This window comes from Mesorhizobium sp. CO1-1-11 (assembly GCF_020164995.1).
Lineage (GTDB): Bacteria > Pseudomonadota > Alphaproteobacteria > Rhizobiales > Rhizobiaceae > Mesorhizobium > Mesorhizobium australicum.
Genome location: NZ_JAIUHE010000012.1, coordinates 169932 through 227397 on the forward strand (window position 1 = coordinate 169932; position 57466 = coordinate 227397).

50 protein-coding genes and 2 pseudogenes (2 of these 52 only partly in view) are annotated in these 57466 nt (G+C 63.0%); 24 read left to right on the forward strand and 28 right to left on the reverse strand.

Features of this window, described 5'->3' with window-relative positions; all coding sequences use genetic code 11:
* The 15 genes from LB554_RS16240 to tssA all read right to left on the reverse strand — a co-directional run.
* On the reverse strand, nucleotides 1-361 hold the 5' portion of the coding sequence (locus LB554_RS16240; RefSeq protein WP_141907355.1) for a hypothetical protein. It extends 74 nt beyond the left edge of the window; the window shows 361 of its 435 coding nt (coding positions 1-361); its start codon is at nucleotides 359-361; the stop codon falls past the left edge of the window.
* Nucleotides 362-374: 13 nt separating this feature from the next.
* A complete protein-coding gene (locus LB554_RS16245; RefSeq protein ID WP_141907356.1) occupies nucleotides 375-1241 on the reverse strand; it encodes a DUF4150 domain-containing protein in 867 nt (288 codons plus the stop codon).
* Between the two features lie 2 nt (nucleotides 1242-1243).
* Nucleotides 1244-1783 (reverse strand): type VI secretion system-associated protein TagF, encoded by a 540-nt coding sequence (tagF, locus tag LB554_RS16250; RefSeq protein ID WP_141907357.1) that lies wholly within the window; start codon nucleotides 1781-1783, stop codon nucleotides 1244-1246.
* Entirely contained in the window at nucleotides 1765-5307 is a 3543-nt protein-coding gene (gene tssM / locus LB554_RS16255) for a type VI secretion system membrane subunit TssM (protein WP_141907358.1), read from the reverse strand. The genes tagF and tssM overlap by 19 nt, the downstream gene beginning before the upstream one ends.
* A 1-nt stretch (nucleotide 5308) precedes the next feature.
* Nucleotides 5309-6637: a type VI secretion system protein TssL, long form gene (tssL, locus tag LB554_RS16260; protein ID WP_140789679.1), complete on the reverse strand. Its 1329-nt coding sequence runs from the start codon at nucleotides 6635-6637 to the stop codon at nucleotides 5309-5311.
* The gene (tssK, locus tag LB554_RS16265; protein ID WP_224585568.1) at nucleotides 6637-7971 is read right to left on the reverse strand and encodes a type VI secretion system baseplate subunit TssK; all 1335 of its coding nucleotides are present in this window, start codon (nucleotides 7969-7971) and stop codon (nucleotides 6637-6639) included. The genes tssL and tssK overlap by 1 nt, the downstream gene beginning before the upstream one ends.
* Before the next feature lie 38 nt (nucleotides 7972-8009).
* On the reverse strand, nucleotides 8010-8462 hold the full coding sequence (tssJ, locus tag LB554_RS16270; protein WP_140620055.1) for a type VI secretion system lipoprotein TssJ: 453 nt from the start codon (nucleotides 8460-8462) through the stop codon (nucleotides 8010-8012).
* A gap of 3 nt (nucleotides 8463-8465) precedes the next feature.
* Nucleotides 8466-9923 carry a type VI secretion system-associated FHA domain protein TagH gene (gene tagH, locus LB554_RS16275; protein ID WP_140789675.1) on the reverse strand — a complete coding sequence of 486 codons (1458 nt, stop codon included), beginning with the start codon at nucleotides 9921-9923 and terminating at the stop codon, nucleotides 8466-8468.
* Nucleotides 9920-10987, reverse strand: coding sequence for a type VI secretion system baseplate subunit TssG (gene tssG, locus LB554_RS16280; RefSeq protein WP_224585571.1), 1068 nt, complete (start codon nucleotides 10985-10987; stop codon nucleotides 9920-9922). The genes tagH and tssG overlap by 4 nt, the downstream gene beginning before the upstream one ends.
* Entirely contained in the window at nucleotides 10951-12825 is a 1875-nt protein-coding gene (tssF, locus tag LB554_RS16285; RefSeq protein WP_224585573.1) for a type VI secretion system baseplate subunit TssF, read from the reverse strand. The genes tssG and tssF overlap by 37 nt, the downstream gene beginning before the upstream one ends.
* A 1-nt stretch (nucleotide 12826) precedes the next feature.
* Nucleotides 12827-13579, reverse strand: a complete 753-nt coding sequence (gene tssE, locus LB554_RS16290; protein ID WP_140722559.1) for a type VI secretion system baseplate subunit TssE — start codon at nucleotides 13577-13579, stop codon at nucleotides 12827-12829.
* Nucleotides 13566-14015 carry an Hcp family type VI secretion system effector gene (locus tag LB554_RS16295; RefSeq protein WP_181166515.1) on the reverse strand — a complete coding sequence of 150 codons (450 nt, stop codon included), beginning with the start codon at nucleotides 14013-14015 and terminating at the stop codon, nucleotides 13566-13568. Before LB554_RS16295 ends, tssE begins: the two co-directional genes overlap by 14 nt.
* Nucleotides 14016-14099: 84 nt before the next feature.
* Complete coding sequence (tssC, locus tag LB554_RS16300) at nucleotides 14100-15605, reverse strand: type VI secretion system contractile sheath large subunit (RefSeq protein WP_140620043.1); 1506 nt, start codon at nucleotides 15603-15605, stop codon at nucleotides 14100-14102.
* A gap of 3 nt (nucleotides 15606-15608) precedes the next feature.
* Complete coding sequence (tssB, locus tag LB554_RS16305; protein ID WP_140620028.1) at nucleotides 15609-16145, reverse strand: type VI secretion system contractile sheath small subunit; 537 nt, start codon at nucleotides 16143-16145, stop codon at nucleotides 15609-15611.
* Between the two features lie 5 nt (nucleotides 16146-16150).
* A complete protein-coding gene (gene tssA, locus LB554_RS16310; protein ID WP_141907361.1) occupies nucleotides 16151-17326 on the reverse strand; it encodes a type VI secretion system protein TssA in 1176 nt (391 codons plus the stop codon).
* A 333-nt stretch (nucleotides 17327-17659) separates the two neighbouring features.
* Between tssA and tssH the strand changes: the two genes are divergently transcribed.
* Nucleotides 17660-20407: a type VI secretion system ATPase TssH gene (gene tssH / locus LB554_RS16315; protein WP_224585574.1), complete on the forward strand. Its 2748-nt coding sequence runs from the start codon at nucleotides 17660-17662 to the stop codon at nucleotides 20405-20407.
* Between the two features lie 104 nt (nucleotides 20408-20511).
* On the opposite strand, the pseudogene LB554_RS16320 reads toward tssH, so the two are convergent.
* The 3 genes and pseudogenes from LB554_RS16320 to LB554_RS16330 form a co-directional block, all read right to left on the reverse strand.
* Nucleotides 20512-20950: pseudogene (locus tag LB554_RS16320) on the reverse strand (ATP-binding cassette domain-containing protein); the annotation flags it as partial.
* Nucleotides 20951-21097: 147 nt separating this feature from the next.
* Nucleotides 21098-24394 carry an autotransporter gene (locus LB554_RS16325; RefSeq protein WP_224585575.1) on the reverse strand — a complete coding sequence of 1099 codons (3297 nt, stop codon included), beginning with the start codon at nucleotides 24392-24394 and terminating at the stop codon, nucleotides 21098-21100.
* A 312-nt stretch (nucleotides 24395-24706) separates the two neighbouring features.
* Nucleotides 24707-25432 carry a hypothetical protein gene (locus LB554_RS16330; protein ID WP_140789665.1) on the reverse strand — a complete coding sequence of 242 codons (726 nt, stop codon included), beginning with the start codon at nucleotides 25430-25432 and terminating at the stop codon, nucleotides 24707-24709.
* Between the two features lie 196 nt (nucleotides 25433-25628).
* Between LB554_RS16330 and LB554_RS16335 the strand changes: the two genes are divergently transcribed.
* The 14 genes and pseudogenes from LB554_RS16335 to LB554_RS16400 all read left to right on the forward strand — a co-directional run bounded on the left by LB554_RS16335 (nucleotide 25629) and on the right by LB554_RS16400 (nucleotide 39496).
* A complete protein-coding gene (locus LB554_RS16335) occupies nucleotides 25629-27089 on the forward strand; it encodes a caspase domain-containing protein (protein WP_140789663.1) in 1461 nt (486 codons plus the stop codon).
* A gap of 95 nt (nucleotides 27090-27184) precedes the next feature.
* Nucleotides 27185-27499 (forward strand): hypothetical protein, encoded by a 315-nt coding sequence (locus LB554_RS16340; RefSeq protein ID WP_181763196.1) that lies wholly within the window; start codon nucleotides 27185-27187, stop codon nucleotides 27497-27499.
* Nucleotides 27500-27863: 364 nt separating this feature from the next.
* Nucleotides 27864-27989, forward strand: a pseudogene (locus LB554_RS29615) (hypothetical protein); the annotation flags it as partial.
* A gap of 20 nt (nucleotides 27990-28009) precedes the next feature.
* Nucleotides 28010-28483, forward strand: a complete 474-nt coding sequence (locus LB554_RS16350) for a hypothetical protein (protein ID WP_224585647.1) — start codon at nucleotides 28010-28012, stop codon at nucleotides 28481-28483.
* Between the two features lie 366 nt (nucleotides 28484-28849).
* Complete coding sequence (locus LB554_RS16355; RefSeq protein WP_224585576.1) at nucleotides 28850-29881, forward strand: LacI family DNA-binding transcriptional regulator; 1032 nt, start codon at nucleotides 28850-28852, stop codon at nucleotides 29879-29881.
* Between the two features lie 187 nt (nucleotides 29882-30068).
* Nucleotides 30069-31082: an SIS domain-containing protein gene (locus LB554_RS16360; RefSeq protein ID WP_140727087.1), complete on the forward strand. Its 1014-nt coding sequence runs from the start codon at nucleotides 30069-30071 to the stop codon at nucleotides 31080-31082.
* A gap of 37 nt (nucleotides 31083-31119) precedes the next feature.
* A complete protein-coding gene (locus LB554_RS16365; protein ID WP_224585577.1) occupies nucleotides 31120-32442 on the forward strand; it encodes an ABC transporter substrate-binding protein in 1323 nt (440 codons plus the stop codon).
* A 4-nt stretch (nucleotides 32443-32446) separates the two neighbouring features.
* Nucleotides 32447-33406 (forward strand): carbohydrate ABC transporter permease, encoded by a 960-nt coding sequence (locus LB554_RS16370; RefSeq protein ID WP_224527425.1) that lies wholly within the window; start codon nucleotides 32447-32449, stop codon nucleotides 33404-33406.
* 5 nt (nucleotides 33407-33411) lie between these two features.
* A complete protein-coding gene (locus LB554_RS16375) occupies nucleotides 33412-34263 on the forward strand; it encodes a carbohydrate ABC transporter permease (protein ID WP_041163763.1) in 852 nt (283 codons plus the stop codon).
* Between the two features lie 19 nt (nucleotides 34264-34282).
* On the forward strand, nucleotides 34283-35137 hold the full coding sequence (locus tag LB554_RS16380; RefSeq protein WP_224527422.1) for a sugar phosphate isomerase/epimerase family protein: 855 nt from the start codon (nucleotides 34283-34285) through the stop codon (nucleotides 35135-35137).
* On the forward strand, nucleotides 35134-36000 hold the full coding sequence (locus LB554_RS16385) for a PfkB family carbohydrate kinase (RefSeq protein WP_224585578.1): 867 nt from the start codon (nucleotides 35134-35136) through the stop codon (nucleotides 35998-36000). The genes LB554_RS16380 and LB554_RS16385 overlap by 4 nt, the downstream gene beginning before the upstream one ends.
* A gap of 1 nt (nucleotide 36001) precedes the next feature.
* The gene (locus tag LB554_RS16390; protein ID WP_224585579.1) at nucleotides 36002-37417 is read left to right on the forward strand and encodes an NAD(P)/FAD-dependent oxidoreductase; all 1416 of its coding nucleotides are present in this window, start codon (nucleotides 36002-36004) and stop codon (nucleotides 37415-37417) included.
* A gap of 156 nt (nucleotides 37418-37573) precedes the next feature.
* Complete coding sequence (locus LB554_RS16395) at nucleotides 37574-39070, forward strand: aldehyde dehydrogenase family protein (RefSeq protein WP_015316719.1); 1497 nt, start codon at nucleotides 37574-37576, stop codon at nucleotides 39068-39070.
* 150 nt (nucleotides 39071-39220) lie between these two features.
* Complete coding sequence (locus LB554_RS16400) at nucleotides 39221-39496, forward strand: hypothetical protein (protein WP_015316720.1); 276 nt, start codon at nucleotides 39221-39223, stop codon at nucleotides 39494-39496.
* Nucleotides 39497-39601: 105 nt separating this feature from the next.
* Here the strand turns inward: LB554_RS16400 and LB554_RS16405 are convergent, their stop codons facing one another.
* Complete coding sequence (locus tag LB554_RS16405) at nucleotides 39602-40102, reverse strand: peptide deformylase (protein ID WP_140665939.1); 501 nt, start codon at nucleotides 40100-40102, stop codon at nucleotides 39602-39604.
* A 10-nt stretch (nucleotides 40103-40112) separates the two neighbouring features.
* A complete protein-coding gene (locus LB554_RS16410; protein WP_224585580.1) occupies nucleotides 40113-41195 on the reverse strand; it encodes a CaiB/BaiF CoA transferase family protein in 1083 nt (360 codons plus the stop codon).
* 132 nt (nucleotides 41196-41327) lie between these two features.
* On the opposite strand from LB554_RS16410, the gene LB554_RS16415 reads away from it, so the two are divergent.
* Nucleotides 41328-42350, forward strand: a complete 1023-nt coding sequence (locus LB554_RS16415; RefSeq protein WP_140713849.1) for an LLM class flavin-dependent oxidoreductase — start codon at nucleotides 41328-41330, stop codon at nucleotides 42348-42350.
* A gap of 49 nt (nucleotides 42351-42399) precedes the next feature.
* Nucleotides 42400-43047 (forward strand): ThuA domain-containing protein, encoded by a 648-nt coding sequence (locus tag LB554_RS16420; RefSeq protein ID WP_224585581.1) that lies wholly within the window; start codon nucleotides 42400-42402, stop codon nucleotides 43045-43047.
* 1 nt (nucleotide 43048) lies between these two features.
* Here the strand turns inward: LB554_RS16420 and LB554_RS16425 are convergent, their stop codons facing one another.
* Both LB554_RS16425 and LB554_RS16430 read right to left on the reverse strand, forming a co-directional pair.
* Entirely contained in the window at nucleotides 43049-43468 is a 420-nt protein-coding gene (locus tag LB554_RS16425) for a VOC family protein (RefSeq protein WP_224585582.1), read from the reverse strand.
* 58 nt (nucleotides 43469-43526) lie between these two features.
* On the reverse strand, nucleotides 43527-45554 hold the full coding sequence (locus tag LB554_RS16430; protein WP_224585584.1) for an amidase: 2028 nt from the start codon (nucleotides 45552-45554) through the stop codon (nucleotides 43527-43529).
* Nucleotides 45555-45582: 28 nt separating this feature from the next.
* On the opposite strand from LB554_RS16430, the gene LB554_RS16435 reads away from it, so the two are divergent.
* Nucleotides 45583-45942 (forward strand): hypothetical protein, encoded by a 360-nt coding sequence (locus LB554_RS16435; RefSeq protein ID WP_224585586.1) that lies wholly within the window; start codon nucleotides 45583-45585, stop codon nucleotides 45940-45942.
* Nucleotides 45943-46020: 78 nt separating this feature from the next.
* Entirely contained in the window at nucleotides 46021-46221 is a 201-nt protein-coding gene (locus LB554_RS16440) for a hypothetical protein (RefSeq protein ID WP_140727123.1), read from the forward strand.
* 41 nt (nucleotides 46222-46262) lie between these two features.
* Here the strand turns inward: LB554_RS16440 and LB554_RS16445 are convergent, their stop codons facing one another.
* Both LB554_RS16445 and LB554_RS16450 read right to left on the reverse strand, forming a co-directional pair.
* Nucleotides 46263-47489: an alpha-D-ribose 1-methylphosphonate 5-triphosphate diphosphatase gene (locus LB554_RS16445; protein ID WP_224585639.1), complete on the reverse strand. Its 1227-nt coding sequence runs from the start codon at nucleotides 47487-47489 to the stop codon at nucleotides 46263-46265.
* A gap of 904 nt (nucleotides 47490-48393) precedes the next feature.
* On the reverse strand, nucleotides 48394-49194 hold the full coding sequence (locus LB554_RS16450; RefSeq protein ID WP_224585587.1) for a carbohydrate ABC transporter permease: 801 nt from the start codon (nucleotides 49192-49194) through the stop codon (nucleotides 48394-48396).
* A 135-nt stretch (nucleotides 49195-49329) separates the two neighbouring features.
* Between LB554_RS16450 and LB554_RS16455 the strand changes: the two genes are divergently transcribed.
* A complete protein-coding gene (locus tag LB554_RS16455; protein ID WP_140617833.1) occupies nucleotides 49330-50172 on the forward strand; it encodes a helix-turn-helix domain-containing protein in 843 nt (280 codons plus the stop codon).
* A gap of 403 nt (nucleotides 50173-50575) precedes the next feature.
* Nucleotides 50576-51106: a GNAT family N-acetyltransferase gene (locus tag LB554_RS16460; RefSeq protein ID WP_224585589.1), complete on the forward strand. Its 531-nt coding sequence runs from the start codon at nucleotides 50576-50578 to the stop codon at nucleotides 51104-51106.
* Between the two features lie 60 nt (nucleotides 51107-51166).
* On the opposite strand, the gene LB554_RS16465 is transcribed toward LB554_RS16460, so the two are convergent.
* Nucleotides 51167-52189, reverse strand: coding sequence for an aminopeptidase (locus tag LB554_RS16465; protein WP_224585591.1), 1023 nt, complete (start codon nucleotides 52187-52189; stop codon nucleotides 51167-51169).
* Nucleotides 52190-52432: 243 nt separating this feature from the next.
* Between LB554_RS16465 and LB554_RS16470 the strand changes: the two genes are divergently transcribed.
* Both LB554_RS16470 and LB554_RS16475 read left to right on the forward strand, forming a co-directional pair.
* Nucleotides 52433-53191: an SDR family NAD(P)-dependent oxidoreductase gene (locus tag LB554_RS16470; protein ID WP_224585593.1), complete on the forward strand. Its 759-nt coding sequence runs from the start codon at nucleotides 52433-52435 to the stop codon at nucleotides 53189-53191.
* 99 nt (nucleotides 53192-53290) lie between these two features.
* Entirely contained in the window at nucleotides 53291-54085 is a 795-nt protein-coding gene (locus LB554_RS16475; RefSeq protein WP_263485838.1) for a sigma-70 family RNA polymerase sigma factor, read from the forward strand.
* Between the two features lie 12 nt (nucleotides 54086-54097).
* Here LB554_RS16475 and LB554_RS16480 read toward each other — a convergent pair whose 3' ends face one another.
* The 3 genes from LB554_RS16480 to LB554_RS16490 form a co-directional block, all read right to left on the reverse strand.
* A complete protein-coding gene (locus tag LB554_RS16480; protein ID WP_224585598.1) occupies nucleotides 54098-54718 on the reverse strand; it encodes an FMN-binding negative transcriptional regulator in 621 nt (206 codons plus the stop codon).
* Between the two features lie 133 nt (nucleotides 54719-54851).
* Nucleotides 54852-56000: an amidohydrolase gene (locus tag LB554_RS16485; protein WP_224585600.1), complete on the reverse strand. Its 1149-nt coding sequence runs from the start codon at nucleotides 55998-56000 to the stop codon at nucleotides 54852-54854.
* 97 nt (nucleotides 56001-56097) lie between these two features.
* On the reverse strand, nucleotides 56098-56553 hold the full coding sequence (locus tag LB554_RS16490) for a hypothetical protein (RefSeq protein ID WP_140824308.1): 456 nt from the start codon (nucleotides 56551-56553) through the stop codon (nucleotides 56098-56100).
* A 216-nt stretch (nucleotides 56554-56769) separates the two neighbouring features.
* Here LB554_RS16490 and LB554_RS16495 point away from each other — a divergent pair, with 216 nt between their 5' ends.
* Nucleotides 56770-57466: the 5' portion of an FAD binding domain-containing protein gene (locus tag LB554_RS16495; RefSeq protein WP_140793187.1), read on the forward strand. Its footprint extends 164 nt past the window's final position; 697 of the gene's 861 nt are visible here — the first part of the coding sequence; it begins with the start codon at nucleotides 56770-56772; the stop codon falls past the right edge of the window.

Sequence of the window (57466 nt, forward strand, 5' to 3'; positions counted from 1 at the left end):
GTGCGACGCTAGGTAGGTCGTCGACCAGCAGATCGATCGCGAGTTGGAAGTCTACCTCGGGCTCGTCATCTGCTCCCCAGTCGGTTTCCTCGATGTCATCGCTACCGGGAGCCTCGCGACTTTCATTGTGCAGGTTAAGATTGTCTATTTCTAGGAAGTATTTTCGGAAGACATGGAGAACGCGCGGGTGTGCGGTTGGTCCCGCCGGCCAGCGGGATTCGAACTCATTTTGGGGGGCCGAGCCGACGAGTTTTGATGCATCGCGAACAGCTTGAGCCTTCCACCAGGTCATCACCCCCGGCAGGATTGTGCGCATTTCGGCAAGATAGTGAGCCTGAATATCTTTGTAGCGTTTGTCCATCGCATTACCTCCTCTAGGACCGGCCCGCTCTAATGCTGGCGCCAATCTTGGACACCTTGGTCCCCTGAGTATTCGAGTGCGCACGGCAATGCGGCCGCACCATCTCCGGCTTGCTCATGAGTTTCTTGAATGCCTCGGGCGATGGTTTCAGATGACAGCCGCCAAGTTCCCATGCGCGATTCAAAGGTGGCTGATGATCGGGCGTCATCTTCTTTCGGTCGCGGTTCTTGTAGCGCCTCTTTCCGCCCGAGTCCTTCTTGCCGTAATCTTCCTCCCTCAGCCATTTGCCGCCTAGCGTCTTGGCCCGCTTGCTTGCCCTGATCTGCTTCGCGCATTCCCAGCACCGCTTTCCGTAGACTTCATCTTTCTGCGGTTGCTTAATGCTTGGGCGGTGTTTGTCGCTATTGTAGGGTGTTTTGCATTTGCTTTTTCGATAATTGCTACCGAGCGCCGCCTTCAGAATCACCAGCGCGCCGGGGGCAGTGCAATTCGGTGGTTTGCTGGCTTCGTTCTGCAGCAATGGGTCGCCATGACGGCAGACCCCCTTGCCCTCGACCTTTACTGTAAAGGACCAAAGCGTGAAGTTCCCCTTGCCTTTGGTCTTATGCGTTATGACGCCGCCGCCCTGCGTGCCGGGCTCGTTTCCGGTACTTGTCGAGATCTCAGAAACATCCTCAAGTGCGGTTGGATTGCCGTCGGCCTTGACGCTCTTGCTACCTTTCGTCAGGTCGCTGGCGAACAGCATATTGACATAGGGTACGGGGATCGGACCGGCTGGCGGTGGCGGCGGTGTCAGACAAACATCTCCGGGCGCAATACCTTTTCCGTCACTGCCTTTGTGAAACCACCCCATTTTCTCCGCGAATACGGTGCATCCCATGTCTAGAATTCCACCGTTTGAGCCGGTGCCGCACGCATGCCGGGTAAAGCGTTTGCGGCCAGGTCGTGAATGTCGGAGAAGCTGAACTCCTTCACTTCCCAGTCGTCACTCCAGAAGACAATTCGCGACGACCCTGCGCCGGGGCTTGGTGCGGGCAATTCCTCCAGATGCTCCGTCAACCTTCCCTGGGACCAATGGTCGGCCACGCATCCCTGAAGTGATGCAACCACCGCATCGAACCAGGGGTCGCCTGGATCAGGGGGGGGACCCAGCCTAATGACCGCGAAAGGATAGCGCCGGCCGACGCGGTCCTCGCTCATTCGCCAGGCGCCGGCACAGGGTTGGTCACTGAAAATTCCTTCCTGAATGACAAAACGCCATGCGCGCGAGTCTAACTCGCCCTCATCGGGTCGCGCGCGCAGTTCCATTGACATCCACCGGTCCCATCGGTCGATGAAAGTCCGCGGCAAGTTCCAGGCGACGAAATCGCCGGTCGCCGGTATCTTGCCGAAAAAGCCAATGATCAGATCTGCGGCGGACATGTGAACTTCTTGAACATTTCGAGTGTGTATGGATTCTCGACACTGGCCGCCTTGAGCTCGAAGTCGGCCCACATCCCCTTCGTACCGAGCCGCAGGCTATAGACGTCGGTGAGCTTGGTCGCCGCGAAGCGGCCGCCGCGCAGCATTCTGAGCCAGGCCCAGCTGCCGGTTTCGTTGAGCATCACTTCGGGCGAGCCGTCGACCGGCTGGAAGGCAAGCGAGATCACCCCGGTCCCGTCCTTGCCGGGCCACGTCATCGGCTGCGGCCTGGTTGCATTGTTGTAGTAGACGAGGTTCTGGCCATCGAGGTTGAGCGTCACCCGCGCCGCGCCGGGTGCGAGGTCCTTGGGTTCCAGGGTGAAATTCATCACCGGGCCGGTGCCGCCTGGAAACAGGTCGTCGCGGATATGCCTGGCCTGCTCGAACGCTGCGAGCGCCGCCGGGTCGAGGCCGAAATCGGCCCGCCATTTCCACGGCTCGCTGGCGGTGTCGACATAGTTGATCAGATGGTCGTTGATGAAAGCATCGATCAGGCCGGTCGGCCCGAACAGCCGCTGGAAGTCGCGCACGTTGACGTCGACCGCGCTGTCGGCGCTGAATGGATAGCGGTTGTTGAGTGCCGCCTGGCAGAAGGGGAGTATGTCGGCCCGCCAGATGGCATTGAGCTCGTTGGTTACAGCCTTTTGCGACAAGCCACTGGTGTCGCCGGCAATACCGCCCAGCCAGTCGTTGACCGGCGAGGGCAGGATCTGTGCTTGTCTCGCAACCGCGCCTGTCAGTTCGGCAAGGCCGCCCTGCTTCTTGATCGCGTCCTGCGGGTTGGGATTGGCGGTGACCGTCTGCAGAACGTTCGACAGAGCCGTCAGCGCCACGATCGCCGCGTCGAGCGCCGGCGGCTGGCCGTCGACCTGTGCGATGGTGCCCTTGAGCGGCTTGAAATGGTCGGCCACCAGGCTGCCGGTCATGTCCACCTGGTTGGCGGAGCCGGCGCGAGGCAGGAGCTTGGCGCCTGAGGTCACCACCTTGCCGAGCTTGCCAAGCTTGCTCAGCAGCTTCGAACCGGTCTTGGCGGCAGCGCCGCTTTGGCCATCGGCCGGCGCCTCGTCGGAACGGGTGAGGTCGGTCTCCTGCACCACTGCCGTCAACAGGCGCTTCAGCGCGGAGTCGGCGCTTGACAGATCCTTGAGGTTCTCACTGGCTATGTTGAGATCGGTCAGCGGTGAAAGCCGCATGTCGCGCAGGAAAGAGTCCCACTGCGCGATATAGTCGTCGTAATAGAGCTTCAGGATGTCCTGGGAGAGCGCCGAGACCGACGTCTCCGAATTCTCCTCGCAGCCGCCGGCAAACACCGCCCGGTCCAACGCGGCCTGGCCGGCGACATCCTCGACTCGGTCGAGGACCGCGTCATGGAAGCCGGCATAGGTATAGGGGCCTGGAACGCCGACACGCAGTGTTTTGTCGGAACGGCGCGCGAACACCTTGGCGCCATTCGGCCCGGCGAAATTGGCCGGCGCCCATTCCTTGATGGCTGCTACTTCCGGGTCGGCCAGGAGTTGCCTGTAGGCGCGCTCGGGCAGTGAGATCGTGCACACGGTCTTCAGCGCCTCCGCGACCAGTGCCTTGTCCGGGGCGATGTAGCTGTCATCGACTGCCATGCGGCGGATGGCGGCGATTTGGTGCTCTTCGGCGTCGGCCGTGGGGAAAGGCGGAGCCGGCGCGAATTGCGGCAGACTGTTCACCCACCAGTTCTGGACGAAATCGGTGTCCATTTGCGACAGGCCGGTCATCATCCGGTAGGTCTTCAGCGCGCCGAGCATGAAGTCCGGATCGCGGATTTGCCGCCACATCGTGGCCTCGAGCAGGGCGACCATATGCGGCTCGAGCACGTTGCGCAGCGCATGGTCGTAGGTATCCGTCTGTGCGCGCATCAACTCCGCCGAAGCGGTCGGCCCGAGCAGGTTATGGACGGCGTCTGGCGGCGGCGTTCGAGCCGTCGCGACTGCGCCCATCGCCGACAGCGCGCCATCCAAGGTCGGCTGCTCGACCGCAGCCGGCATGGCGGCCACCTCGGTGAGCGGCCCCTGCAGGGCTTCGAACTGGCCGGCCTGTTCGGCAATCGCGTTGCGGTTGTCGAGGTAGGACCAGGTGAACAGGCCGCCAGCCAGCAGAGCCGCGAGCCCACAGGCGGCGGCAGCCCCGCGCCACATCCAGGCGCGGCGACGCTGCGCTAGCGGATCGAACGTACCAAGGCCGGCCTCCTTGAAGATAACCTCGGTCAGAAGGTTCTTGAGGAAGAAGCTGCGCCTCTCAACGCGCGCCGCCGCTATGGCGCGGCGCGGCGGCAGGCCGAAGGAGGAGGACAACGCCGCGGTCAGCCGGTCGATGGGAGCGCCTTCCTGGGTCGCCGATGTTAGATAGAGCCCGCGCAACCAGCCGGCTTCCTCATAGCGGCTTTCGCCGAATATTGCCTCGATCAATGTCTTGATCGGCTCGCCGAGGCTCGCCAGCTGGGCTGGAAAGCGGAAGATCTCGGCGCGCGAGGCGAGCTTGTCTTCGTCTTCCAGGCGTGGCACCAACCTCCGCTCCAGCTCGGTGGCGAGCCTGGAGAGCTCCGCCAGGATCGTGCCGGCGTTGACTTGGGCCTCGAGCGGAAAGGTTGTTCCCCATACCTGCTCGCGCGCGCTTGTCGACAAGCCACCGAAGAAGGCTTCGAAGCCTTTGATCAGGTCTGCCTTGGTCAGCATCAGGTAGACGGGCAGGCGGATCTCTAGCCGATCATTCAGCTCGGCCAGTCGGCGGCGGATCTTGCGGCCGTGCGCCTTGATCGCTTCCTCGCCCTCCGAGAGCGCGTCGATCGACAGCGCGACAATGACGCCGTTGAGTGCTCGGCGGCCGCGGTGCTTTTTCAAAAGGTCAAGGAAGCCCAGCCATTCCGCAGCATCGACGTCCGGCTGGCTCTCCTGCTGGACGTAGCGCCCCGCGGTGTCGATCAGCACCGCGTTTTCGGAGAAGAACCAGTCACAATTGCGCGTGCCGCCAACGCCTTGCAAATCGTCGGTAAGGTCGATTGGAAAATTGAGACCCGATTGGCGCAACGCGGTGGTCTTGCCGGTGGCCGGAGGTCCGACGATCACATACCATGGCATTTCGCGCAGGAACTTGCGTCCGCCGAGCTTGCGCCGCTTGAGCTCGGCCATCACCTCGCCGAACTTGGCGCCGACGGCTGCAACGCTCTCCTCGCCAGGGGTGAGCTGTTTTTCGGCTACGGGAGCTGCGATCTCGGCGACGAACATGCGATTGGCGCGAATGGCGCGCCGTTGCGCGATGATCAGCCAGATCAGCCATAAGAAGATCAGTCCGACGACGATGGCGATGCGCACATTGTCGGATTCGAATGGCGCGTAGGGACCGACCCTTACGATCGGGCCGAACACCCAGATCAACAGCGAAAGCAGTGCAATGCCGATCAGGGTCCACAGAAATCGCGAGGTGATGACCGCCCACAGGAAGCGCAGGATGAACATCTCAGAGCCTCTTCTCGACCAGGACCTCGACGCGCCGGTTAAGCGCGCGGCCCTCGCGCGTCGAGTTGTCGGCCACCGGATCGGTGTCGGCGCGGCCCTCGGAATGGATGCGCGCCTGTGGCACGCCAGCCTGTACCAGGAGGTCCCCTATGGTCTGCGCGCGTGCCTCCGAGAGCCGCTGGTTGCTCGCCAGGGGGTTGGACCGCTGCAGGCGCACATTGTCGGTATGGCCGATGATGGTGATGTTTCCAGTCAGCTCCTGATTGGCGAGGATCACCTTGGCGATCGAGGCGATCAGCGGCTCATAGCCTTGGGACAGTGTCGGCCGCGAGGACTGGAAGAGCTCTGGGTTGGAGGACTGGATGATCAGCTTGGCCAGCGAGACGCTCTCGGTGCCGCTGAGCGCGCCCTTGAGGCTTGCCGGCGCTTCGGCCTTGAATGCGGGCAAAAGCGCGAAATCGACCGCCTGTGGCGGTTCAGGTTCGGGCGCATCCTGCTTTGGTGCGGCGCGGGTAACGTCCGCCCGAGAGGCCGGCGGCAGGGTGCGGACCAGTGCGGACAGTTCAACCGCCTGGCTGCTCAAGCTCATCGACAGGCCGATATAAGCGGCGGCGACGATGGCAATTGCAGCAAGGGCCATCACCCATATCGGGACGATGAAGCGCTGCGGCTCGTCGGAAGCGATTACGCCTTTCCAGTTCGGCGACAGTGGCGCGCTGTCGGCGTCGGCATTGCGAAGGACGCGCGCGGCTGCCACACGCACACCAGTGAGCGAGCGGTCGCCGGCTCGGCCGGGCACCCGATACTTGCCACGAAAGCCGAGCGCCAGGCAGTAATACTGAAGCTCCAGCATCTCGCGGTCACGGTTGGGATGGCGCTCGAGCTCGTCAAGGCGGGTGAAAAACTGGGTGCCGGCATCGACGTCGCCACGCAGCATGACCACGAGCGGCTGTCGCGGCCAGGCGCTGGCGCCGCCCCATGGCGTGTTGAGCGCGAGGTCGTCGAGCAATGCCGCCACGGCCCATGCCGCCTGATCGGCGCGCTCCAGCGAGGAGCCCGCTGCCATAACGGCGTCGCGCGCCTGAACCAACTCGTCGAGCAGGCGTGTGCGCATTGCTTCGGGGTTTTCCGGCGCCAGAGCGCTTTCGAGCTCGGGGGCGAATTCGAGCAGTGGCGCGAAGATGTTGATGAGCGGGTTGGGATGAACACGCGCCCTCTTGACCGGTGCGCCTGGCGTCAGCGGCGCCAGCGGCCGCGGCGCAACGCCCGCCAGCCTGATGCGCGTGCGCTCGCGATCCTCCGACAGGCCGAAAGGATCATCCCGGCTCATCACCTGTTCACCGAATAGCAGTCGACCTGCGGCTCGCTGTCCAGGACTCCGGAAACGCCAATGACGAAGCCGGGCGCGTCGAGCAAGGAGGCCCAATGCTCGCTCTTCTGATCGAGCTCCAGGCACAGCCGGTCGCCATCATAGGGAATCTCGCGTGGCTGCGAATGGAGCGGTTTGAGCGGAATGCCCGGCAGGCGCGACTTCCAAAGCCCTTCGAACTGGTCCGCGGCGCCGACTGTCGCCTGGTTGACGAAGATCTTGCGCAGCGCGTCTTCCGAAAGCTCCGATCCCACGCGGATGACGATCCGGCTGGCGAGCAAAAGCTTTGGGTTGTCGATGCGTACTTTCCAGACATTGGTGGCGTGCCGCATGACCGGCAGCGCGCGCGATTTCGGTTCGATGTAGCGCAGGCTGAGGATGAGCGAACGCAGGGCGTCGGCCAGTGCCATATAGGCGGGGCCGGGGGCCATGTGGTCGTAGGGCGGCAGATCGCCGAGCCGGCGCGAGCTCGAGCCGTAGGTTGCCATCTCGCCGGCGAGTCCGGCAAGTTCGAGATAGAGTTCGGCTGGATGAAAGACATCCTGCGCCAGCATATGGGCAAGGCGCGGGCGAGCGGCATTGGCCAGGTGCAGCATCAAGAGGTCTTCTACGCTGCGGCCGGCGCCGCCCATCACCATCTTGCCATGCGCTTCGCCGATTTGCTCGAGGCCGGTGACGACCTCCTGCAGCAATTGCCTATACCAGTGGACCGCGCCGGTGATCAGCGTCGGCGGCAGGAACGTCTCGTCGAGCGAGATGCCGCCGTCGGCGCGTACACCTTTGATGTCGGCGATCGGCAAGGCGGTATAGCCGCCGACCGATTTGCCGGGCGCAAGCAGCGCCGCTTGCGGCCTTGCGATCTCGATCTCCTCGGGATCGCCGGCACTTTGGACGGCATCGCGCACCGATACGATCCTGCCGTGGTAACGCGCGCCCGTCGACGCCGCATGCGCCGGGTCGAATCCCACGCCTCCGGGGGGCTCGAGCGGCAGTGCGACCAGCACCGGCCCGCCGCCCGTGTCGGGTGTGACCGGCAGCGGCTTCGGCGCATCCATCAGGTCGGGAATGGAAAAAGGCGTGCCGTCCGGGAAAATGCCCCGGGCGGACACGATCGAAACCTGACCGGCGTCAAGCAGCGACTGGTCGAGGGTCAGTTGCTGGAAGCCGAAAGTATGGAGCTGGCCGGCCCGCAATGCGCCGCGCACCATGCCTTCGAAGAACCGATCCTGCTGCTGGAAGTGCTGGGTCCTGAGAAACAGGCCCTCCGACCACAGCACCCTGTTTGCATCGCTCATGCCGCTACTTTCTGCACGCAACTATATGCTGCTTGCCGCTAGGCGGAAATGCCGCCCTTGCCCAGGCTGACGTTGACGGTGAATTTCGACCCTGGCGACACTGACTTGGTGGTGCGCCAGTTGCGTCCGCCTGGCTCGCGGATCAGCGCCACGAAGCCGAGCGCCGTCGCGTTCGGCTCGACCGTGATGGTCTTGGCCACCGTTTTGCCAGGCGCAACCGAGATGGCGTCGGAGCCGATGAGGTCGGCACCGAGGGCCGAGCCCGCGTCGCCCTGCAGCGCGAAATAGTCGGCCGAGTTGAACTTGCCGGTGCTGGCAAGCCGCATCACCAGCACCGTTACCGGCCGGTCGCCGCCGCCCGGCCCTGGATTCATCCCCGCACCGCCGGTCACATTGACGGAGATAACCGATGGTTTCGGCGGGCCGCTCTGGCAAGCCGCAAGCAGCCCCGTAGCGCCGAGGGCAACGACGAATTCGCGTCTGTCGATCATATCCTACTCCTCCTCATATGCGTCCCTGAAGTCTGTGCCGATCTCGCCCAGGAAACTCGATTCCGCACTCTGGGCGATGTCGCGATGGCGTCTCTGATAGAGCTCCCACAGCTTGGCGTTGCGCCCGCCCGAGAGCAGATTGCCGATGGCGGAATTGGATTTGAGCTCTTCTTCGATGGCGGCTGGATCAAAACGGTCGATCATGCGCCGAAGTGCCGCCTGAACGCCCCGCCAGGCGCGTACGTGATGCTGTGCAAGGTCCTTCACCGCGTCGCTGATCGCCGCCTCGCCTGAGAGAAAGCCCGGGCTGCGTTCGGAGATGATGGTGACGACGACATCCTCGACCGTCGGCAGGAATTTAAGCGGATTGACCTCGGAGGCGCCGACCACAGTCTGGGCGACGCGCGCGCTTCCCTTCTCCTCGGCGCGTTTGCGCAGCAACTGCATCAAGCCATCCAGCATCAGCCGGTATTCACGGCCGAATTTTTCCATTTCGGCGATCGCATCGCGCGCGGGAAAATCAGCCTCCTCGACGCCTATACCGCGCAAGAACGCGGCACGAAGCGCCATATCGCTTGGCACTGGCTGCGCAGCGCGCGCCGGCTTCGACGCTGGCGCGGCGCGGCGCGGCGCCGGCGATGCGGCTGCCTGCACCGGCATGTCCCAAGGATTGTCGGCGCGCGGCTTTTCAACGTGGTGCCGGGCACGTCCTGCCGGATCGGCACCGTTGGTGACAGGCGGCGCAGCGGGGGGGCCGAAACTGAAATCGTCATCGAAGCTGGCCGGCTTCGCCGGCTGCCAGGACGCATCATTGCGCGAAGACATGTCACCCAGCCCAAACGGATCCGGCTGACCCGCAGCAGGGCCGTCACCGGCCTGCGGCGTCGCCACCGGATCGAGGCTGAAGGGGTCATCGAAGGCAGGCGAACTGCGCTGGTTCGATGCGCGATCGTAAGCCCCAGGGACAGGCTGCTCGAACGGGTTCGGCAGATCCGCCGGGCGGGGTTTGCGCGGCTCTTCCTCGATCTTGACCGAGAAGAAGTCGTCGCCGCCGATGCTGGCTGGCGTTCGTGCTCCCGGAGGCGACCACGCCGGCGTGGGATGGTTGGCGGCCGGGGCCTGGCCGACCGCGGTCTGGCTCATTTTGGACTGAACCTCGACATGAAACACATAGTCGCCCATGCGCAGCCGCATGCCGTTCTGCAGCCGCATCGACCTGCCAGGTCCAAGAGGGCTGTCGGCTTCGTCGACAAACAATCCGCTGCTCGACGTGTCGGTCACGAAATAGCCGTCCCGGTCGCCCTTGATCGTGCAGTGCGCGCGCGAGACGAACATATCCGGGTCGTCGATCTGCCAGCCCGCATCTGCGCTGCGCCCGATCACCAACTCGCCCTCGTCGAGCCGGCTCTGCCGGACCACTTGCGAGCGGGGGCCCTGTTCCAGGGTCAGCAGCAGGCTCATGCGGCCGCCTCCGGCATTTGCGGCCGCCAGCCGACGATAGTGTGCAATCTCAGATCGTCGGCGTCGCCCGTACTCGCGGGCCGTTCCAGCCAGGCCGTGCGGCCAAGCTGGACGGTCCCGACCCGGGGCGGCGGTACGGCATCGCGCGCCAGCACGATGCGCAAATCGACATCGAGCGCCTCGCCGATCATATCGCGCACCGCCTTCTTGAACAGGCCGAGACGCCGCTCGCCAGGCAAGAACGACTTGAACTCGTCGAGGCTCAACGGACCGACGCGCAATTCGATCCTGCTCTGGCGGCTGAACACCCGCGGCCCGATCGTCGCGCCGCGTCCAAGTCCGGCATAGGCCCTGCCGAGACGCGTCTGCAATGGGGTCGGTACGGGGATCCAGGCGGCAACGAACTCCTTGATCCGCACCGGAACCTTGAAGGCGGTGGTAAGGAACAAAGTAAGCCGCTCCACGCCGTCGACCTGACTGGCCAGCGACCCAGCCTGTCGCAGTCGCACAGCGTCGAGTTCGGGATCCTGCGTGCCGGGCAGGCCGATGCCGGACATTGCCTCCAGCATGGCGCGAACGCGCCCGCCGACGGAACGCTCGACCTGCACCGCTGGATGCGCGTCGGCCCAGGCGCGGTAGTAGAGCGCCATCATGCGGTGCTGCAGGATGTTGACGAAATCGACGAAGGTCGTGTCGCTGGTCTGCTCGGCGTCGGCTCCGGTGAACCAGCGCTGCGAAAGCCGATCGAGCACCCAGCGCGTCAGATGCAGCGGCATCGGTCCTTCCGGTCCAAGCAGCCCCAGATTGGCGACGGTCACCCTTGCCAGGGCCTTGTCCCCGCCCTCCTGGAACTTGACGACGTCGCGCGCCGAGAAGCTCAGCCGCACATGCTGGCCCAGCCTCGCCGGCTCGCGCTCGGCCGTTCCGGAATGGCCGAACAACCCGCGGCGCTGCTCCAGCCGTCGCAGCAACTCGAAAAAATCGAAGTCCTCCGACAACATTTCGGCCGCGACCGTTGCGGGCTGCGCTAGATCAGGTAGCGATTGCCGGGCGTCATCGGCCATGGCACATCCTCCTGCTTCTGCAGCAACCGCGTACGGGTCCGCACAAAACCATTTATCCCCGCATGGCGGGCGAACAGCCGCGAAAGCAGGGCCGAAAGCAGCAGTGAGCTTTGCCCCGCCAGCACGGACTGGTCGACATGCAGCGTTACCTCGGTGCCGCGTCCAAAACACATTGGCCCGTCAATCTGCAGCCTCTCGATCACCGGGCGCGAATCGATGCGCACGATCGAATGCACGTTGCGGGCAAGGGCCGGATCGCCCCGATCGGCATAGAGGTCGAGCAAGGCATGCAGCGGATCGACTCCCCGGCCTTCCTTGGCAAGGCTGAGGAAGTTGAGCGAGAGCTGCGCCACCAGACGCCAGGCGAGATTGTCGGCGCGCGATTCGCCGTCAGCGCCGCCCGGCAGGGATGCCGGGATGGCCGGCTGCGGCGGCCGCAGCGCTCCAAGCAAGCGCACCGTTTCGACTGGATCTGCCGTCTCCAGCGTCAGCGTCGGTGTGTCGTCCAGGATCGGCAGGTCGCGATTGGTGCAAAGCGCCACGATGCCGAGACGCTTGAGCAGCCGGTTTGGCACGCTTCCTGCCGGCCGCGAGACGGCGATAAAGACGTCGTCGCCGGTGTAGGAGGTGCGGGTCAGGCCGTCGCGCCGCTCGTCTTCGGTGGCCCGGCGCGGACGCCGCTCGGTCGAATAGACCCAGCCGCTGCCGCGGTTCTGGCCCAGGCTGAACAATTCGGGAATCGTCGCCTCGCTGCTTTCGGCGTCGGCATCCTCAACCTGTGTGACCCGAAAGATCTCGAAATCCCGCGCCCGGGTGCGGTCGGCATGCAGCACCTGACGGGTTTTGCGCGGATCGATCTCGATGTCGTTGCATTCGCGTTCGAAGAGATTGATGACCGGCGTCACGAACAGCTCGAAATCGGCAGCCGTCACATCGGCGAGTTCCGGCACCGCACGCCGGAACAGGAAGATGATCTCGATCGCCGCCTCACATGTGCGCACCACCGGCTGGAGGCCAGCGAGCCGTACGTAATGGAAGCGCTCCGGGATCATGAAATATTCGCGCAGAAGCCGGTAGCCCTCGAAGGTCGCACGGGTGCGTGGCATCAACGCTTCGTCGTCGCGAATGCCTATCATTTCGGGCTCGGGCAGCGCTGTTAGCGGATTGGCCTTGCCCTGCGCGCGCGCGCCGAGCGCCGAGCAGGCGCCGAAGATTGCATCGAAAAGCACCGGCGCCTTGGCGCGCCCGGCGAAATAGAGGTCGAGACGGTCGAGCGACAAGTCGCTGAGCTTGCCTTTTCCTGTCCGAGCGAGCGTGACCCGGAACGCCGCCTCGGCGCGCACGCCGCCGATCGGCGCGATTGCGGCGGCGGCGAGCGCGCTGCGATCCTGGAAATAGCTGACCGAGGTGACGGCGATCGGCCACAGCGTCACCTCCTGCGCGGTGGTAAAGGTCGAGCGTGTCGAAAGCCCTGGATGCAGGGCAGAGACCAGCCGTGTGCCGCGCGCGATGGCGTGACCTGCGAGCATCGACTGCACTTGCTGGCCGGGTTTCAGGACCGCCATCGCCGTCGCCGGCGCCGGCGCGACCAGATCGGGATAAAGCACATCGAGCACGGCGCGCGAGAAGCGCGAGCGCTCCGCGTCGACCTTCAGACGGGTCCGCGCCGCCAGGAAGGCGACGCCGTCGAGCAGCCGTTCGACATAAGGGTCGGGACATGGGACCGTGTCGAGGGAAAGATTGCGGGCGACCGCCGGATGCATGTCTGCGAATTCCGCCGCCAGGGCGCGGATATGGGTCAGTTCCTCTTCGTAATACTCCACAAAGACCCGATCCATCTCAGGTCTCCCTGAATTCGGTTCGTGCCAGCCCGTTGTCGAGATTGATCGTGGTGCGCAGGCGCATACGCTCCGGTGTGGGGGCCATGATCAGCACCGCGTCGATCTCGATCTTGAGACCGATGTTTTTGTCGCCGAGCGTGACGTTGACGATTGTGGCACTCTCCTTCAGGCGCGGCTCGAAGGTGGCGAGCACCGCGCGGATCTCTCGTGCCAGGGAATCGCGGTCGAAATCCCGCGACGAACGGCCGGAAAAAGACGGCACCCCGAAATTCACCACGCTGCGGCGCACCTGCGGAAAGTCAGCGAGCGAGGGCAGTTCGTCCAGGGGCTGTTCGTGTTCGGCGTCGGAGAGCATCGGTACGGATTCGAAGCGCTCGGTGTTGAACAGGGCCTCGATGTCGCGGCGCACGGCCTCTCTCAATACTCGTGCCGAAACGACCACGCCGCGGCCTTCGATCTCGGCGCGATGCTGGCTCTGGAAGACCAGCCGGTGCAGGCGCCGTTTTTGCTCGGATGTGAGTTCGGCGTCGGCGTCGATGGCGCGTGCGCTGCCGGCAAGAAGAGCCTCGACGCGCTCGGCGCCGAGTTCTTCATCCAAGAGACGGCGCAACCCCTCGATCTCCGACGTCAGTCCAGGCAAGTCGTTGACGAGGCGATCCCAAAGGGATGGCTGGACCGCCTCGCGCCTTGCCCGCGAACTGCCGCCAGGTTGCGCTCTCGCGCCAGGCCGCCTGGTCTCACTTGCCGACATAGACGTCCATTTCGATCTCGTCGTCCTTGTCGTAGACAAACTTGATCTTCTTGTAGGCGAAGCTGACTTCTTCCTCGATCAGGTCCGCCTCGTCGGGAGCCTGCCGCATGTCGTATTCCATGATCGAAGCGTCGGTGAGCGTCACGACCAGATAGTCGCTGGTCTCGCCGTCAATGGTGCGGCGTGCCGAAAACACCACCTCGTCGAGCGCCTTGTTCTCGAACAACGCCTTCTTCAGATATGGCGACGACTTGTCGTAGTGCTTGAAGAATTTGATCATTCCCATCGACACACGGCCGCGTCGCGAAAGCGAATTCGGATCATAAGGCGCCATCATCTTGTAATCGACGCCATGCACTTCGATCTCGTCTTCATGCCCGTCGCGCTTGCTGGGCCCCTTGATGTCGGGAACTTTCAAAAAACCATCAATCTTCATTGAAGGAGCATCGTTTCTGTCTGTGGTCGGCATTGTCTTTCTCCACCGCTTTCAAATGAAACAGGATGATGACTTCGCTGCGCTTCAGCCCTTCACGGACGGCAGTTCCGACACCAACCGCAGCGAGGCGTTGATGCCCTCCAACTGGTAATGCGGACGCAGATAGAAACGGGCGTTGTAGTAACCGGGTCTGCCTTCGACGCTGTCGACCTGAACCTCGGCCGCGGCGAGCGGTCGCTTGGCTCGCGCCTTGTCGTCGGCAAAGGCGGGATTGGCCAGCACGTAGCGGTTGATCCATTCGGTCAACCAAGTCTCCATGTCGGTGCGTTCCTTGAATGAGCCGATCTTGTCGCGCGCGATCGCCTTGAGGTAATGCGCAAAACGCGAGACAGGGAAGAGATAGGGCAGGTTGGCGCTCAGCCTTTCGTTCGACTGGGCGTCGGGGTCGACCAGACGCCCAGCACGGGTCTCGTCGTCCTGAAGCGAGTGCGCCCCGATGAAGGCTGCGAGATCGGTGTTCTTGCGGTGCAAGATCGGCATCAGACCGAGCTTCGCCAGTTCCGCCTCACGCCGGTCGTCGATGGCAACTTCGGTCGGGCATTTCATCGCGATTGAACCGTCATCCGTCGGGAAAGCGTGCACCGGCAGATTGAGCACCGTGCCGCCATTCTCTACGCCGCGGATCTGCGTTCCCCAGCCATAGAGCTTGTGGCTGCGGTTGATGTTCACGCCCATCGGGAAAGCGGCGTTCATCCAGACATATTTGTTGTGGTCGCCGCTTACCTCTTCCTCGAAGGTGAAGCCCTTCACCGGAACGGTTTCCGAGCCGTAGGGCAGGCGTGCCAATACGCGCGGCATGGTGAGGCCGATATAGCGGGCGTCCTCGCTCTCGCGCAGCGACTGCCATGAGGCATAGGCCGGGTTGTTCACGATCATTTGCAGGTCTTGCGGGTTCGGCAGTTCCTGCCAGCTGTCCATGCGGAACAGCCGCGGCGAGGCGGCCGCGATGAAGGGCGTATGCGCCGAGGCACAGACACCCGAGATGTTGCGCAGCAGGCCGACGTCGCGCGGGTGGTTGGAGAACTCGTAGGCGCCGATGATGCAGCCGATCGGCTCGCCGCCGAGCATCGAATACTCGTCGGTGTAGACTTTCTTGAAGATTGGGCTCTGGTCCCACATCTGGCCTTCATAGTCTTCCAGCGTGTCGGCCAACTGCTCCTTGGAGATGTTCATCACCCGGATCTTCAGCTTGGTATCCGTCTCGGTGTTGTTGATGAGGTACCAGAGGCCCCGCCAGGTGCCTTCCATCTCCCGCACTTCGGGGGCATGCAGGATCTCGTTGACCTGCGTCGTCAGCATCTTGTCGATGCCCGCGATCAGCGATTTGATCGACTTGATCGCGTTGGACGAGATGGTCGTCGTCTCGGATCGGGACTGAGCGGCCAGCGCCAGGTTGCGCACCAGTTGCTGCAGCTTCTCAGTGTCGTCCTTCCTGACCTTGAAATCCTTTTCAAGCAGGCCGCTGAATTCACCCAGATCTATGGCTTCCGCCTCGGCGGTTGCGACTGCGGTCTTTTGCTGTTCAGCCATGACTTACTCCTCGCCCTTGCCGTCGGACATCGCCTGGCTGGCGATCTTGCTCAGCAAAGGCTCGTTGTTGAGAAGCTGCGCAATGCGCTTTTCAGCATCGACGCGGCCATCCATGAAGCCCAGCAGTTCCTCAAGTTGCCGCCGCATCTTGAGGATCTCGGCCAGTTGCGGCACCTGCTCGGCGATCTTGTCGGGCGCGAAATCACCCATTTTGGAGAAGGTGAGATCGATCGCCATTTCCTCGTCCCGCTCGGCACCTTCGGCCTGCGGCAACGTGTTCTTCACCCGCGCCTTCACGCGCGGTCCCATCGCTTCCATGAATTTGGGAAAGCGGTTGGCGTCGGTTTCGACGAAATTCCGATCCAGAACCGACTTTGAGGCTTCCTTGGTCTGCGAGGCGCCGGAAAGGTCGGCAATGACAGCCATGACGAACGGCAACTCTATCGTTGTCGGGCTGCCGTAGGTTTCGACGTCATAGGCGATCTGCACGCGCGGGGCGCGGTTTCTTTCGATGACCTTCGCTTTGCTCTCTGCTGGCATGATTGTTACCTTTCATCCTTCTGGGCCGGCTTCTTGGGATCGGGAACACCGGCAAGCAGCCGGAATTCCTTCAGCCCCGACGGGGCGAGATCTTCCATCAGTTCCACGAAATCCATATGCACCATGCGGCGCACACGCCGGGCGAGATGCGGGATCGGGCTGGACGGCTCGGTGCGATCGTAGAACGCGACCACGAGGTCGAGGCATTTGACGACTTCGTCGCGCGAATTGAGGCGCTCAGGCAGACCGATGCTGGTTTCCGCCAAGTTTGCCACACTTGCCATCGTCTCGGCTCCATGGCCATTTCGGGTGGGCGTCGATGTCGGTTGAGACGGCTGCGCTGCAGGCTTTGCGGCACCGTTGGCGACCGCGCTGGCACTGGTATTCCACTCCAGCGTCGTCAGCAGTCGCTGCAGGAACTTCTTCAATTCCGGAACGGCTGCACCATTGCCGTCGATGCGGACATTGAGCGCAGCATCCACCGCCTCCAACGCCGAAATGGCGGCGCGCGCATCGCTCAAAAGCGTCATGATGGCGTCGGCGTCTTGATCGGCCTGCGCCGCGCATCCCGTGCGCACCCGGTTCAGCATCTGGTTGTGGGCCGAAGTCAGCGCCGCCCTTTCGCCGGTCCCCAGGCCGGAGGCAGCTTCCTGGAGCATGACGCGCTCGTCGAGCGCGGCCTGTTCGAGGTCTCGCCCGCTAATTGGCCCGATCGCACGCGGTGAGAAGAACACGGTCTGCCTCAGGTTCGCCAGCAGGCCGTCCTGGCCGTTTTGGAGGTCAAGCAGCGCATTGATGCGTCGCAGCGCTGCCTCGCGGGGCGTGGCGGCCGTGCGCAAAGCCGGGTGCATCGTATCCCAATACTGGTCGAACGTCTTTGCAATCAGGTTCAGCCCCTGGGCGAGGCCCGCGAGCCTCTCTTCGTTGGCCAGCGCCCGCGTGACGATCACCAGAAGGCGCAAATCGCGGCCGCGCGATTGCAATTCTTCGGCTTTTTGTAGGACGGTCGCCCAGTCGACCGAAATGGTTGACTGCGAAGCCTTGTTGCCGCCCTCGTGAACGACCTTGATCTGGGCTTCCGTCAGCCGCTCCAGCTCGTGAAAAGCCGGGTCGTTGCGCAAATCCACTCCCGACGGGTTGTCACCGTCAAGAGGATTCAGCCAGAGTGCGAGATCAACCACACCTACCCCCCGCAAGCCGCCCCGTGCCCCCCATGTGACGCAACGTTATCATCGGTCCCGTGCCACGACAATTGAGCAGATGCTCGAAAACTCACAGAAGCTGAATGCTCGGTTATCTTTCAACGAAACCTATGGGCGATCGGCGGACCCGGTATGCGCGATGGGTCACGTCGTTGGCATCGCAGTGCTGGTTCGTTGCGGGAGTTTGCTAGCCTTGTGTAACGACAAGGTGCCGCCCGAACGGGGCCAAAAGGGGCCCGCTCGTCACATGGCTTTGTCAAGCAGCCGCTTCTGTGGCAGGGTAGGGTCAGCAGTTTTCGGGGGCAGGTTCGAATGGAACAGCGCCGGTCGTCGCAGAGTTTCAAGCGCAAGGAACTCGTTGCGAAGCTCAATCCAACGGGGGTGCGCGCCTTCAAGGCCGCCGCCGACACGGCCAAGTTGCGCGGCAACCCTTATGTCGAGCTGGTCCACTTCGTCCAGCAACTGGTGCTGTCCGAGCGCTCGGACGTGCAGATGATCGTCGCTGATGCCGGACTGGATGTCAGCCGGCTGACGGCGGATATGACCCGTGCCGTCGACAAGCTGCCCTATGGCGCGACCTCGCTGGAGGAATTCTCAGATCACATCTTCCACGCCATACAGGAAGGCTGGAACCTGGCCACACTGGAATTCGGGGTAGAAGAGGTGCGCAGCGCGCATATTCTTCTCGCATGCCTGAAGACACCGGTGCTGGAAGGTCTGGTTTCGAAGATCAGCGCTGAATTCGACAAGATCGACGCGGATGGGGTTATCGCCCGCTTTTCCGATGTCGTCGAAGGCTCTCTCGAAGCCGGCTCACCGCCTGCCGCAGTCGCCGCCGAAACGTCGATGAATCGGGGCCCGGGGCGCGATTCGGCACTCGCCAAATACGCCACTGACCTCACCCAGCGCGCCCGCGACGACAAGATCGATCCGGTCGTCGGACGCGATGCGGAGATCCGCCAAATCATCGACATCCTGATGCGGCGCCGGCAAAACAACCCGATCTTGACCGGCGAGGCGGGCGTCGGCAAAACGGCGGTCGTCGAGGGCTTTGCCTTGCGCATTGCGCAGGGCGACGTGCCGCCGACGCTTCAGAACGTCAGCGTACGCATGCTCGATGTCGGGCTGATGCAGGCGGGCGCCAGCGTCAAGGGCGAGTTCGAAAAGCGGCTGAAGGCTGTCATCGACGAGGTTCAGCAGTCAGAGACCCCGATCATCCTGTTCATCGACGAAGCCCACACGCTGATCGGCGCCGGTGGCGCGGCGGGAACCGGCGACGCGGCCAATCTCCTCAAGCCCGCTCTGGCGCGCGGCGAGCTCCGCACCATCGCCGCCACGACCTGGGCCGAGTACAAGCAGCACATTGAGAAGGACCCTGCGCTGACCCGTCGGTTCCAGGTCGTAAAGATCGACGAGCCTTCCGAAATGGTGGCCGTATTAATGTTGCGCGGTGTCGCAGGCGTTCTCGAGCAGCACCACCAGGTGCAGATCCTCGACGAGGCGATCGAAGCCTCGGTTTCGCTTTCGCACCGCTACATCGCAGCCAGGCAGTTGCCCGACAAGGCGGTCAGCCTACTCGACACCGCCTGCGCGCGCGTTGCCATCTCGCAGCACGCGACGCCTGCCGAGGTCGAGGACATTCTGCGTCGTCGCCAGGCGCTCGAGGTCGAGAAAGGCATTATCTCCCGCGAGGCGGCGATCGGCATCGACGTGACCGACAGACAGCGGCGCGTAGAGGTCGGCTTGGCGGAAGCCGAGACCGCGCTTGCGCAGGCGCAAGCGCGTTGGGAGCGGGAGAAGGCGCTTGTGAGCGCGATTCTCGAGCTGCGCGCCAAGCTCCGTGGCGAGGGCATGCCCCTTGACGGGCAGGAGAGCGGGGAAGCTGCTCCGGGGCAAGCTGTCGGCGCGCCAGCGGGCGAGGCGCCTAGGTCACAGGCCGTTGCTGCCCACGAGCCTGCTCCTGCGCCCGATTCCGCCGCTGATCTGGCGCGGCTGCGCGAATTGATGGCGGAACTCGCCGCAGCCCAGGGCGAGACGCCGTTGATCCTGCCCTCGGTCGACCGCAACGCGGTGGCGGCGGTTGTCCAGGACTGGACCGGCATTCCGACCGGAAGGATGCTGTCCAGCCAGACCGAGAAAGCGCTCAAGCTCGCGGCCACCTTGTCCGAGCGCGTGGTCGGTCAGGACCATGCGATGGAGATGATTGCGCGGCGCGTTCAGACCAGCCGCGCCGGTCTCGGCGCACCGGAAAAGCCGGTCGGCGTGTTCCTGCTTTGCGGCCCCTCGGGCGTCGGCAAGACCGAGACGGCCCTGGCGCTGGCCGAGACGCTCTATGGCGGAGAGCAGAACCTGATTTCGATCAACATGTCCGAGTTCCAGGAGGCGCACACGGTCTCGACGCTGAAGGGCGCGCCGCCCGGTTACGTCGGCTATGGCAAGGGCGGCATCCTGACCGAGGCCGTGCGGCGCAAGCCCTATTCGGTGATTCTGCTCGATGAGGTCGAAAAGGCGCATCCCGATGTGCACGAGATCTTCTTCCAGGTCTTTGACAAGGGCATGATGGACGACAGCGAAGGGCGCCGGATCGATTTCAAGAACACGCTGATCCTGCTCACCTCGAATGTCGGTTCCGAGGTTATCATGGACCGCACGAGGAACGGCACCTTGCGCACCGGCATCGACGATCTGGACACCGCTTTGCGCGATCCGCTGCTGAAAGTGTTTCCTGCCGCTTTCCTCGGCCGCGTGGTGACAATCCCTTACTACCCGCTTTCGGACGCGATGATCGAGGCGATCACCGCACACCAGTTCGGCAAGATCGCGCGGCGTCTCAAAGCCAGCAACGAAGCCGAGTTGGTGATCGGCGAGGGTGTCATGGACATGGTCAAGGCGCGTTGCACCGAGATTGAATCCGGTGGGCGCATGATCGACGCCATTCTCACCAACACGTTGCTGCCGGAACTCAGCCGCGGCGTGCTCAATCGCACGCTTGAGGGCAAGAAGATGACGAAAGTCACCGTCGGTGCCTCGGCGCAAGGATTTACCTTCGTGTTCGAATAGAGCCCGACCGAGATTTGCCGTCTCGCATTCGAGCAATAGAGCCGCGAGTGTCGGTGACCTTGCGGTCGCCTTCCACTAAGCGGGCGCCGTCTCCCGAACGAAATGCCTGGCGAAACCGCGTTCATAGGCAGGCGGACCGGAACAAAATCGGCATCGCGCATCGCACTGGGAATCTCGTCCGACATTGGTTCTCCAACCGGCCTCTGCGGATTGCCGAAAACCGACCGGCGGTCGCCTATCTCCACAATCTCTCCCGGATATATGACAGCGACGCGATGGGCGATGCGCTCCACGACCGCCATGTCATGGCTGATAAGCAGAATGGCGATCACGCTGCAGATCCATCCGCAGGTTGCTAGGCTGGGCCTAGATCGTGACCTCGAGCGAGGCCCACCGCTTCATCGGCGATGAGGAGACGGGGATCCAGCGCCAAAGGCCTGGCGATGCAGATGCGCTGTCGTTGACCGCCAGAAAGGCATGTGGATAGCGTTCGAGATGCTCGGGCTTGGCCAGTAGGTCGGCGGCCCGTTCACGCGCAGCACGATACGACTAGTCTCGAGGACCGCAGACCGACCATTGGTTCGCGCGGGTCAATGAACAGTGGGAGGTGGCGATCTGGTATCAGCGGCGAAATGCTGGCGAGCGTGTGCGCCGCGCCACGGTCATTCGGATCGCGGATACGTCACGCGACTAGAAGGCGACCTTCAGTCCGAGCTTGGCGCCGATGGTGGAACTGTCGGACGACACCTTGCCACGGACTTCGCCGTTGACGGTCGTCAACTCCGAGACCTTCAGGTTGAACCCGGCTGATAGCGCCGCGGAAAAATCGGCATCGTCAAAGGAAATCGTCCTGGTGTCGATTTCGGTCGTGTTCTTGTAACTGAAACGCTGCTGCAATTCGGCCCTTGCATAGGGGCTGAACACCATTCCGTTGCTTAGCTTGTAATCGCCATAGATCCCAGGCTCGAGCTTAAACGCGCCAAAGGAAAGCCGGCTCTTGCCGAACTGGTTGCCGCCGCTGTCGGTAAAGGGATCGCCTCGGAATGACACGCCAAGCAGGCCGCCACGCAGGTCAAAACGGGTGCGCTCGCCCAAGGTGAAGATGTGGCCGACCGATCCCGTAACCGCATAGCCCTCGGTGTCATAGCTGCCGGTGGTGCCGAGCACGCCGTTGGTCACGTCGCTACCGCCGAAGAAGCCGGAGGCGGAGACCAGGGCGTAGTTGTAGTCCTTGCGCAACAGCGCGTAGCCGCCGAACATGCCGGCCTTATTCGTGCCTTCGCCTATGGCGTCAAATCCGCCGAACGCGCCAAGGTTGACATCTGTCGAGGCATAGCCGGCGAAAACACCGATGTTGAGGCCATACTCATTGTCGAACTGGAAATGCTTGGCGGCATTGAAATCCAGGCTGATCGCGGCCGAAAAATCATTGGCATCGAACCTCGGACCAGGGCCATTCAAACCACCGCCACTGATAGTGTAGCCGTCATGCTCGGTATGAGCGAATTGGCCGGAGGCAAAGACGCCGAAGCTGGACGAAACCGGCACCATTCCAGATCCGGATGCGGGCGAAAGGGGGAGGTCAGCATCGATCGCGTCGCGGTTTATGCCGTAGAGAGCATCGATTGCCACCGTGACCGCGCCGGCGTTGGTGGCGCTGATCGGCGCCGCCGCAATACCGAAATTGGCCGGCGTGGCGCGCAGGAACAAGCCGCCATTCGGGCCAGTGACGATCGCATAGGTGAAAAGTGAGCCCAGCGTGCCTGGAGTGCCTTGGATGTTGAAAATCCCGGCAATCGGCCCGCCGGTCGAGACGATGATCGGAATATCGGTCGCCTGCGTGAATTGGGGCGTGCCCAGTAGGTTGACGATGATGGTGTTGACGCCGGTGGCCGAAAATGCGTTGGCGACGAGTTGGTCCGACTGCAAAGTCTGTTGATTGATGTCGAGACCGATGCTTGCTCCGTTGAGGGTGAGGCCGCCCAGCGTCAACACGTCATCGGCGGCACCGTCTGTCATGTTGATCAGCGAATTCGTCGCGATGATCGAACCTGGCATAGTGACGTTGCCGTTGATGAACAGCGTCGAGCCATTGCCGAGGTTCAGTTGGTTGATGCCTTGCGTGCCACCGCTGAAACGGAGCGTGGAATGATCGGCGGAGAAACTATCGAACCCGGCGAAATTCTGGCTTTTGCCCCCGGCAGCGAGGTCGGTATCGGTGACGGTGCCATTGGCATTGGTTCCGCTGAAAAGGACGTGATCGCTCAGATTGAGCGGATCGACCGCGCCGGATCCGTTGATGATGAGCGTGTCGGGTCCAAGGCCGGTGATGTCACCGCCGATGGTGCCGCCGGAGAGCTGGACGTGGTCGGCGTCGATACCACCCTTGATGGTGCCGCCGGAAACCGAAACTTGGTCGAATCCGGCACCGCCGCTGACATTGCCGTCGACGGTGCCGCCAGAGACCGTGATCGTGTCGTTGCCGTCGTCCCCCGAAACGGTGGATCCGATGGTACCGCCGCTGATGACAATCACATCGTCACCGGCGTCGCCGATGACCTCTCCCGCAAGCGCGCCGCCCGAGACGAATATCTGATCGTTGCCGGCGTTGCCTTCCAAAAAGCTGTTTACGGCACCCCCGCGCAGAGCGATGACATCATCGCCGGCCCCACCGCTCACCGAACCCGCGAGCGAGCCACCCGTCATGGTGAAGGTGTCGTTACCGTCCTCCAGTCCGACGGAGTCCGGTCCATCCACGTTCGGATCAATCCCTAGGATGGCATTGCCCGAAATTGATACGATATCGTTCTGGCTGCCAGCAAAGATCGAGCCGTCGATCCTGCCGCCGCTCACGTCAAAGCTGTTGCCGCCGCCTTCGCCGAACACCGAACCGATTACATGACCCGCGGTCATGTTGAAAAGATCGGCGCCCTCAGCGAGGTCGACGCGGCCCGGCGCCGCGGTCGTTCCGATGGTGCCGCCGTTAATGTCGACGGTGTCGTTGCCTTCGTTGCCGAATATGCTGCCACCGACGGTGGCGTTGTCGCTCACCGTTATCGTGTCGTTTCCGACATCTCCGTCAACATCGAGATCGACTGTGGCATTGCCGTTGATCGTGATGCGGTCGTCGCCTGCGTTTCCCGTCACGGAGCTCTGGACCGCACCACCGCTGATGTCCAGCGTGTCGTTGCCATCGTCACCGCTCAGGCTGCCGTCGAGGACCCCACCGGTCATGGTGAAACGGTCATCGCCGTCGCCAAGCCCAATGGCACCTCCTCCTTCCGAATCGCCGTAAACAATGGCGCCATTCTTGACGGTGACGCTGTCGGCGCCTCCATTTGTCAAAACAGAACCCACGACAATGCCGCCGTCGCCATCGCCGACGCTTGTATCGGTGCCCATGGTGATGGTGTCGATGCCATCGCCGCCGATGACTGAGCCGTCAATTTCACCGCCGGTCATCTCCAGCGAATTGTTGCCTTCGCCAAGGTAGATGGTGAAAATGCTGCCGCTGTGGATGATGACCGTGTCATCGCCCGCCCCAGTGTCGAGATTGGCGTCGACGTGCGGCGCGAACGGCTCACCGTTGAAAACCCCATCGGACATTTCGAACCGATCGTTGCCGCCAAGGAGTTGGATGGTTCCCGCTCCCGGCTGTAAGGAGGTCGTGGCCTGCGAGGTTATCGGCGGCAGGCCACTGACGTTGGGTGTAGGCGTACCGTTGTTGAGGATGCCGCCAACGATGTTCACAATGTCGTCGCCATTGCCATCATAGTCGTTGACGATGACAGTCGACGAGCTGTTGTCTTGCCCTTGGTAACCCTCGAACCCCGTCGTGAATACGCCCCCGACGTCCTGGACAGTTCCGGCTGTGTTGCACGCGACCGTGACCGACGTCGTTTGGAATGTCGTTACGGCGGAGATGCCTGACCCGACTGTTGTCGAGGCGCCTTCCGCGGTGGCGGTGCAGGCTGCCGCGCCAGACATTTGGAACGTGGACGCTGCCGCTAACGCAAGCAACGAGACACCCCCCAGTTGATAGACCCTGCGCGGCACTCTCATTCGACCTCACTTACGAGAAATCGATACCGTCACAAATCAGGCTATTAAAATCGCTCGTCGACCCATCTGGTGGGTTCGATGCCTTGCTGACCGGAAGTGTACGCGGCGCGCTGCCCTATGGCAATGGAAAGGCGTTCGCCCCCAGACCATTGTAACGCCATATGTGGCGACAAGGTCACTATCCAAAACTCGGATCGAGCTGCTGACATGGCAGTACATCAACGTCAAAGGAGACTATTATAGTTCAGAATAGGCTGCCGAAACGGTCATATCTCCTGCATGGGCGACCTTGCGGTCAAAGCTTGCCCATATTTCGCCGCCACATTGCTGCGCCCAGCGGTGGCAGAAAGAGAAATCGGTAGGCAAATCCACATCGGGCGTCACGATCTTTGAAAAAGGCGTCAGAAAGCTGTCGAACTGTGCGCTGTATTTGTTATGTTTGTAGCGAGACCGGTTCACCGTTTCTGGCAGCTTCTCGATTATCTCGGTGACGCAGTCGCGGGAAACCAGAAAGACGCCCGTGCCGCATAGCGACACCCGGACGAAGCCGCTCATCTCCTGCCGGGGTTCGATGATGGTTCCAACGAACTCCAGACTCCGTGCAAAGGCCTTGTCGAAGGGCAGTTTCGACAGCGAGTGAAGTCTGCGGAGATCGATCAGACGCCGAGGATACAAAGTGCCGACCACCGGCTTCTCAAGCGCCAGCATCGCGGCGATGAGATCAGGCGAAAAGCCCATGTCGCTGTCGATCATCAGGATGTGGCTGCAATCCGGTTTGTTGTAGTAGAAATTGGTCAGCAGATAGTTGCGGGAAAATGGGATATCCGTGTACTCGATTTCGGACAGCGTGAAGGCGTAGCTGGACAGGCTCTTGTGGGTCAGGGCCGCGAACAAGCTGCGGACGAACACGCTTTTGTAGGCTGCTCCATAAACCGGTAGCGCAAGGTTGATCTTGATCGGCATCTTGTCCTCCACAATCCAGCGACTGAGCCCATACAAGTCCCTTTCTTCTATCTTTGAAACGCGTCTTGGTATAAAATCTGCTGACCTTTGGGGGGCGCAGGTCCAGACGCTCGGGCACGCTTGCGTTTGCGTCGTGGTGCGCTGTTTCGAAAGTTGCGAGATCAACATTGACGCAGGCCGGAACGAGCATGCTGACATGACCCATCGCCTCAGACTGCTGTTTCGCATCCCGCTGCTTCTGCTTCTGATGTTCCTTGGCTCGGCTGGCGCTCGCGCCGCGGTCGAACAGACCCCGTCGCCGCAACCACGCAACCGGCTGGCGATCGTCATTGGCAATTCGAGCTATCAAAGCACCCGGCTTGAGCATCTCCCCAATGCGACGAACGATGCCATAAGGCTTTCAGAGAGCTTGAAGCGGCTGAATTTCGAAGTCCTGACTGGGACCGATCTTTCGACCGATGGTTTTGCCAAACTCCTGCAAGACGCTGATGCGCGATTGCCCGGCGCCAGTGCCGTTCTGATTTTCTACGCAGGTCACGGCGTCCAATTGAATGGCGAAAACTACCTGCTGTCGGTCGATACGCCCGATCCTGAAAGCCTGGAAAAACTGACGGGCAGCGCCATCAAGTTAAATGATGTGATCGCGCGGTTCGCGCGCCGCGATCGCCAGACATTCATATTCCTGGACGCCTGCCGCAACAATCCGCTCGGTTCCGGCCCAGGCGCGAGCAATGGTCTGGCGCAAGTTGAGGTCGGTGAAAACACATTCGTTGCTTTTGCCACTCAGCCTGGCAATGTCACGGCCGATGGTGGCGGCGAAAACAGCCCGTTCACCACTGCACTGCTGAAGAATGTCGAGATCCCCGGGCTCAGCATTTCGGACATGATGATCCGCGTGCGCAACGAAACGGAAGCGCTGACGGTCGGGCGTCAAGTACCTTGGGATCAATCGAACCTGCGCGAGCAGTTCTATTTCACTGAGCAACAGGTACTCGATCCGGGACAGTTGAGCGCAAGCCTTTCACGCATCCTGGCAGACCCCACAGCTAAGAAGAGGTTGCAGGTTGAACTTGCCTCAAATGATCTGCAAACAGCCGTGGTCATCGTTGGACAGACATTGCGGTCGGTCGAGATTCCGGCACCGTCATCCAGTTTGGCGGCGCCTGTTGGCACTCAGGTTGCCAACATGTCACCCACTGAAGGGGTTGAAGACGCTCGCCAAAGTGTCGTCTCCGGTCTCGAAACCCTTATAATCGGCGCCTCCGCGGGCGTAGCGGACAAGGACAGGACGGCCGATCTTGCACGCAACGTTCAGACGGAACTTCGTCGCCTGGGCTGCTATCGGATGCAGGTTGATGGGGACTGGGGCGCGGGCTCAATTCGTGCTCTCACCGACTATTACAAAAACACCAAGCAGGTCGCAGCAACGACCGAGCCAAGCGTCGGACTGCTCGGCGATCTATTTCTGCGCTCAGGCAGAATCTGCAAGCAACCGGTCATCGTCAAGGCCAAGCCGGCCAAAGTGGCCTCGGATGCCGCCCCGTCGCGAAACACCTCCGGCGGCATGACAGCGAAGCGCTCGCAGGCCGCGCCGAGACGCCCCGCAGCTCCCCCACCCGACATTTCAGGCGGCATCGGCATTGGCGGTGTATTCTAGGCAGGGCCGCCTTTGCTCACCGGCCAAGTTGGCCGTAAACCGGCAAAAAATGGGCAACCCCAACCTCACGAGGTTTTTCATGCGGCGCACGGTCGGTGGAGGCGAAGGCCGGTTATTCGATCGCCTACCAAGCGGAGGTCGAGGCTGTGACAGCGGCTTTGAAGATTCAGGACAGACTCCCGCGTACGCTTGCAAACTCACTTTTCGGCGTTGTCTCCAAGCTCGAGATAATCGTTGCCGCAGATAGCGACATCGACGGCCCGACAGATTTTCCCTGGCCACACATTGAGTGGATCCTGCATGCCTTGAAGGCAACGCCGGAAGTGTGCCGCCTGAGCGGCCGGACCGATCCATCGTGCAGGCGGATTGTCGGCGATATCAAACAATCGCCGCCGATCTGGTCGGACTAGAAAAACACTCCGCTGACCTCCATTTCGGTTCAGTTGGAGACTTCAATCCCGCCTGATTGAATGTCCGCTATCGGCTCTCGATGCGAGAATTCTGTCAGTCCGCTCCCGGCCTTGTGTCCACCCCAAAGGTCGTTTTCTCTCCGGCAACTCCTTGCGAAGCGCACGGAGATTTGACGTCAAAACGTTCGGCGGTGTCGGACGACCGTTGTTTATGACCCTGCAATCGTCTTGCGACGGCCGGTTGGGGTGGAAAGCGCCCATTTAGGGGACTAGACTTAGCGACCATGCTGGAACCGCTGGATCGAACCTATGGATTGCGGATGGCGGAATCGTTTCGTTCAAGGGATTCGATTATCCGACACGCATGGCCGTCGTGCGTCTTGCCGATGGGGGGCTGTGGTTGTGGTCACCGGTCGAAAGGACGGCTGCGATCGAGGGTGAGATTCGAGCGCTGGGTCCTGTCCGGCATATCGTCAGCCCCAACAAGCTGCATTACCTTTTTTGGGGTGAGTGGCAGGCCGCATTCCCGGCCGTGAATTTGTGGGCGACGGCGGCGACAATCGCCAGCGCAGGCAACTCCGCTTTTCGGGGGTACTGGCCAGCGATCCGCCCGCCGAGTGGAGTGGGCAGATCGACCAGTTCTATTTCACCAATTCGCCATTCATGGACGAACTGATCTTCTTTCAGCGCGCATCGCGTACCGCTATCATCGCCGACCTCTCACAGAGCTTCAGCGAGACGTTCTTGAAACACCATTGGCCATGGTGGATGCGGCCAATCGCAAGACTTTCGAGAATGGTCGAAGGCTGGGGCTATCCGCCGATCGACTATCGCCTCAGTTTCCGCAACCGCGCAACCGCGCGCCCAAAGCTTCGTGAGTTGATCGGAAAACATCCCGAGCACGTCGTCGTGGCACATGGTGAGGTTGTCAGGACGGGTGGCGAAGCCTTTTTGCGGCGTGGCTTTTCATGGCTGCTCCATTAGTCCCAACGTCGCCAATTGGACGGTTGCCGAATGGCAGCTATCCGCTGACCTTACACAACAGCGGACGGTCGTCCGGCCCCAACCAGTCGAGCTTCCCCTTGGTCAACAAGCCTTTATCGACTCTTTTTGTAGGATAAGGTAGAGACACGCCTTGCATTGAACACTAGCCCTTCTCCTGGTCCGAAGGTTCGCCAGACCGTACGAGATCATACGAAGGATACGGGTTGGCTAGCCATCCGGTAAGCCATTGGATTTGTTGAGGAAATTTACACCCTCCGGGCCCACCATTGTTGTTATTTACCAATAGCGTACGGGCAAGTTCGCCCGCGGGTTCGCCAAACGGGATATTGCCGTCCCGGGAGCATAATGATCGTGACGCAGAAAGGGATCACCCTGAAAGACGTGGCCGCCGCGGCCAACGTTTCGCGCGCCACGGCGGCGCGGGCGCTCAACAGTTATGGTTACGTCGGCGACGGCACGGCTTTGCGCGTGCTGGAAGCCGCCGAGCGACTGGGCTATCGCGCCAACCTCGTCGCGCAGGCGCTGCGCAGCGGGCAGCTGCCGATCGTCGGCTTCATTCCCGGCGACATCCAGAATCCGTTCTTCGCGCGCATTGCCCATGATATCGAGGCGGAACTGCGCAGGCACCGCCACAATCTTCTGATCGCCAGCAGCGAAGAGAATGTCGAACAGGAAAAGGAACTGCTCGAAAGCCTGCGTTCGCTCAGCATCCGTGGCTTCATTCTTGCGCCGACCTCGGCGACGGACAGCCAGCATATCGTGCAGCTCGCCCGTGAGGGCACGCCGGTCGTGCTGATCGACCGTGTCGTCAAGGAAGTGCACTGCGACAGCGTCGTCGTCGACAATGAAGGCGGTGCGCGCGCGGCCGTGGACTACCTGGTTGCCAATGGCCATGAGCGCATCGGCCTGTTGCGGGACGAATCGCGCATCTTCACCGCGCAGGAGCGCCTTGCCGGTTACCAGTATTCGCTTGCGGCGCATGGCATCGCCCTCGACCCGTCGCTGGTCAGCGTGTCACGCTCGACCGTGGAACATGCTGTCGAAGCCACCATTCGACTGTTCAGCCGCCGCGATCGTCCGACCGCCCTGTTCACCGTGGACAGCCTGATGACCCAAGGCGCGTTGCTCGGCCTGCGGTCGATGGGACTGTCGATCCCGCATGATGTTTCGCTGGTCGGGTTCGACGATTTCAACCTCGCCACCTTCACCGATCCCCAGATCACCGTCATTGCGCAGCCGACAGCCGAAATAGGGCCGCTTGCCGCCAAAATGCTGCTCGACCGCCTGGCCGGCAAGAAGCTGGCCCCGCGCCACACGCGCTTCCCGACCCGTCTCATCGTTCGCGGCTCGGTCTCGCGGCGGCTGCACGGGCGCTGATCGCCCGATCCAAATAGGCTCTTCCGCGAATTCGTCCGGCAGGGGACTTGCCAACCTCTGAAATGCGTGCGTTAAATATGTGAGATCGATCTCACAATCAGCCTGATCGATGGTGGCCGCGGCGATCGCCGGCGGTGCCTGCAACGAGCGGACGCCCTGCCGCAGCGAAAATACGAGGAAGACCTGCATGCTCAATTTTGACAAAGACCGCTTCATCAAGATCCAGAGCGGAGCCGTCTCCTTCGCCGGAGAGGCGAGGGCGCTCATGCACCGGCTGCTCGCGGATGGCGTCGAGCGGCTCTATTTCATGGGGACCGGTGGCGTGCAGCTTCTGACCCTTCCAGCGATCGAGCTGGCCGAGCGCCGTACGAGCTTCCCCGTGCGGGGAGAATATCCGGCGCAGGTCGTGCTTGATCCGCCCGCCGGGCTGGACCGGAAGTCGCTCGTCGTCATTCCCTCGCTGTCGGGCACGACCAGGGAAAGCGTGCAGCTGCTTTCCTTCCTGAAGCAGAGAGGCGTGCGCACGCTCTCGCTCACCGGCCATTCCGACACGCCGCTTGCCAGGGAAGCCGATTTCACCTTCACGAACTTCGCGGAGGACGACACCTCTTCGGAATCCTTCTATCTGCAGTCGCTGCTGATTGTGCTGGCACTGCTGGCCGAGCGCGGCGAATACGAGGACTTCGACGCCACCGTGGCCGAGCTCAAGAGACTGCCGGAACTGCTGGTTGGGGCAAAGGCGGCCTACGAAGACAGCGCGGCGAAACTCGCCGACACGATCAAGAACGAAACCTATCACATCTTCACCGGCGCCGGCTCCGTCTGGCCGCAAGCCTACTATTACGGCATGTGCATTCTGGAAGAGATGCAGTGGATCAGGACCAGACCGGTCCATGCCGCCGACTTCTTCCACGGCACGCTGGAGCTGGTCGAACCGGGTGTGAGCGTATTCCTCTTCAAGGGGGAAGATGCCAGCCGTCCGCTGGGTGATCGCGTCGAAAATTTCATCAAGCGATACACCGACAAGGTGCACGTTCTCGATGCCGCGTCGGTCGAACTGCCCGGTATCTCGCCTGCTGTCCGCAAGCTGATCTCGCCGATCGTGCTTGCGACGTTGCTGGAACGGGTGAGCGCGCATCTGGAAGTGTTGCGCAATCACCCGCTGACGACGCGCCGCTACTACAAGCGCGTCGAATACTGATCACCTCACCTCATAAAAACGAAGAAGGGAACTGATCATGAAATATCCAACACAGGCGGCAATCGCCGCGCTTGCCGCGGCATCGGCACTGGGTCTGACAATGGGACAGGGTATCGGCGCCGAGGCGGTCCAGGCCGATCCGAACGCTAAGGTCGATTACCAGGGAACGCTGTCGGTCCTGACGAAATTCGGCGCGCAGCAGCTGGCGCCCTACTTCGTCGGCGTCGCCCAGGACTATGAGAAGCTTCATCCCGGCGTGAAAGTCGAACTCATCCAGGAAAGCGACGACAGCGTCAAGGACAAGACCAAAACGCTGGTCGCGTCGAACTCGCTCCCGGACATCTACTTTTCCTGGACCGGCAGCTGGGGCGGAAACTTCGTGCGCGGCCATCGCGCCGTCGACCTGACCCCGGTCATCGGGCCCGATACCGAGTGGGGCAAGACACTGACGCCGGCGGCCGTTCAGGCCTTCATGTACAATGGCAAATACTACGGCATTCCGCTCTATCTCGACGCAAAATTCATGGGCTACAACAAGCAGGCGTTCTCCAAACTCGGCCTGAGCGCGCCCAAAACCTTCGAGGAGCTCCTGTCGTCCTGCGAGACGATCCGGAAATCGGGCATGACGCCGATCTCTTTCGGCAACAAGGAGGCCTGGCCGGCAATCCACTATGTGGGGCAGCTGCTCGCCTACGACGTTCCGCAGGCGGTACTCGAGAAGGATTTCGACCCCGGCACGGCGGACTATAGCGACCCGGGCTATGTCGCCGCGCTCACCCAGTACAAGCAGCTCATCGACAGTTGCACGGATGGCGGCGCCTCGGTGAACGGCACCTCCTATTCGTCGGCCATCCAGACCTTCAGCAACACGAAATCGGCCATGTACTACCAGGAAATCATCGAGTTCGATCAGAGCGCGTCGGCGGATTCCGCTTTGAAAGTATCCGATCTGGGCTTCTTCACCTTGCCTGTGCCGAACGGCGCGAAGGGCGACGCGAAAGCGATCGAAGGCGCGCCGGAGGGCTACATGATCAGTTCCGCCTCCAGCAACATCCCGCTGGCGATCGACTTCATGAAATTCGTCACGTCCAAGCAGAATGGCCAGGTGCTCTCGGCTCCGCCCTACGGGCAGCCCAGCGCGACCATCGGCGGGGCGTCGGAAGCCAACATGAACCCGTCCGTCGTGGCCGGCCTCAAGGAGATCGCCTCCGCTTCCTACCTGATGCCGTGGCTGGACACGGTGAACCCGCCGCGCGTGGCCTCCGCCTGGCTGTCCAGCCTCCAGGCCCTCACCGGCGGCTCGATGACGCCGGAACAGGTCATGGAGCAGGTCAAGCAGGCGGCCGCGGCATCGAAATAGGCCAATGGCGAATCCCGGTCTGGCCAGAATGGAAGGCGCTGCCTTGAGCAACGCCAAGGGCGAGCCGGCGGCGAAAGCCGGCCGCCGGTTCCGCCACTGGGGCTCGCTCCGGTGGGTCGCCGTTGCGGTGATCCTGGTCGGCTGGTTCGTGTATTACCCGATCGTCGACAACTTCATCGTCAGCACCACCGACGAGGATATTTTTACCGGCGAGACCACGAATATCGGCCTCGCCAACTATGAGCGGCTGCTGCACGACCCGGTCGTCTGGGTGGCGTTGTGGAACAACACGCTCTACGCGTTGATCTCCATCGTCTTCCAGGTCGGCGGCGCCTTCGTGTTGGCGGCGCTGATCGAGGGGCTGGGCAGCGAGCGGCAAAGGCGCTTCTGGCGGGCGATTTATTTCATTCCTTCCGCGATCTCGATCACCGTGACCGGCCTGCTGTTTTATTTCATCTACCAGCCGGATATCGGGCTCTTGAACGCCGGGCTCAGGCGCATTGGCCTGGAACAACTCATCCAGCCCTGGCTCGGCGGCGAGCACACGGCGATCTACGCGATCATCGCGATGAGCCAGTGGCAGGGCTTCGGCTATTCGACGCTCCTGTTCGCGATCGCGATCCAGAAGATTCCGCGCGATCTCTATGATGCCGCGGTCATGGACGGAGCCGGACCGCTGCGCAGGCTGTGGAGCGTGACGCTGCCGCTGACCCGCGAGATGACCGGCCTGATGATCATTGTCACCATCACCGGCGCGTTCCAGGTGTTCAACGAGGTCATGGTCATGACCGCCGGCGGCCCCAACAACCGCAGCCAGGTGCTTGGCACATGGCTTTACCAGCAGGGCTTCATCCAGAACAATTTCGGCTACGGCGCCGCGATCGCCGCCGTGATCTTCGCCGTGACCATGATCACCGGAGCGGCCCAGCTTTGGTACACCAGGCGCCGGAGGGTCGAGCTGTGACGGTGATGGCGGCCAGCGGGCGGACCGCGCGCCCGGCCTTCGGGAGCGCTCTTGCGAAAGCCTTTCTGTACTCGTTCCTGATCTGTCTCGGCATCGTCGTGCTTTATCCGCTGGTCTGGATGGCGCTCAACGGCTTCAAGGATAATGGGCAGATCTTCGGCGACCCGTTCGCGCTGCCGTCGCGGTGGACCTGGGGCAATTATGTGCAGGCCTGGAACCGGGGCGTCCGCGACTATCTGGTCTCGAGCCTGCTGGTGACCGTCGCTTCAGCGATCTGCACGGTGCTGATCAGCGCCTGGACCGCCTACGGGCTGACGCGAACGCCAATGCCCGGCAAGCCGCTTATCGTCGGCCTGGTTCTTGGCGGCCTCATGCTCAGTCCGACCGTGGCGCTGATCCCGCTGGTGCGGATGCTGCAGGCCATCGGCCTCTACAACACCTACTGGGCGCTGATCATCCTCTACACGGCGTTCCGGATTCCGTTCAGCACCTTCCTGATCCGCGCCTACATGCTTGGGCTGCCGAAGGATCTCGACGAGGCGGCCCGCATCGACGGCGCCAGCGAGGGGCAGATCTTCTGGCGCATCATCCTGCCGCTGTGCCAGCCGATCATCATCTCCTGCATCATCCTGCACGTGCTGTTTGCCTGGAACGAGTATTTGTTCGCGATGGTCTTCACCAATGGATCGGCGGTGCAGACGCTGCCCGTCGGCCTCACCTCGCTGATGTCCAAGAACGGCACCAATTACGGCGTCGTCTTCGCGGCGATGACGATCTCGGCCCTGCCGATCGTCCTGCTTTTCTTCGCCGCACAGCGGTACTTCATCCGCGGCCTCTCCGAAGGCATCGGCAAATAAATCACCGGGAAGGACATCCATGTCGCAATTCAAGGTCGACCAGTTGATTGGGGCCAACTTCGCTTTCCAGCATTACGCATTCGAGCGCGTTGCCGAGATCCTTCGCGGCTTCGGCTTCAAGGAGATCGAGCTTTGGGGCATCGCGCCGCATCTCGACCTGTTTCATGCGACAGACGCGCATGTTCGATCGGTTCGCGAGATACTTGCGCAGAACGGACTGACGGTCTGGTGCTTCACGCCCGAGCAGGTGATCTATCCGATCAACATCGCGTCGGGCGACGGCGCATATCGCCGCGACAGCGTCAGGCGGTTCTGCCGCGCGGCGGACATATGCGCCGAACTGGGCGCCCGATATTTGTTCCTGACGTCCGGGCGTGGATATGAACACGACCCGCCGCAAGAGGCGTGGGCACGGTCGGCCCAGTCGCTCGCGGAGATCGCCGCCCATGCGTCCTCGGTCGGCGTGCGCTGCCTGCTCGAGCCGCTGCAACGCGTCGAAACCAACGTCGTCACCAATGCGGCGGGCCTGCGCGAAATGCTCGACCAGATCGGCGCCGACACCATGGACGTGGTCCTGGACACCGTCGGCATGGCCACTGCCGGCGATACCGTGGCCGACTATGTCAGGCTGTTCGGGCCGCGCCTCGCGCATGTGCAGATCGTCGACGGGCTGCCGGCGGGGCATCTTGTCTGGGGCGACGGCAAGCTTCCGATCGGCCAGTACCTCGACGACCTCGCCGCGTCGGGCTATCGGGGGAAACTGACCTTCGAGCCGTTCGGAAATGGCTCCTATGCTCTGGACCCGGTCGCGGCGTGGACACGCAATCTCAAGGCGATCGAGCCTCACATGACGCGGGCGCCGACAGCAGCATGACCGGAGGAGCATCGCCCAATCTGGTCGCCGTCGGTGACAACTGCCTCGACGTCTATCTCAACAAGGACCTCCTGACGGTGGGCGGGAACGCCCTCAACGTTGCCGTTCAATGGCGCCGCAATGGCTGGAGCGCACGCTATTTCGGCGCCGTTGGCGATGATCCTGAAGGTGAGATAACGCTCCGCGAGATCGAGACCGCCGGGCTGTCCCGCAACGATGTCGAGATGATCTCCGGCGACACGGCTGTAACCTTGCTGCGCGACCAGTCGGGCGACCGTACTTTCCTGTTCGAATCCTTCGGCGTCGGCGAGAATTACATGCCCGCGCCGCGCAACTGGCAGGTCATTTCGAAAGCCGATTGGGTGCATCTGGGCACCAATGCCAACGAGGATCTCGTGCGCCGCCTGGTTCGCGAGCGCGTGCCGTTCAGTCTCGACGTCTCGACCGCGCATCTGGCCTTGCCGCTGGAGGGCGTGCCTCTGGTCTTCGCGTCCGGTCCAGACGAGCCGAGCGTGCCGGTCGAGCCCCTCATGACCGCGCTGCGGTCGGCCGGGGCGCGCCAGGTCGTGCTCACCTGCGGCAGCCGCGGCGCCTATTTCGGCGACAGCCAAGGCGTTCGCCATGTCGAGGCGTCGCCGACCGCCGTCGTGGACACGTGCGGTGCGGGAGACAGCTTTATCGCCACCTTCATCACCGCGTTCTGCTTCGCGGGTCTCGATGCCGACGATGCCATGCAAAAAGCCTCTCTCGACGCCAGCAGGACCTGCACGCATCTCGGCGGCTTCCCGCAGGAACCGCGCCCCATCCCCGACTGGCTGCCGCTGAAATATGCCGACCTGATCAATCGCGAGACGAGGGTCTGACATGGCCACTTTACGGATGAGACAGCCGGCGGTCGCGGCGACAGCCGATCGGTCGTTCTGGCTGCAGGACATTGCCGCTGCCCCGGCCACCCAACCCTTGGTCGGCGGCGAGCAGGCCGACGTGGTGATCGTCGGCGGCGGCTATACCGGGCTGTGGACGGCGTTGCGGATCCGCGACCTGGCTCCCGAAACCCGCGTCATGGTGATCGAGGCCGATCAGTGCGGCTCCGGCGCTTCGGGGCGCAATGGAGGACAGGTGCATTCCTGGTTCGCCGAGCTCGATCAGATCAGCGCCGTCGTCGGCGAGGAGGAGGGGCGGGCGCTTTGCGCCGATAGCGTCGATGCCATCGCAGAGCTGGAGAAACTTCAGCGCGACGGCACGATCGATATGGATCTCCGGCTTGACGGCTGGCTGTGGACGGCCAGCTCCACGGCCCAGGAGGGAGCCTGGAACCGCGCTGTCGCGATGACCGAGGCAGCCGGGGCCAACCGCTTCCGGCAGCTGACCGGCGAGGAGATCAAGCAGCGGACCGGGTCTTCCGCCTCCTATGCCGGCGTCGTCGAGGCGAATGCCGGAACCGTGCATCCAGCCAAGCTGGCCACCGGCCTGCGCGACCTGGCGATCGCTCGCGGCGTCGTCGTCCATGAGCGCAGTCCCGTCACCGAAATCGTGCCCGGCAGGACCTGTGTGGTCCGGACCGCGCAAGGCGCGGTGCGGGCCGAGAAGGTCGTGCTGGCGGCCAATGCCTGGCTGTCGGCGTTGCCCGAACTGCGACGGCATCTTTACGCGGTCGCGAGCCAGGTGGTCGCGACCGCGGAAATCCCTGACTTGCTCGACCGGATCGGCTGGCGAGACGGAGCCTCCATCTGCGACGCGCAGCGCCAGGTCCTCTATTATCAGCGCACCCCGAAAGGCCGGGTGGTCTTCGGCCGCGGCAGCGGCAACATCGCCTATGCGGGCAATTTCGGCCAAAGCTTCAACCGCAGCCCCGAACACGGACGGGACAATATCCGCGAACTGGCCCGCGTCTACCCCGAACTGCGAGGAGTGCCGATCGACTATGATTGGGCGGGCCCGATCGACTGCGTGCCGGAGCATGTTCCCGTCTTCGATCACTTGAAGGGTCATCCCAACATTTTCTTTGGCATGGGCTACAACGGGACCGGCATTGCCCAGACCCCAATCGGCGGCCGCGTCCTCGCCAGCCTTGTTCTGGAACGGAAGGATCGCTGGAGCGGCAGTGGGCTGGTGGGGCTCGATCGGCGCAAGACGATGCCGCCGGAACCGTTCCGCTATCTCGGCGCCAAGCTTGTGCGCGCCGCGATCGCGCGCCGGAACGACGTCGAGATCCGCAACGGGACGCCAGGCGCTTTAACGCGATTCCTGTCGGAACGCACGCCGGGCGGCGGGGGCTAGGCATCTTTAAACCCGCAAGGACCTGTTGTTGCGCCTTTCTGGTGAACACGGGCGCGGACGCTGGCGGTCCGATTATCCGAACGCCCTTCAGCTTTCCTTGTTGAGGTCGCCCCCGCCGGGAGTAATAGTTGCCCGGAAATTCGCGAGGAGGAAGGGATGACGGTGAATTTCGACCCGAGGGCGAAGGCCACGTCGCTCTACCATGGCGAATTCCGGCCGATGTTCATCGACGGCAAGTGGGTCGCAGCGCAGTCCGGCGAGGTGATGCAGGCGCTGAATCCGGCGACCGGCGAGGTGCTGGCGACGGTGCCGCGTGGCGGAGCCGCCGATGTCGATGCAGCGGTCGCGGCGGCGCGCGCGGCTTTCGAAGGTCCATGGTCGAAATTCTCGCCCTATGAGCGGCAATGCGTGCTGCTCAGGATCGCCGACCTGTTCGAGACACATTGGGAAGAGCTCAGCGTTTGCGACACGCTCGACATGGGGCTGCCGATCACGCGCACGCTGGCCAACCGGCGCCGCGTCATCGGCATGCTGCGCTTCTATGCAGGCATGGCGACGGCGCTGCATGGCGAGGCGATCGACAATTCCATTCCGGGCGAAATCGTCACCTTCACAAGGCGCGAGCCGGTTGGCGTCGTTGGCGCGATCATTCCCTGGAACGCGCCGACCGCGGCCTCGATCTGGAAGATCGCGCCGGCGCTCGCCACGGGCTGTACCATCGTGCTGAAACCGTCCGAGGAGGCATCGCTGACGCCGCTGCTGATCGCCGGGCTGATGCAGGAAGCCGGCGTGCCCGACGGCGTCGTCAACATCGTCACCGGTACCGGGGCCGAAGCGGGCGCGCGGCTCGCCGAACATCCCGACGTCAACAAGATCGTCTTCACCGGCTCGACGCTGACAGGTCAAGCGATCGCGCGGGCTGCTGTCACCAACCTCAAGCGCGTCTCGCTTGAGCTTGGCGGCAAGTCACCGATCATTGTCTGCCGCGACGCCGACATCGACAAGGCTGTCCCAATCGCGGCGATGGCGGTGTTCGTGCATTCGGGCCAGATCTGCATTGCCGGCTCGCGCCTGTTCGTGGCGCGCGAGATCCATGACGAATTCGTGCGCCGGCTGGCGGAGTTCGCCGGAAAACTGCGCATCGGCCATGGCATCGAGGCGGAGACCGAAATCGGGCCGCTCATCAATGCCAGGCAGGCCGGCAAGGTGGAAGGCTACATCAAGGCCGGCAGCGACGAAGGCGCCCAACTGGTCGTCGGCGGGGCGCGGCTGACAGGCGAACTCTATGATGGCGGCAACTTCATCGCGCCGACCGTTTTCGGCGCGGTGTCGGACACCATGACCATCGCGCGGGAGGAGATTTTCGGACCCGTTATTTCGGCGATGCCGTTCGACACGCTGGACGAGGCCGTCGCGCGCGCCAACGCGACGCCCTACGGGCTTGCAGCCGGCGTCTTCACCACCCACCTCGGCACCGCGCACAAGCTAGCCCGCCGCATCAAGGCCGGCTCGGTCTGGGTCAACATGTACCACGCCATCGATCCGGCCGTGCCTTTCGGCGGGATGAAGATGTCCGGCCATGGCCGCGAGGGCGGCATCGAGCATCTGCACGAGTATCTGGAGACCAAATCCGTCTGGATCCAGACGGATTGAGGGCGTGGCGATGTTCAGGTGAGGGCGCCCGCGGTCCGGGCCCGTCGCCGACTGCCGCGCATCGGCCGGAGCAAGGCCCTTGTTCAGGAACTTTTCGTCATCTGGCGATTTTCGATATAAGATCGAATCCCGAACAGAAGGGTGTTTGCGATGACGACGAAACGATTGGCGATCTGCGCTCTTGCTCTCGCGATGGGCTTCGGCATGTCCTCGTTGGCTTTCGCGGGCGCCAAGCACCGTCATCACCAGGACGAACAGGAGCGCTACGTTCCCGCCAATGACGATCTCATCGACTTCCTCTTCGGCGGCCCGCGCTACTATGACCAGCAGTTGTTCACAACGGCCGCTGGAGCCTGCTCCTACCACCGGACTGGTCCGGACGGTTTTGCGATAAACAAGATCAACGATCACCACTGCGGAAAATGACCGGCGGACGTTTCGTCCGCGATCAGGTTAGCACGTTGCGAACGTGACACGGTCCGCCGGCGCGGCCACGCGCCCGGCGTAACATTGCGATCCGCCCCGTGGCGTCTACGAGGTTCGCATCAGCTTGCCATAGCGCTTGATCAGCCGGTCGCGCTTGAGGCGGGTCAGCCTGTGCGTCCAGAACAGCCCGTCGAGCTGATCGATCTCATGCTGATGGCAAACCGCCAGCAGGCCCTCGGCGTCCTCGAACCGCTCACCGCCATCCAGATCCTGATAGCGAACGCGGATGCGGGCGTGCCGTTCGATGTCCTCGGTGACACCGGGCATCGAAACGCTGCCTTCCTCATGACGGATCATTTCGGTCGAGGCCTGGACGACGGCCGGATTTACATAGATCGCCGGTTTTGCCGCGGAAGGGAGCTGGATGACGACCAGGCGTTTCAGAATGCCGATGTGCGGGGCGGTGATACCGATTCCGGGGGCCGCGCGCATGGTGTCGATGAGGTCGCTGGCCAAGGCCTGCAGATCGTCGTCGAACAGCTCCACGGGTTCGGCCACGGCGCGAAGGAGGGGATTGGGGAATTTTACGATCGACCGAACTGTCATGGACCTCGCCTCAACTCGGCAAGCCTGCGCGGATTTCTGCGTCATGTTCGCCGCGCATGGGGCTCTTGGCCGGTGTCTTTTGTTCCCATCCGGAAAAGCGCGGCGCGGCCGCCGCCTGCAGGATGCTGTCCACCGTCAGCCATGTGCCGCGTGCGGCCATGTGCGGATGCTGGGCCGCTTCATGGGGGCTGAAGACTGGGCCGACACAGGCGTCCGAGCCCGCGAACAACTTGACCCATGCGTCGCGAGGTCGCGTGGCGAAGATCGCCGCCAGCCGGTCGCCCAGCTGCGGCCAGAGTTCGCGATCGAACTGGTTGGCGAATTGCGGATCGGCGGTCAAGCCAAGCCTGTCGAGGAAGAGCGTATAGAATTTAGGTTCGACGCACTGGACGCTGATGAAGCCGCCATCCGATGTCCGGTAGACGCGGCACCAATGCGGTCCGTCGAGAAGGCTGCGGCCGCGGTCGGCGGCAAGCGCGCCGGACTGTGCGAGCGACATCAGCAGGTTCATCATATGGGCCGAGCCGTCGACGATCGCCGCGTCGACGACGATGCCCTGGCCGCCGGCGCGCACGTTCATCATGGCGGCCAGCATGCCTATCACCAGATAGAGCGCCCCGCCGCCTACGTCGCCGACGAGCGTCGGTGGCGCCATGGGCGGCTCTCCCGGCAAGGAGCCGTACCAGAGCGCGCCGGACAGGCCGATATAGTTCATGTCGTGGCCGGCGGGGCCGGCCAGCGGACCGTCCTGGCCCCAGCCGGTCATGCGGCCGTAGACCAGGCGCGGATTGGCCGCGATACAGACCTCCGGGCCAAGCCCGAGACGCTCCATGACGCTGGGCCGGAACCCCTCGATCAACCCGTCCGCGGTGGCGATTAGGCGCGTCAGCACGGCCACGTCGTCCATATTCTTCAGGTCGAGCGCGATGGAGCGCTTGCCGCGATCGAGCAGCGAGCGCTGGGGCGCGCCCGGCACGGACGGCTCCCTGCGGTGAACGATGATGACATCGGCGCCGAGGTCCGCGAAAAGCATGCCGGCGAAGGGCGCCGGTCCCAGCGCCTCGATCTCGACGATGCGGATTCCCCTGAGCATCCATCCTCCACAGCGGCCGACTCTCTGGTGACGCCTCTGGTGTTGCGCGTTTAAGCTATTGCGGAGGGCGACGGTGTGTAACCCTGTTCTTTCGCCATTGAAGCATGTGCTGCCCGCATATACTTCAGGACCATGAAAAAAATTGGTTTCCTGTCATTCGGGCACTGGTCGCCCTCTTCGCAATCGCAGGTGCGTTCGGCATCCGACGCGCTGTTGCAATCGATCGATCTCGCCGTCGCCGCCGAGCAGCTCGGCGCCGACGGGGCCTATTTCCGCGTGCATCACTTCGCCCGCCAGCTCGCCTCGCCATTCCCGCTGCTGGCGGCCGTCGGCGCCAAGACCAGCCGCATCGAGATCGGCACGGCCGTCATCGACATGCGCTACGAGAATCCGCTCTACATGGCCGAGGATGCGGGTGCGGCCGACATCATCGCCGGCGGCCGGCTGCAGCTCGGCATCAGCCGCGGCTCGCCCGAGCAGGTGATCGATGGCTGGCGCTATTTCGGCTATGTGCCGCAGGAAGGCAAAAGCGACGCCGACATGGCGCGGCATCACGCCGAGGTGTTCCTCGATACGCTGCGCGGCGAAGGCTTCGCGCAGCCCAATCCACGGCCGATGTTCCCCAACCCGCCCGGCTTGCTCAGGCTCGAGCCGCATTCGGAGGGCTTGCGCGAGCGCATCTGGTGGGGCGCGGCGACCAACGCCACCTCTGAATGGGCGGCGAAGCTCGGCATGAATTTGCAGAGCTCGACGCTGAAATTCGACGAGAGCGGCAAGCCGTTCCATGTCCAGCAGGCCGAGCAGATCCGCATCTATCGCGAAGCCTGGAAGGCGGCCGGGCATGAACGCGAACCGCGCGTCTCGGTCAGCCGCAGCATCTTCGCGCTGGTCGACGACCGCGACCGCGCCTATTTCGGGCGCGGCAATGAGAGCCGCGACCAGATCGGCTTTATCGAGGAAAATACCAGGGCGATCTTCGGCCGCAGCTACGCCGCCGAGCCGGACGTGCTGATCAAGGAGTTGGCGCAGGACGAGGCGATCGCCGAGGCCGACACGCTTTTGCTCACGGTTCCCAACCAGCTCGGCGTCGACTACAACGCCCATGTCATCGAGGCGATCCTCACCCATGTCGCGCCGGCGCTAGGCTGGCGCTGACCGGTGCGGGGAGCGGTCGTCGGTCTAATGGATCGAGGGAGGTTGCCGCATGTCCAGGAAAGCCCTGATTGCCTGGGGAGGCTGGGAAGGCCACACGCCAGAGCGCAGCGCCAACATCATCCGCGACATGCTGGAGCGTAACGGCTTCGCGGTCACGCTCGGCGAGGGGACAGCGATATTCGCCGATCCGAACCTTGCTTCATTCGATCTCATCGTGCCTGTCATCACCATGTCGACGATCGAAAAGGCCGAGCTGAACAACCTGACGCAGGCGGTTCGCCTGGGGAGCGGGCTTGGCGGCTTTCACGGCACGATGGGCGACAGTTTTCGCGCGGAGCCCGACTACCAGTTCATGACCGGCGGCCAGTGGGTCGCGCATCCCGGCAACATCATCGACTACCATGTCGTCATCACACGGCCGGACGATCCGGTCACGACAGGCGTCAGCGATTTCGCATACCGGTCGGAGCAATATTACATGCATGTCGACCCGGGCAACGAGGTGCTGGCGACCACCACCTTTACCGACGCGCATTTTCCCGGGATCGACGGCGTCGTCATGCCGGTCGTCTGGAAGCGCCGCTATGGCGCGGGCAAGGTTTTTTACAGTTCCCTTGGCCATACGGCGGACGAGTTCGCGGTGCCGGAAATGGCGCTAATCACGGAGCGCGGTTTGCTGTGGGCCGCGCGCGACTAGCCTACCAGTCCGTGACGCGGTCGCCGCCGGTGAATTGCGCGCTTTTGCCTGTGTATTCGAACAGTTCGATCTTCACCCCGTTGGGGTTGCGCAGCCAGGCCTGGTACGTGTCGTCGCAGGCGTGCTTTTTGGCGGTGATGTCCACGCCCATGGACGCGATGTGCGCGATCGCGGCGTCGATGTCTTCGACTTCCAGGCAGAAATGGTTGATCTGATCCGTCTCGCTGAACCGCGCGCCCTCTTTCTGGAAGACCTCGACATGGCTGCGGCCGCCGCAATTGAGGTAGAAACCGAAAACCGCGCCATCGCGCAGGAAATTGAACTGTATGTCCATGGCAAGGACATTTTCGTAGAAGCGCCGTGTTTCTTCCAGGTCGTTGGCGAAAATGCAGACATGGGCGAGTTGCTTGACTTTGATCATGGCTGGGTTCCGTGGCTTGGCCCGTTGTGCATGGTAAGGCGGCCCGTACGGCGCATCATCACTCGATTCCGCCGGTGACCACATAGGCGCCGGCGCTGCGTCCATCCTGTAGCCGCACCACCGCCGTGACGATCGAACCGTATGAGCCGCGCCAGACGCTGTGAAAGCGCCGATGCTCGACGGCAGGGACGAGCGCCCGCCCGCTGAGCCGCGTGCCGGCTTGGTGCATGTCAATCGCCTGGCCGTTGACATGCACCTTGAGGCTGGCGTGCTCCGCTTCGCTTGCCTCGACAGCCAGGTCGATTGTGACCGTGATCTCGTCGTGATCACCGGACGCGCGCGTTTCAGCTGTTAGCGCGATTTCCACTATCGGCGCCTTGCCATTGCCGGCTTGAGTACGCTGGCGCGAAAAGACATCATCAGGCAATTCAGGCGTGCGCGGCGGCTGGGTGCGGCGCTGCGTGGAACGCTCGAAATCGCCGGCCATGCAAAGCAGCCTTTCATCGTCATAGGCCTTGCCTGCGAAGGTCAGGCCGACCGGCATGCCGATGTCGGCCATTGTGCCCATCGGCACGGTGACGGTCGGGATGCCGAAATGGCGCCAGACCAGATTGCCGTTGGCGACCCAGGTGCCGTTGCGCCAGGCCAGATCGGCTGACGCCTCGTTGACGTCGGCGTCGGCCGGGCCGACATCGGCGGCGGCCGGCAGGACCACGGCATCGAGGCCTTGTGCGTCCAGCCAGTCCTCGAAGTCGATGCGTCTTGTTGCTTCGAGTCCCTTGATGCCATCTGCGATCGTGGGAATGTGGGTCAAGGGCGCGACGCCAAGCTTTGCCCGCTCGACATACTGCGCCAGATCGAAGCCGCCTTCATAGCGGTCGGGCAGCGTGCCCGGTGGCTGCGGGAAGATTTTTGGGCCGTCGACCAAGGCGAGATCGGGCAGAGCAGGGTCGGCGTTGGCGCGCAGGAAATCGTCCCAGCCCCAGATGCAGAGATCCCAGATTTCGCGGTCGGCGAAGTCCTCCGGAACCAGCCCGCGCTCGACCATGGTCCGCGCGCCTGGGCGGTCGCGCTCATAGTTGGAGACGACGGGAAAGTCGACCTCGACCACTTCGGCGCCGAGCCGCCGCAGATCCGCGGCCGCCTGTTCCCAGAGATCAAGTACCGAGGCGCGGGTTTCGATCGGGCGATCTATTTCTGCGTCGCGGCCGATATACATTCTGGGTACGCCGAGCCGCTTGCCCTTCAGCGAACCCGCAAGCGTCAGGTCGGTATAACGTCGTGGCCGCATCCCGGAGCTTTTCGGCAGCGCCACCCAAGGCTGGGCGCGCCAGAAATCGCCTCGCGTTTCCGGATCGTCGGCGACGATGACGTCAAGCAGTTCCAGCATGTCGGGCACGCTGCGCGTGTGCGGCACCACGACATCCATGGTCGGCACCAAGGGCCAGTTGCCGCGCACCGAAATGACGCCGCGCGAGGGCGTGTAGGCGACCAGCGCGTTGTTGGTGGCCGGCGCACGGCCGGACGACCACGTCTCTTCGCCAAGCCCGAAGGCGCAGAAGCTGGCCGCCGTCGCGGTGCCCGAGCCGTTGGAGGAGCCCGACGCGAAGGCGGCGGTCAGATAGTCGCCATTGTAGGGGCTTTCGGCGCGGCCATAGACGCCGCGCTGCATGCCGCCATTGGCCATGGGCGGCATGTTGGTGAGGCCGATCAGCACCGCGCCGCCGGCGCGCAGCCGGGCGATGGTGAAGGCGTCCTCATTGGCGACGAGATGCTCGAAGGCGGGCGAGCCGGCAGCCACCGTCAGGCCTTTGACCTTGTAGCTGTCCTTGGCGGTGTAGGGGATGCCGTCGAGCGGGCCAAGCGTCTTTCCTTGCCGGCGCCGCTCGTCGGAAGCGGCGGCATTCTCGAACATTTCAGGGTTGAGCACCGGCACGGCGTTCAGCGCGATGCCGTGCCGGTCGAAATACGCGATCCGCCTGACATAGGCCGCGACCAGTTCGACGCTGGTGATGGCGCCGTTGTCGAGCGCTTGGCGCAATTGGTCGATCGACGCTTCGACGAGGTGAACGCTGGTCTCGGTCATCATTGGCCCCAGTGTCTGTACGCCATGGATGAGCGAGGCCGCCGGCTTCGGCAAGAGCCAATTGGAACTCTTTCGCGCCTCCCCGAAAAAATCGTTTTTTAGGCAACCTCCGATGGACGCGTGCGTTACTGCGTTCCGCGGAAGGTTGAGGTTTGCATTGGACCGTTTCGAGATTTTGAATGAGCCGACAGGCACGTATTCCATTTTCGACAGATACACCGAATTGCCGGTGACGGTGCAAGGCAGGATTTTGATCGGGCTCTGCCGGCACGAAGTGCCGCTTGCCCTGCTCCGCGCCATGGAAGACGACGACAGCGGGATGCCGTCGCTCTCCCCGTTGGGCGGCTGTCGATCGTACGAACATCAACGAGACGACTTGCAAGCGTGAATGAATGCTCGCATAAGTTGCGGCAAGGCATACAGCATGAAGAAAATGGTGCCGTTATCGTAGCATGAAAGGGGAATCATGCCTGACCAGATTGCGCTTGTCCGCGCAGCCATCGCGCGGCTGCTTTCTGAGAAAACCGGGGTCCCCGTGATTTCGATGAGGGAGAGTATCGCGGAACTGCCGGCGATATCAGGTGCGCCGCTGACCACCGAAAGCCTGCAGGATCTGCTGCTGGAAATGGCGGAGGTGCGCGGGATGATGGTGGCGCTCGATCTTTAGCAACTACTGGGGAAGCGCCACGCGCTTTTCCCAGAGAACCGCTAGTCCTGGGATTGCCCTCGGTCGGCTGGCAGCGGCCGGTCGCGGCCTCCCTCGATCGCCCTGTTCCGCGCCGGTTCAAGCGTACCGTCGCCGTAGATCATGCGGCCGGCGCGGAAGGTGGCTCGCACACGTGGCACCGGCTGGCGGTCGGCCACGACGAGATCGGCCAGCAGCCCAGCTTCGATGGCGCCGCGATCGGTGAGCCCGAGTGCGGCGGCCGGGTTGGCGCTCGTCAGCGCCGCCGCCTTCGCCAGGCCACCGTCGCTCAGTTTCGCCAGGCCGAGCACGGCCGGCAGGATCGAGGCCGGGTGATAGTCGCTGGCCAGCATGTCGAGCAACCCGGCCTCATAGGCCTGGCGAGCGGAAAGATTGCCGGAATAGGATTCTCCGCGCAGCGCATTGGGCGCGCCCATGGCCGTATACATGCCCAGCCGGCGGGCTTCCCGCGCCGCCTCCAGCGTCACCGGGAATTCGCTGAGCACGGTTCCCAGGCCGTGGACGAATTCCACCTTTTCCAGCGTGTCGTCATCGTGCGAGGCGAGCACGATGCCGCGCGCGCGGGCAAACGCCGACAGGCTCTGCAGCGTGCCGAGCACACCGCCATGCCCGTTTCGATCGGCCATGCGCTTGCCGACGACCTCGGATACGTCGGCTATCGACATGCCGCGCTCCTTGGCCAGGCGGGCGATATACAGTTCGACGTCGCGATACTGTCCCTGGCCGGGCGTGTGATCCATCAGCGAAACCAAATGCAGCTTGCCGGCATCCATCAATCTTTCCAGCACGCCGACAGCCGCGCTGAACGTCACCTCGAAGCGGGCATGTATGCGGTGATCGACCAGAAGGTGGTCTTTCAGCCCGGTGATGGTCTCGATGATGAACGATGTGTGTTCTTCCGAGCGCAGCAAGGCGGCCGTGGCGCTGTTGCCGATGAAGGAGAGCGCGGCATAGGCTGTGGTCACGCCGCAGGAGGCCAGCCGCTTGTCGAGCTCGGCGATGCCGATCTCCATCGGCACGTGGACCCCGCTGCGCGGCTCCACTTCCCGTTCCACCATGTCGCCATGCATGTCGATGAAACCAGGCAGCAGCAGGCGGCCGCCGCCGACGAAGTCGGCATTCTCGACAGGCCGGTCGCGGATCTCGGCGATCAGGCCGTCTTCGATCCTGACCGCGCCATTGGCAATGACACGGTCGCGCAGCACAATCTCGAATTCGCTCAACCACAGATCCTGTTTTGTCGGCTGATTCCGATGGGGTGCGGCCCTGTCCGTCCGTTCAAGCATGGTCGTCTCCGAAAACAGCATTCCACATGTCCCGATCGCCCTCCGGCCGGCGGTTTCAAGGCGTGTCATGTGGATGGTTCATTCCCGAGGATCGGATAAGCTCAGTTGGTGACAGCTTTGTGTAGGACAGGCGGGTTGGGCCGCCGTGCTGCCACCGGTGCTTAAACCGCAAGATGTGATACGAGACGCACGTTGGCTACCTACGTCAGGAATGCGCCGCATTTCAGACGTTGAAATAGTCCCTGCCGCGACCTCAAAGCTGACATCCTCGGCGATAGTGCTGGCAATCCAGTTGCTGGCGAACGACAATCAACCAAATGGAGGACGCATGCCCAAGGTCAAACGTGAGAGCGCTCTCGATGAGGAGCGCGCCAAAACAGAGAAGCTCCTCAAAAAGGTTGGATACAAGCCTTGAAGGAGGCCGGTGTTGTATCCAAGCGACCCGACCTCCCAAATCTAAAGATTGAAAATAGACAGAAGTAAGCACGGCCACTCACTCCAGACATGTGCGCCTGCCTTCCGGTCACTCAAATCTAGCCCCGGAATTTTCCAAACCAGACACGAATCATACAGCTAAGTCCATGGTCAGGCGAAAGTCCGAATCCTGTGCACGCCAGGTTTCATACCCGCCAAGAACGAACGATGGAGTGCCGCTTCCATTGCGGATGACCCCTTCGGCTCATGGAGAACGTTGCTGTCCTTTCTATTTTGGGGTGGGAAGCGGACCTCAAGAACTACGGCTAAGCCGCGAAGGGAGAGATCATCTCGCCTTGACGGGGATTGAAGGCGGCACTGGTTTGTTCGCCACGCTGGAAGCCGACGCAACGCTTCTCAGACACCTAATCACTTACTGTACGGCACCGAACGTCAGCCCACGCACGAACTGGCGCTGCGTCAGCCAGCCGATCAGAAGAATAGGACCGATCGCCAGCAGAGAAGCTGCAGACAGCCTTCCCCATAACAGATCGTTTGACAGGGTGGAGATGTAAGCGCTCAGGGGCGCACCCTCTAACGATGTCATCTGAACGCTCCAGAATGCTTCATTCCAGCACAGGACGACGGATAGAAGTGCGGTCGAGCACAGGCCGGGTAAGCACAAGGGCACCAGCACAAAGATAATCTGCTGCCGTACGGTCGCACCATCCATCTGGGCACTCTCCAGAATACCAGGTGGGAGCTCGCGCAGATATGAGAATAGCATCCAAACCACGATCGGCAGATTGGTTGTGGTATAGATGACGATGAGCGCGAGTTTGGTGTCAATCAGGCCGACGGCGTTGAAGATCAGATACATCGGTATCGCCACACCGATGCCGGGCATGAACCGGGTCATCAGCATGCCATGCAGCACCGCCCTTCGATGCTTGGCATTGCAGAGCGCCAATGCATAGGCCGTTGGCAGAGCTAACAAAAAGCACAGAGCCGTCGCTCCGCCAGCCTCCACGACGCTATTCAACAGTGGCCGCTGAATGCCGCTAGGTGAGCCGGCTGCGATAAAGTTGTCCAGCGTTGGGATGAACAGGAGCCGTGACGGCTCAAGAGCGTCGACATTCGATTTCAGTGCTGTCAGCAGCATCAAGAAGATCGGTGCGGATATGCTCAATGCCACACCCCAAGCAAGCCAGGTCAGGAGAAGTTTGCGCATCATTTTCATCGCCAGAACCAGTTTGTTACCAGTTCCGAGCGTCTCACGCGCTGCTTCTTGACGCCATCAAAGGCTTGTGTGCTAGATTAAGCGACTTTTAGCGATCTACGCTTCAAGTCGCTTAAAAGTGGAGTCTGTATGTTTCCGCCTCAGCTCATCCTCGCCGAACGCAAAGACGATTTTTGTGCAAACCTCCAACTCTGCTGCGATCACTACCGTTCCGTGTCCGAGGTATGCCGGCGATTGAAGATTAACCGGCAGCAATTCAACCGCTACTTGGCTGGTACGGCGTTTCCGTCGCGGCATAACTATAAGCTTATCAGCGACTTTTTCGGCCTCGAACCCGAACATTTGTTCATGCCAAGCTCCGCGTTTGCGGCATCCTTCAAGCCCCGAACCATGGTAGAGGCTGAGCCGGCATCACGGCGCTGGGACGATCTTCGTCGCGCCGTCCTTGGGTTGCCTCAGTTGGCCGAGTATCAAGGCTTCTATTTCAAGTATTTTTACACCTACCTCGGTGGCCACCGGATCAAGCGTGAGCTGGTGCACTGGTACGAGAGTGAGGGTATGCTCGTATCGTCGGTCAAACAGCGCTACCTCGGAGAAGACGAGGGGGCGGACGCCTCGTCAGCCTTTATCACCTACCGTGGTATCGTTGGCAGCGTTGGCGATCGGTTGATCAATATCGACTATCACCGTGGGACCGGCCGAGAAGTCTCCACGATGTTCCTGTATCCGCGTGGACGTAAGTCGAGGCGAATGAACGGACTAACCGTTAGCGTCAGCCATGGCCCAGCCCGGGCCATTGCCGCGGCTCGCGTTGTCATGGATTTCATCGGGACTGAGATCGACCGGCGCGTTGCCCTAAGCGGTCTTGGCAGTTACGACCTTGACGACGCGTCGGTGCCAGCCATTATTAAACGCGCGGTCCTCAACGACCTTGATCCTGGCGAGACACTCTTCGCAGCGCGGCATCGTTGATTATTGATCGTTACGCATGGTTCGGGGCGTTGTTCCATGCACTCACGAAGGCTACTGCATCACCGTTCGCAGATTGTCTTGTCATCCTAAAAGAGTCGATCGCCAAACAGCAGCTTTCGTTTGTGCAGGCCCGAAGCCAGTCAGTCTGGATTCGGCCCCACAACGGCCGTTCATCGCGAATCCCCAACGCGCGTTGTCATAGTCCCGCCCTGTGGTGGGCTGGCGCCATCACCAAATCTCACGCCATGACCGGCGGCAGCCGGGTGGTCCCGGAGTGATAGCGCTCGGCGCTGAGGCTGAAGGCGGTTGGGCGTACCTTGGGGTCGAATTCCGGCCTGGCGGTCAGCCGCCGCGGCCCTCAGCGCCGTTGCATTGGTGCTGCCTCAGGGCGAAAATGCCCTCCATGAAAGCAGTTCCCAGGCTCACCACACCAAGGCTCGTGCTTCGGGCGCCGGGCGAGCGGGATATCCCGGCGTGGTTCGCGCGCGCGAGCGATGTCGGATCCGCCTCCCTTGCCGGCGATCCCGTTGCCGACGACATCAGCGCGGGCGCGCGATGGCTCGCCCTTGCGCGTCAGCGGTTCGCCGACGGCCGGGCGATCAAATGGTCGATAGACCAGCCAGGCGTGGCGGACGCGATCGGGACGATAACCCTGTCCTTCGGCGCGGACGATGCCAGGTCGGCCGCATTGGGATTTGTGCTGGGACGTGCGCATTGGGGGCAGGGGCTGGGCTCCGAGGCGGCACGCGAAGTGGTTCGCTACGCCTTCGAGAGCCTGGCGCTCGAACAGGTGACGGCCGAGGCGGCGGCGCGCAATGTCGCGTCGCTGCGGATCCTGGCGAAGCTCGGCTTCACACATGTCGACAGCTTGATCGACGAGTCCGACGGCGAGCAATGCGAGCGTTTCGTGCTCGACGCGCACATAGGACCGTAGGTCTTGGCGAACCAGGCTTAGAGTCATCGGAGCACGCCAAAGGCCACCGTGCTCTGCAAGTCAATCGCACGTGGTCGCCGCCTTGAGCGCTTCGGCACGGGACAATTGCGGCAGATCAGCGATCCGTCGAACGGATGCGTAGAACCTTGGATAATCGCCGGAGCATAAATCGAACAAGCGAATAAACGCAGGAACCTGTTCGCCATAGACAGACGTCGCGGCGAGCTTTGCGTTGTTGATCGGCGCGTTGAACCAGGCATCGTATCCCCGGTATCCGTGCCAGCTTCCGTCGCGCATTTGCCGGTAGCGCGTCCGCAACCTGTCGAGCGTGGCTGCCTTGGCCGCCGCCATCCCGTCGGGGGGCCGGGAGCTTTCATAGACCTGCCGCAACTCGTCGCGGGTTTTTGACACCAGTGCGAGAAAATCGGCGCTGCGCTTGCGATCGGCCTCGTAGCGGCGCAAGCCGGCGCGATCGTCGGCGGCGCGGAGCCATTTTCTCGTGCCGGTGGTTTCGACGGCGACCGCGAAAGCCTCATTGAATGCGGAATCGCCGTTCACATAGAGGCGCTGATGCGCCAGTTCATGAAAGACAAGACTCGCCAGATAGGTGTCGTCCTGACGCAGCATGGTCGAGAGCAGCGGGTCGCTGGACCAGCCCAGCGTGGAATAGGCGGTGATGCCGGTGACATAGACGTCCAGCCCCTGTCGATGAAGTGCCATGGCGCTTTCGGTCGCGGATTTCCGATCGAAGTATCCCCGGTACGGAACGCAGCCGAAAACCGGAAAGCACCATGTCTTGGGCGTGAGCGAGAATTGCGGGGCGGCAAAAACGGCCCAGGTCACGGCGTCCCGGTGGATGTCGACATAGCTGCGATAGCTGCTGTTGTCGGGCAGTGCCAGCTCATCCGTCGCGAACCGCCTTATGGCGCTCGCCGACGTCAGCTTGGCGCGCAATGCCTCCGGCGTCGAAGGGGCCTGGATCAGTTTTCCAACGTCCTGGCGCGCGGCCATGATCCGGACATGGCCCTCCAGCGATTGCGCGTAGTAGGAAACGCTGGTGCAGCCGCTCAGCGCGAACGCCATGACGGCCGCCGCAAACAATCGAAAAACGCGCTTCACTTCTTCCCCACCGCTTCGTCACCTGCCATGGAGCACATGTTGCGCCCCAATGTCCAAACCGGCGCACCAATTTTCGTCAAGATCCATAGCGAGCAGCGGCGCGGACTGTCGACCCGGCTTCTGGCTGACGACAAATCTCCCCCACCGCTGACTCTTTTCCGGATCCTCAAACGTCTTAGCTACAGTGAAACACTGGAGCAGGGTCAAATGAGCCTCAGGGATAAGAAAATCGTGGTCACCGGCGGCAGCCGTGGGCTTGGCCTCGGATTGGTCGAAGCGCTTGTCGAGCAAGGTGCCGGCGTGACCGTGGTCGCGCGGGGCGCCGAGGCGCTGCAGGCGGTCGGTGCGCGGCTTGGGGTCGCCACCATCGCCGCCGATGTCACGGACGAGGACGCCGCCCATCGCATTCTTGGCGAGGTCCGCCCTGACATACTGGTGCTCAACGCCGGCGCCACGCCCCGCATGGGGCGGCTGGACCAGTTGAAGTGGGAGGACTTCTCCATCGCATGGGAAACCGATGTCAAGGCCGGGCTCTACTGGCTGCAGGCGGCGCTGAACCTGCCGCTCGGGCCGGGCAGCCGGGTGCTGGTCGGGTCGAGCGGTGCGGCCGTCACCGGGTCGCAGATGTCGGGCGGCTATGGCGGCGCCAAGCGGATGCTCTGGTTCATGGCCAAATACGCCAATGGCGTGGCGCAGGAGAAAGGCCTCGGCATACGCTTCCAGGCGATCGTGCCGCGGCAGATGATCCTCGCCACCGGGATCGGCGACGCGGCCGCTGGCGCCTATGCCGGCTCGATGGGCATCACGCCGGAACAATTCGTCACCCGCTTCGGCGCGCCGATGCCGCCCCGGGCGTTCGGCGACAGGGTGGTCTCGCTGCTGGAAGACCCGCAATATGGCGAGGGCGTCGTCTTCGGCCTCAGTGGCGACGCCGGGGTGACGATCATGGAGGGCGCGGGTCCTTGAGCGACGCAAAGCCAGCGGTGGAGCGCGACCGGCAGGAAGGGCTGCTTGCCCTTGCCACCGCGTTTGCGGCCGGAGCTGCACCGCTATTGTTCGCGCCTGATGGGCTCGGTCATCGACGGCGAGGATGTCGTGCAGGACACGTTCGCGCGCGCCGTCGTTGCCCTGGAGGAGTTGTGTGAGGTGCCTCGGCTCAGGCCGTGGCTGTTCCGGATCGCCCACAACCGCGCGCTTGACCTGTTGCGCAGCCGCGCGATCCGCGCCTCGGAGCCGATCGAGGCGGCGCTCGCGATAGCCGACGAAGCCGACCCGGTGGAGGTGCTGATGCGCAGGCAAGCCGTGCAAACCGCCGTGTCGCGCTTCGCCGAGCTTCCGGTGACGCAACGCAGCGTGGTCGTCCTCAGGGATGTGCTCGACGAGCCGCTGGCCGACATCGCCGCCCTGCTCGGCATCACGGTCGATGCGGTGAAGGCGCATCTGGCGCGCGGCCGCGCCCGGCTTCGGCGGATCAACGCCCAGGCCAATCCGCTTCCCGACGCGCGCATCGCATCGGCGGCCATCCTGCGCTACGTCAATCTGTTCAACCGACGCGACTGGGACGGCTTGCGCGCGCTGCTGGCCGACGATGTGAGGCTCCATCAGTCCACGCACAAGCCGCGCGCGGGGGCCGCCGACGTCGGCATGTTCTTCACCATCTACGCCAGGAGCGACGGCTTGTGGCTCAGGCCGGCATGGGTCGAGGGCCGCGAGGTGATCGCGGTGTTCGAAGACCGGGCCGACGCGAAACCCAGTCATTTCATGTGGCTGGAATGGCGCGACGGCCGGATCAGCTTCATTCGCGACTACCGTTATGTCCGGTACGTTCTCGAGGACGCCGACCTGGTGCTGGCAAGGTGAGGCGCCGTGCCTTCACGGGATGAGGGCGGAGACCTCGCGGTCGGACGGACGCTCGCTCGCGGCCAGCCCGGAGGCCACGCCGGCGCGGTCGGCGGCGTTGCGGTTCTGGCTCATCTTGCGCTTGCCTTCGAGCCTGACGACGGGCATGCGCAGGCCGACAATGCCGCGAAGCTGCGACTGGATGAAGTCGGGCGGCGCGTCCGACACGGACCAGGGCGCGGCGCGCGCGCCCTCATGCAGGTTGGTCAGCCGGGTGACAACTTCCAGCAGCCTGTCCGCATCCTCGAAGAACTCGACCGGCCCGTAGGCATGAACCGCGGCGTAGTTCCAGGTCGGCACGACCTTGCCGGTTTCCTGCTTGGTGGCGTACCAGGCCGGCGTCACATAGGCGTCCGGGCCCATGAAGATGGCGAGCCCGTCGCCGATCGCGGGAACGCGCCACTGCGGGTTGGCCTTAGCCAGGTGGCCATGGATGACGCCGTGCTCGCCCTCGGTCTCGTCGAGAAAAAGCGGCAGGGGGGTGGCGAGCGGCCCGTCCGCCGTGGCGGTGACGAGATTGGCCAGCCGCGCGGCGCGGATCGTCGCGATCAGGCTGTCCTTGTCGTCGTCGCGGAAGGCGGGCGGCGTGTACATTTTCGAACTCCTCGCGTTGCCTGACAGATGCCACACAATCCGGCCCGTTGGGAATATCCAGTTCGAGGCATCCAGGTGGCCAGTCGATCGGGCACGGAGCTTTGTCACAGTGCTGGCCGGGGTTCCGCTGAGATCAGCCGAGAAGGTTGCGCGCGGTCCTCATGAAGATCTTCGAGCCGATCGGGATCAGGTCGTCGGGAAAGTCATAGTCGGGATTGTGCAGGGCAGGGTGGTGTTCGCCCGCACCGAGGAAGAACATCGCCGACCTGGCGCTGTGGCCGAACAGGCCGAAATCCTCCGAGGCGCGCATCGGCAAGGCTTCCTCGCCATGCGCGACGCTCTCTTCATCGAGGGCGCGCCGCAGGTGCTCGACCGCATCCGGTGCGTTGACGCTGGCGACGAAGATCTCGTGATAATCCCAGCTGGCGGAGAGGCCGTGGCGGCCGGCAATCTCCTTGACCAGGGTTTCGGCGGCGGCGCAGAGGTCGGCCATGCGCTCGTCGCGGCGCGTGCGCAGCGTTGCCCAGACCTCGGCGTGGGCGGGCGCGATGCCGAACACGGCTTCGCCCATCCGCGCATGGGTGACGGTGACCATGGAGAAATCATCGTCGGCGAAAGTCGCGCGGCCGAGCGCGGGCAGGGCCGGCATCAGCTCCGAGATCGCCGGCATGGGCGAGGTTCCGGTCTCGGGCATGGAGGAATGCGCGGTCTTGCCCTCCAGAACGATGCGCATGCCGCGCGAGGCGCAATTGACCACGCCGGGCTTGAGCCTGACCTCGCCGAACGGCACGCCAGGCAGATTGTGCAGCGAGAAGGCGAAATCCGGCGCGATCTCGCCAAAGCGCGGATCGGCGACGACGCCGGCCGCGCCATTGCCGGTTTCCTCGGCGGGCTGGAACATCAGCACGACGCGGCCGCTGGCGGGACGTTCGCGGCCGAACTGGCGGCCAAGGGCGGCCAGGATGGCGGTGTGCCCGTCATGGCCGCACATATGCGACTTGCCAGGAATTTGCGATGCATGCGGCACGCCGGACAGTTCCTCGATCGGCAGCGCATCGAGTTCGGACCGAAACAGGACGGTTGGTCCGTTTTTGCCGCTGTCGTAGATGGCCGCGACGCCGTTGCCGCCGAGGCCGGTCAGCACCTTGTCCGGCCCGGTGTCGGCAAGGAAGGAGACGACCTCTTTCGCCGTCTTCTCCTCCTCGTTCGAGATTTCCGGCTGCCGGTGCAGCTTGCGCCGCCACTCAGTCAGTTCGACAATGTCGCGATTGGTCAGGGTCATGTTTTTCGCCTCCACTGCGGTCCTGTGCTAGCGATAAACGGCCTTGCCTACCACGGTCCAAGTTCCGGGCTTTGGCGGGCCAGGCCTCGCGACCGGTCTACTTCACGCGGTTGGGGCAGAGCGCCTTGAACTGGTCCAGCGTATAATCGTAGCCCGAGGCGCCGGAGCCATCCAGCACCACCTTTTCGTCGACGGCGGTGATCCGGTAATCCGTCGTCACATCCGTGCCCTTGTTGCGGCCCTGGAACAGCATGGCGGCGCCATAGAAAGTGGTGAATTCGCCGGTCTTGCAGTTGGCGGTGATTTCGAAATGCAGGGGCGCCTTCATTTCCGCATCAATGCACTCCTCGGTGAAATCATGGCCGTATTCGCGGCAGTAGAGGCGGGCCTTGCGCCTGTCGTGCCTGGCCAGGATGCTGGCGTGCGTGGAGCCGATGCCCGACTTTTTGACGATGGTAAGCTCCATTCCAACCCGGGCGCCGTAATAGAGCGTCGCGGCGCCAGCCGGCGCGGCCAGCATCACGGCGCAAAGCACAGCCAACAGACGTCGCATGGAAATTCCTCCCTTGGCCGGGAAGGATTGACGCACGAGGCGGGGCGGTCAAGCCCCAATTGGCCCCCGCTGGCTGACGCTTCGCGGCCATGTTCCAGGTCGAGTGGACCGCATTTTGCCGCACCTGGCCCAATCGCCTCGGCTCGGGAAACGGATGGTCATTATGAGACGATTGTTTATAACGGTCGCTGAAAATCGCGATACCAAGGGGAGACGATGCGCTACATACGTCCGCTTTCAATCGAAGACGCCGTCGGCCAATTGGCCGGATCGGCCGGCCCGGCCGCCATCCTTGCCGGTGGCAGTGACCTCCTGGTGAGGATGAAGGGCGGCTTTGTCGAACCCGAACTGATCATCGACATCAAGTCGATCGCCGGCTTGCGCGACATCAGGGAAACCGCCGACGGCTTCAGCATCGGCGCCGCCGTGCCTTGCGCGGTGCTGGGCGAGAACGCCGGCTTGAGGAAGGCTTGGCCTGGCGTGGTCGAGGCGGCCAAGCTGATCGGCTCGAAGCAGGTGCAGGGACGCTGCACCATTGTCGGCAATCTGTGCAACGCCTCGCCGGCGGCCGACAGCGTTCCGGCGCTGGTGGCGGCGGGCGCCAAGGCCGTGGTCGTCGGCCCGTCGGGCAAGCGCACCATCGCCGTCGAGACGGTACCGACCGCGCCGGGACGGACCTCGCTCGCCAAGGGCGAGATCATCGAGGCGATCCTGCTCGGCAAGCCCGCGCCGCGTTCGGCCGATGCCTATCTCAGGTTCATTCCGCGCACGGAGATGGACATCGCCGTGGTCAGCGCCGGCGTGAACCTGACGCTCGACGGTGCTGGCGTCGTGACGGCTGCCCGTGTGGCGATCGGCGCCGCCGCGCCGACCGTGCTTTTGGTGGAAGAAGCGGCCGAGGCCTTGATCGGCC

Excerpts from the sequence above, each read along its gene's own strand:
- LB554_RS16245 (WP_141907356.1), bottom strand. The coding sequence starts at position 1,241 with ATGGGATGCACCGTATTCGCGGAGAAAATGGGGTGGTTTCACAAAGGC.
- tagF (WP_141907357.1), bottom strand. The coding sequence starts at position 1,783 with ATGTCCGCCGCAGATCTGATCATTGGCTTTTTCGGCAAGATACCGGCG.
- tssM (WP_141907358.1), bottom strand. The coding sequence starts at position 5,307 with ATGTTCATCCTGCGCTTCCTGTGGGCGGTCATCACCTCGCGATTTCTG.
- tssL (WP_140789679.1), bottom strand. The coding sequence starts at position 6,637 with ATGAGCCGGGATGATCCTTTCGGCCTGTCGGAGGATCGCGAGCGCACG.
- tssK (WP_224585568.1), bottom strand. The coding sequence starts at position 7,971 with ATGAGCGATGCAAACAGGGTGCTGTGGTCGGAGGGCCTGTTTCTCAGG.
- tssJ (WP_140620055.1), bottom strand. The coding sequence starts at position 8,462 with ATGATCGACAGACGCGAATTCGTCGTTGCCCTCGGCGCTACGGGGCTG.
- tagH (WP_140789675.1), bottom strand. The coding sequence starts at position 9,923 with ATGAGCCTGCTGCTGACCCTGGAACAGGGCCCCCGCTCGCAAGTGGTC.
- tssG (WP_224585571.1), bottom strand. The coding sequence starts at position 10,987 with ATGGCCGATGACGCCCGGCAATCGCTACCTGATCTAGCGCAGCCCGCA.
- tssF (WP_224585573.1), bottom strand. The coding sequence starts at position 12,825 with ATGGATCGGGTCTTTGTGGAGTATTACGAAGAGGAACTGACCCATATC.
- tssE (WP_140722559.1), bottom strand. The coding sequence starts at position 13,579 with ATGTCGGCAAGTGAGACCAGGCGGCCTGGCGCGAGAGCGCAACCTGGC.
- LB554_RS16295 (WP_181166515.1), bottom strand. The coding sequence starts at position 14,015 with ATGAAGATTGATGGTTTTTTGAAAGTTCCCGACATCAAGGGGCCCAGC.
- tssC (WP_140620043.1), bottom strand. The coding sequence starts at position 15,605 with ATGGCTGAACAGCAAAAGACCGCAGTCGCAACCGCCGAGGCGGAAGCC.
- tssB (WP_140620028.1), bottom strand. The coding sequence starts at position 16,145 with ATGCCAGCAGAGAGCAAAGCGAAGGTCATCGAAAGAAACCGCGCCCCG.
- tssH (WP_224585574.1), top strand. The coding sequence starts at position 17,660 with ATGGAACAGCGCCGGTCGTCGCAGAGTTTCAAGCGCAAGGAACTCGTT.
- LB554_RS16325 (WP_224585575.1), bottom strand. The coding sequence starts at position 24,394 with ATGTCTGGCGCGGCAGCCTGCACCGCCACCGCGGAAGGCGCCTCGACA.
- LB554_RS16330 (WP_140789665.1), bottom strand. The coding sequence starts at position 25,432 with ATGCCGATCAAGATCAACCTTGCGCTACCGGTTTATGGAGCAGCCTAC.
- LB554_RS16335 (WP_140789663.1), top strand. The coding sequence starts at position 25,629 with ATGACCCATCGCCTCAGACTGCTGTTTCGCATCCCGCTGCTTCTGCTT.
- LB554_RS16355 (WP_224585576.1), top strand. The coding sequence starts at position 28,850 with ATGATCGTGACGCAGAAAGGGATCACCCTGAAAGACGTGGCCGCCGCG.
- LB554_RS16360 (WP_140727087.1), top strand. The coding sequence starts at position 30,069 with ATGCTCAATTTTGACAAAGACCGCTTCATCAAGATCCAGAGCGGAGCC.
- LB554_RS16365 (WP_224585577.1), top strand. The coding sequence starts at position 31,120 with ATGAAATATCCAACACAGGCGGCAATCGCCGCGCTTGCCGCGGCATCG.
- LB554_RS16370 (WP_224527425.1), top strand. The coding sequence starts at position 32,447 with ATGGCGAATCCCGGTCTGGCCAGAATGGAAGGCGCTGCCTTGAGCAAC.
- LB554_RS16375 (WP_041163763.1), top strand. The coding sequence starts at position 33,412 with ATGGCGGCCAGCGGGCGGACCGCGCGCCCGGCCTTCGGGAGCGCTCTT.
- LB554_RS16380 (WP_224527422.1), top strand. The coding sequence starts at position 34,283 with ATGTCGCAATTCAAGGTCGACCAGTTGATTGGGGCCAACTTCGCTTTC.
- LB554_RS16385 (WP_224585578.1), top strand. The coding sequence starts at position 35,134 with ATGACCGGAGGAGCATCGCCCAATCTGGTCGCCGTCGGTGACAACTGC.
- LB554_RS16390 (WP_224585579.1), top strand. The coding sequence starts at position 36,002 with ATGGCCACTTTACGGATGAGACAGCCGGCGGTCGCGGCGACAGCCGAT.
- LB554_RS16395 (WP_015316719.1), top strand. The coding sequence starts at position 37,574 with ATGACGGTGAATTTCGACCCGAGGGCGAAGGCCACGTCGCTCTACCAT.
- LB554_RS16400 (WP_015316720.1), top strand. The coding sequence starts at position 39,221 with ATGACGACGAAACGATTGGCGATCTGCGCTCTTGCTCTCGCGATGGGC.
- LB554_RS16405 (WP_140665939.1), bottom strand. The coding sequence starts at position 40,102 with ATGACAGTTCGGTCGATCGTAAAATTCCCCAATCCCCTCCTTCGCGCC.
- LB554_RS16410 (WP_224585580.1), bottom strand. The coding sequence starts at position 41,195 with ATGCTCAGGGGAATCCGCATCGTCGAGATCGAGGCGCTGGGACCGGCG.
- LB554_RS16415 (WP_140713849.1), top strand. The coding sequence starts at position 41,328 with ATGAAAAAAATTGGTTTCCTGTCATTCGGGCACTGGTCGCCCTCTTCG.
- LB554_RS16420 (WP_224585581.1), top strand. The coding sequence starts at position 42,400 with ATGTCCAGGAAAGCCCTGATTGCCTGGGGAGGCTGGGAAGGCCACACG.
- LB554_RS16425 (WP_224585582.1), bottom strand. The coding sequence starts at position 43,468 with ATGATCAAAGTCAAGCAACTCGCCCATGTCTGCATTTTCGCCAACGAC.
- LB554_RS16430 (WP_224585584.1), bottom strand. The coding sequence starts at position 45,554 with ATGACCGAGACCAGCGTTCACCTCGTCGAAGCGTCGATCGACCAATTG.
- LB554_RS16435 (WP_224585586.1), top strand. The coding sequence starts at position 45,583 with ATGAGCGAGGCCGCCGGCTTCGGCAAGAGCCAATTGGAACTCTTTCGC.
- LB554_RS16440 (WP_140727123.1), top strand. The coding sequence starts at position 46,021 with ATGCCTGACCAGATTGCGCTTGTCCGCGCAGCCATCGCGCGGCTGCTT.
- LB554_RS16450 (WP_224585587.1), bottom strand. The coding sequence starts at position 49,194 with ATGATGCGCAAACTTCTCCTGACCTGGCTTGCTTGGGGTGTGGCATTG.
- LB554_RS16455 (WP_140617833.1), top strand. The coding sequence starts at position 49,330 with ATGTTTCCGCCTCAGCTCATCCTCGCCGAACGCAAAGACGATTTTTGT.
- LB554_RS16460 (WP_224585589.1), top strand. The coding sequence starts at position 50,576 with ATGAAAGCAGTTCCCAGGCTCACCACACCAAGGCTCGTGCTTCGGGCG.
- LB554_RS16465 (WP_224585591.1), bottom strand. The coding sequence starts at position 52,189 with ATGGCGTTCGCGCTGAGCGGCTGCACCAGCGTTTCCTACTACGCGCAA.
- LB554_RS16470 (WP_224585593.1), top strand. The coding sequence starts at position 52,433 with ATGAGCCTCAGGGATAAGAAAATCGTGGTCACCGGCGGCAGCCGTGGG.
- LB554_RS16475 (WP_263485838.1), top strand. The coding sequence starts at position 53,291 with ATGGGCTCGGTCATCGACGGCGAGGATGTCGTGCAGGACACGTTCGCG.
- LB554_RS16480 (WP_224585598.1), bottom strand. The coding sequence starts at position 54,718 with ATGTACACGCCGCCCGCCTTCCGCGACGACGACAAGGACAGCCTGATC.
- LB554_RS16485 (WP_224585600.1), bottom strand. The coding sequence starts at position 56,000 with ATGACCCTGACCAATCGCGACATTGTCGAACTGACTGAGTGGCGGCGC.
- LB554_RS16490 (WP_140824308.1), bottom strand. The coding sequence starts at position 56,553 with ATGCGACGTCTGTTGGCTGTGCTTTGCGCCGTGATGCTGGCCGCGCCG.